This is a genomic window from Cellulomonas hominis, from assembly GCF_901521055.1.
GTDB classification, from domain to species: domain Bacteria; phylum Actinomycetota; class Actinomycetes; order Actinomycetales; family Cellulomonadaceae; genus Cellulomonas; species Cellulomonas endometrii.
In genome coordinates, this window is record NZ_CABEGA010000030.1 from 1 (window position 1) to 53,952 (window position 53,952).

General features: G+C 75.1%; 55 protein-coding genes and 1 tRNA gene. 22 read left to right on the forward strand and 34 right to left on the reverse strand.

The annotated features are described in order from the left end of the window. Nucleotides 1-430: 430 nt before the first annotated feature. Complete coding sequence (locus KJP73_RS08985; protein WP_213282466.1) at nucleotides 431-709, forward strand: exodeoxyribonuclease VII small subunit; 279 nt, start codon at nucleotides 431-433, stop codon at nucleotides 707-709. Between the two features lie 69 nt (nucleotides 710-778). Next, the gene (locus KJP73_RS08990) at nucleotides 779-1,723 is read left to right on the forward strand and encodes a carbohydrate kinase family protein (RefSeq protein WP_213282467.1); all 945 of its coding nucleotides are present in this window, start codon (nucleotides 779-781) and stop codon (nucleotides 1,721-1,723) included. Nucleotides 1,724-1,745: 22 nt separating this feature from the next. On the opposite strand, the gene KJP73_RS08995 is transcribed toward KJP73_RS08990, so the two are convergent. Genes KJP73_RS08995 through KJP73_RS09010 form a run of 4 tightly spaced genes read right to left on the reverse strand, consistent with a single transcriptional unit; the run spans nucleotide 1,746 to nucleotide 6,287 of the window. Beyond that, complete coding sequence (locus KJP73_RS08995; protein WP_213282468.1) at nucleotides 1,746-3,077, reverse strand: ABC transporter ATP-binding protein; 1,332 nt, start codon at nucleotides 3,075-3,077, stop codon at nucleotides 1,746-1,748. Between the two features lie 41 nt (nucleotides 3,078-3,118). Further along, entirely contained in the window at nucleotides 3,119-3,967 is an 849-nt protein-coding gene (locus tag KJP73_RS09000; protein ID WP_213282469.1) for a carbohydrate ABC transporter permease, read from the reverse strand. Beyond that, the gene (locus KJP73_RS09005; RefSeq protein WP_213282470.1) at nucleotides 3,967-5,001 is read right to left on the reverse strand and encodes a carbohydrate ABC transporter permease; all 1,035 of its coding nucleotides are present in this window, start codon (nucleotides 4,999-5,001) and stop codon (nucleotides 3,967-3,969) included. The genes KJP73_RS09000 and KJP73_RS09005 overlap by 1 nt, the downstream gene beginning before the upstream one ends. Next, nucleotides 4,998-6,287: a sugar ABC transporter substrate-binding protein gene (locus KJP73_RS09010; RefSeq protein ID WP_249669253.1), complete on the reverse strand. Its 1,290-nt coding sequence runs from the start codon at nucleotides 6,285-6,287 to the stop codon at nucleotides 4,998-5,000. Before KJP73_RS09010 ends, KJP73_RS09005 begins: the two co-directional genes overlap by 4 nt. Before the next feature lie 175 nt (nucleotides 6,288-6,462). Between KJP73_RS09010 and KJP73_RS09015 the strand changes: the two genes are divergently transcribed. Together KJP73_RS09015 and KJP73_RS09020 are read left to right on the forward strand one after the other, a co-directional pair. Then, entirely contained in the window at nucleotides 6,463-7,128 is a 666-nt protein-coding gene (locus KJP73_RS09015; protein ID WP_213282471.1) for a carbonic anhydrase, read from the forward strand. A gap of 16 nt (nucleotides 7,129-7,144) precedes the next feature. Next, the gene (locus KJP73_RS09020) at nucleotides 7,145-8,557 is read left to right on the forward strand and encodes a class II fumarate hydratase (RefSeq protein WP_213282472.1); all 1,413 of its coding nucleotides are present in this window, start codon (nucleotides 7,145-7,147) and stop codon (nucleotides 8,555-8,557) included. A gap of 17 nt (nucleotides 8,558-8,574) precedes the next feature. Here the strand turns inward: KJP73_RS09020 and KJP73_RS09025 are convergent, their stop codons facing one another. Next, nucleotides 8,575-10,680 carry a methyl-accepting chemotaxis protein gene (locus KJP73_RS09025; RefSeq protein WP_213282473.1) on the reverse strand — a complete coding sequence of 702 codons (2,106 nt, stop codon included), beginning with the start codon at nucleotides 10,678-10,680 and terminating at the stop codon, nucleotides 8,575-8,577. A 120-nt stretch (nucleotides 10,681-10,800) separates the two neighbouring features. After that, complete coding sequence (locus KJP73_RS09030) at nucleotides 10,801-11,304, reverse strand: MarR family winged helix-turn-helix transcriptional regulator (RefSeq protein ID WP_249669247.1); 504 nt, start codon at nucleotides 11,302-11,304, stop codon at nucleotides 10,801-10,803. A gap of 73 nt (nucleotides 11,305-11,377) precedes the next feature. Here KJP73_RS09030 and KJP73_RS09035 point away from each other — a divergent pair, with 73 nt between their 5' ends. Together KJP73_RS09035 and KJP73_RS09040 are read left to right on the forward strand one after the other, a co-directional pair. Continuing rightward, the gene (locus KJP73_RS09035) at nucleotides 11,378-12,499 is read left to right on the forward strand and encodes an FUSC family protein (protein WP_213282475.1); all 1,122 of its coding nucleotides are present in this window, start codon (nucleotides 11,378-11,380) and stop codon (nucleotides 12,497-12,499) included. A gap of 145 nt (nucleotides 12,500-12,644) precedes the next feature. Further along, a complete protein-coding gene (locus tag KJP73_RS09040; protein ID WP_213282476.1) occupies nucleotides 12,645-12,941 on the forward strand; it encodes a hypothetical protein in 297 nt (98 codons plus the stop codon). Between the two features lie 56 nt (nucleotides 12,942-12,997). On the opposite strand, the gene KJP73_RS09045 is transcribed toward KJP73_RS09040, so the two are convergent. Both KJP73_RS09045 and KJP73_RS09050 read right to left on the reverse strand, forming a co-directional pair. Continuing rightward, nucleotides 12,998-14,344 (reverse strand): PhoH family protein, encoded by a 1,347-nt coding sequence (locus tag KJP73_RS09045; protein ID WP_213282477.1) that lies wholly within the window; start codon nucleotides 14,342-14,344, stop codon nucleotides 12,998-13,000. A 299-nt stretch (nucleotides 14,345-14,643) separates the two neighbouring features. Further along, nucleotides 14,644-15,405: an isoprenyl transferase gene (locus tag KJP73_RS09050; protein WP_213282478.1), complete on the reverse strand. Its 762-nt coding sequence runs from the start codon at nucleotides 15,403-15,405 to the stop codon at nucleotides 14,644-14,646. Between the two features lie 198 nt (nucleotides 15,406-15,603). On the opposite strand from KJP73_RS09050, the gene trhA reads away from it, so the two are divergent. Continuing rightward, nucleotides 15,604-16,275, forward strand: a complete 672-nt coding sequence (gene trhA / locus KJP73_RS09055) for a PAQR family membrane homeostasis protein TrhA (protein ID WP_249669248.1) — start codon at nucleotides 15,604-15,606, stop codon at nucleotides 16,273-16,275. 23 nt (nucleotides 16,276-16,298) lie between these two features. On the opposite strand, the gene KJP73_RS09060 is transcribed toward trhA, so the two are convergent. From KJP73_RS09060 to mca, 3 genes are read right to left on the reverse strand one after another with little or no spacing between them, the layout of a single operon-like run. After that, nucleotides 16,299-17,126, reverse strand: a complete 828-nt coding sequence (locus KJP73_RS09060) for a carbon-nitrogen hydrolase family protein (protein WP_213282480.1) — start codon at nucleotides 17,124-17,126, stop codon at nucleotides 16,299-16,301. After that, nucleotides 17,123-17,488, reverse strand: coding sequence for a hypothetical protein (locus tag KJP73_RS09065; protein ID WP_213282481.1), 366 nt, complete (start codon nucleotides 17,486-17,488; stop codon nucleotides 17,123-17,125). Before KJP73_RS09065 ends, KJP73_RS09060 begins: the two co-directional genes overlap by 4 nt. Beyond that, nucleotides 17,485-18,342 carry a mycothiol conjugate amidase Mca gene (mca, locus tag KJP73_RS09070; protein ID WP_213282516.1) on the reverse strand — a complete coding sequence of 286 codons (858 nt, stop codon included), beginning with the start codon at nucleotides 18,340-18,342 and terminating at the stop codon, nucleotides 17,485-17,487. The genes KJP73_RS09065 and mca overlap by 4 nt, the downstream gene beginning before the upstream one ends. 176 nt (nucleotides 18,343-18,518) lie before the next feature. On the opposite strand from mca, the gene KJP73_RS09075 reads away from it, so the two are divergent. Further along, complete coding sequence (locus tag KJP73_RS09075; protein ID WP_213282482.1) at nucleotides 18,519-18,941, forward strand: DUF4307 domain-containing protein; 423 nt, start codon at nucleotides 18,519-18,521, stop codon at nucleotides 18,939-18,941. A gap of 254 nt (nucleotides 18,942-19,195) precedes the next feature. Continuing rightward, complete coding sequence (gene greA, locus KJP73_RS09080; protein ID WP_213282484.1) at nucleotides 19,196-19,684, forward strand: transcription elongation factor GreA; 489 nt, start codon at nucleotides 19,196-19,198, stop codon at nucleotides 19,682-19,684. 94 nt (nucleotides 19,685-19,778) lie between these two features. On the opposite strand, the gene KJP73_RS09085 is transcribed toward greA, so the two are convergent. From KJP73_RS09085 to KJP73_RS09100, 4 genes are all read right to left on the reverse strand, one after another. Then, on the reverse strand, nucleotides 19,779-20,018 hold the full coding sequence (locus KJP73_RS09085; protein WP_213282525.1) for a hypothetical protein: 240 nt from the start codon (nucleotides 20,016-20,018) through the stop codon (nucleotides 19,779-19,781). Nucleotides 20,019-20,138: 120 nt separating this feature from the next. Next, nucleotides 20,139-21,341, reverse strand: coding sequence for a threonine ammonia-lyase (ilvA, locus tag KJP73_RS09090; protein WP_213282485.1), 1,203 nt, complete (start codon nucleotides 21,339-21,341; stop codon nucleotides 20,139-20,141). A gap of 11 nt (nucleotides 21,342-21,352) precedes the next feature. Then, nucleotides 21,353-22,624, reverse strand: a complete 1,272-nt coding sequence (locus tag KJP73_RS09095) for an AI-2E family transporter (protein ID WP_433995164.1) — start codon at nucleotides 22,622-22,624, stop codon at nucleotides 21,353-21,355. After that, nucleotides 22,621-23,775 carry a cystathionine gamma-synthase gene (locus tag KJP73_RS09100; protein WP_249669254.1) on the reverse strand — a complete coding sequence of 385 codons (1,155 nt, stop codon included), beginning with the start codon at nucleotides 23,773-23,775 and terminating at the stop codon, nucleotides 22,621-22,623. The genes KJP73_RS09095 and KJP73_RS09100 overlap by 4 nt, the downstream gene beginning before the upstream one ends. Nucleotides 23,776-23,965: 190 nt before the next feature. On the opposite strand from KJP73_RS09100, the gene msrA reads away from it, so the two are divergent. Further along, nucleotides 23,966-24,634 carry a peptide-methionine (S)-S-oxide reductase MsrA gene (gene msrA / locus KJP73_RS09105; RefSeq protein WP_213282488.1) on the forward strand — a complete coding sequence of 223 codons (669 nt, stop codon included), beginning with the start codon at nucleotides 23,966-23,968 and terminating at the stop codon, nucleotides 24,632-24,634. Between the two features lie 105 nt (nucleotides 24,635-24,739). On the opposite strand, the gene KJP73_RS09110 is transcribed toward msrA, so the two are convergent. Further along, entirely contained in the window at nucleotides 24,740-25,573 is an 834-nt protein-coding gene (locus KJP73_RS09110; RefSeq protein ID WP_213282489.1) for a MerR family transcriptional regulator, read from the reverse strand. Nucleotides 25,574-25,665: 92 nt separating this feature from the next. On the opposite strand from KJP73_RS09110, the gene KJP73_RS09115 reads away from it, so the two are divergent. Beyond that, entirely contained in the window at nucleotides 25,666-26,367 is a 702-nt protein-coding gene (locus tag KJP73_RS09115) for a HEAT repeat domain-containing protein (protein ID WP_213282490.1), read from the forward strand. 21 nt (nucleotides 26,368-26,388) lie between these two features. Here the strand turns inward: KJP73_RS09115 and deoD are convergent, their stop codons facing one another. Together deoD and KJP73_RS09125 are read right to left on the reverse strand one after the other, a co-directional pair. Further along, a complete protein-coding gene (deoD, locus tag KJP73_RS09120) occupies nucleotides 26,389-27,105 on the reverse strand; it encodes a purine-nucleoside phosphorylase (protein WP_213282491.1) in 717 nt (238 codons plus the stop codon). A gap of 160 nt (nucleotides 27,106-27,265) precedes the next feature. Continuing rightward, the gene (locus tag KJP73_RS09125; RefSeq protein ID WP_213282492.1) at nucleotides 27,266-27,670 is read right to left on the reverse strand and encodes an FKBP-type peptidyl-prolyl cis-trans isomerase; all 405 of its coding nucleotides are present in this window, start codon (nucleotides 27,668-27,670) and stop codon (nucleotides 27,266-27,268) included. A gap of 129 nt (nucleotides 27,671-27,799) precedes the next feature. On the opposite strand from KJP73_RS09125, the gene KJP73_RS09130 reads away from it, so the two are divergent. Beyond that, nucleotides 27,800-29,065: an FAD-binding protein gene (locus KJP73_RS09130; protein ID WP_213282493.1), complete on the forward strand. Its 1,266-nt coding sequence runs from the start codon at nucleotides 27,800-27,802 to the stop codon at nucleotides 29,063-29,065. A gap of 138 nt (nucleotides 29,066-29,203) precedes the next feature. Here KJP73_RS09130 and KJP73_RS09135 read toward each other — a convergent pair whose 3' ends face one another. Together KJP73_RS09135 and KJP73_RS09140 are read right to left on the reverse strand one after the other, a co-directional pair. Next, on the reverse strand, nucleotides 29,204-30,610 hold the full coding sequence (locus tag KJP73_RS09135; RefSeq protein WP_213282494.1) for a cystathionine beta-synthase: 1,407 nt from the start codon (nucleotides 30,608-30,610) through the stop codon (nucleotides 29,204-29,206). A gap of 106 nt (nucleotides 30,611-30,716) precedes the next feature. Next, nucleotides 30,717-31,580, reverse strand: coding sequence for a Bax inhibitor-1/YccA family protein (locus tag KJP73_RS09140; RefSeq protein WP_213282495.1), 864 nt, complete (start codon nucleotides 31,578-31,580; stop codon nucleotides 30,717-30,719). Between the two features lie 226 nt (nucleotides 31,581-31,806). Here KJP73_RS09140 and KJP73_RS09145 point away from each other — a divergent pair, with 226 nt between their 5' ends. The 4 genes from KJP73_RS09145 to KJP73_RS09160 all read left to right on the forward strand — a co-directional run bounded on the left by KJP73_RS09145 (nucleotide 31,807) and on the right by KJP73_RS09160 (nucleotide 35,912). After that, entirely contained in the window at nucleotides 31,807-32,775 is a 969-nt protein-coding gene (locus KJP73_RS09145; RefSeq protein WP_213282496.1) for an ABC transporter ATP-binding protein, read from the forward strand. Continuing rightward, nucleotides 32,772-33,596, forward strand: a complete 825-nt coding sequence (locus KJP73_RS09150; protein ID WP_213282497.1) for an ABC transporter permease subunit — start codon at nucleotides 32,772-32,774, stop codon at nucleotides 33,594-33,596. The genes KJP73_RS09145 and KJP73_RS09150 overlap by 4 nt, the downstream gene beginning before the upstream one ends. Before the next feature lie 145 nt (nucleotides 33,597-33,741). After that, complete coding sequence (locus tag KJP73_RS09155; protein WP_213282498.1) at nucleotides 33,742-35,214, forward strand: sensor histidine kinase; 1,473 nt, start codon at nucleotides 33,742-33,744, stop codon at nucleotides 35,212-35,214. After that, the gene (locus tag KJP73_RS09160) at nucleotides 35,211-35,912 is read left to right on the forward strand and encodes a response regulator (protein ID WP_283770227.1); all 702 of its coding nucleotides are present in this window, start codon (nucleotides 35,211-35,213) and stop codon (nucleotides 35,910-35,912) included. The genes KJP73_RS09155 and KJP73_RS09160 overlap by 4 nt, the downstream gene beginning before the upstream one ends. Before the next feature lie 14 nt (nucleotides 35,913-35,926). Here the strand turns inward: KJP73_RS09160 and KJP73_RS09165 are convergent, their stop codons facing one another. Continuing rightward, nucleotides 35,927-37,159: an MFS transporter gene (locus KJP73_RS09165; protein ID WP_213282499.1), complete on the reverse strand. Its 1,233-nt coding sequence runs from the start codon at nucleotides 37,157-37,159 to the stop codon at nucleotides 35,927-35,929. 102 nt (nucleotides 37,160-37,261) lie between these two features. Between KJP73_RS09165 and KJP73_RS09170 the strand changes: the two genes are divergently transcribed. Continuing rightward, nucleotides 37,262-37,723 carry a MarR family winged helix-turn-helix transcriptional regulator gene (locus KJP73_RS09170; protein WP_213282500.1) on the forward strand — a complete coding sequence of 154 codons (462 nt, stop codon included), beginning with the start codon at nucleotides 37,262-37,264 and terminating at the stop codon, nucleotides 37,721-37,723. A 140-nt stretch (nucleotides 37,724-37,863) separates the two neighbouring features. After that, the gene (locus KJP73_RS19715; RefSeq protein ID WP_249669249.1) at nucleotides 37,864-38,673 is read left to right on the forward strand and encodes a siderophore-interacting protein; all 810 of its coding nucleotides are present in this window, start codon (nucleotides 37,864-37,866) and stop codon (nucleotides 38,671-38,673) included. Between the two features lie 70 nt (nucleotides 38,674-38,743). On the opposite strand, the gene KJP73_RS09180 is transcribed toward KJP73_RS19715, so the two are convergent. Both KJP73_RS09180 and KJP73_RS09185 read right to left on the reverse strand, forming a co-directional pair. Beyond that, on the reverse strand, nucleotides 38,744-39,016 hold the full coding sequence (locus tag KJP73_RS09180; protein WP_249669250.1) for a sulfurtransferase TusA family protein: 273 nt from the start codon (nucleotides 39,014-39,016) through the stop codon (nucleotides 38,744-38,746). A gap of 17 nt (nucleotides 39,017-39,033) precedes the next feature. Then, nucleotides 39,034-39,435 carry a DUF6766 family protein gene (locus KJP73_RS09185; protein ID WP_213282501.1) on the reverse strand — a complete coding sequence of 134 codons (402 nt, stop codon included), beginning with the start codon at nucleotides 39,433-39,435 and terminating at the stop codon, nucleotides 39,034-39,036. A 132-nt stretch (nucleotides 39,436-39,567) separates the two neighbouring features. On the opposite strand from KJP73_RS09185, the gene KJP73_RS09190 reads away from it, so the two are divergent. Beyond that, the gene (locus KJP73_RS09190; RefSeq protein WP_249669251.1) at nucleotides 39,568-41,655 is read left to right on the forward strand and encodes a HelD family protein; all 2,088 of its coding nucleotides are present in this window, start codon (nucleotides 39,568-39,570) and stop codon (nucleotides 41,653-41,655) included. Nucleotides 41,656-41,693: 38 nt separating this feature from the next. Here the strand turns inward: KJP73_RS09190 and KJP73_RS09195 are convergent, their stop codons facing one another. Beyond that, nucleotides 41,694-42,476 carry an ANTAR domain-containing protein gene (locus KJP73_RS09195; RefSeq protein ID WP_213282502.1) on the reverse strand — a complete coding sequence of 261 codons (783 nt, stop codon included), beginning with the start codon at nucleotides 42,474-42,476 and terminating at the stop codon, nucleotides 41,694-41,696. 222 nt (nucleotides 42,477-42,698) lie between these two features. Between KJP73_RS09195 and KJP73_RS09200 the strand changes: the two genes are divergently transcribed. Further along, a complete protein-coding gene (locus tag KJP73_RS09200; RefSeq protein ID WP_213282503.1) occupies nucleotides 42,699-43,031 on the forward strand; it encodes a DUF3140 domain-containing protein in 333 nt (110 codons plus the stop codon). 82 nt (nucleotides 43,032-43,113) lie between these two features. On the opposite strand, the gene KJP73_RS09205 is transcribed toward KJP73_RS09200, so the two are convergent. Further along, a complete protein-coding gene (locus tag KJP73_RS09205) occupies nucleotides 43,114-44,649 on the reverse strand; it encodes an MDR family MFS transporter (RefSeq protein WP_213282504.1) in 1,536 nt (511 codons plus the stop codon). A gap of 164 nt (nucleotides 44,650-44,813) precedes the next feature. Further along, complete coding sequence (locus KJP73_RS09210) at nucleotides 44,814-45,500, reverse strand: GAF and ANTAR domain-containing protein (RefSeq protein WP_213282505.1); 687 nt, start codon at nucleotides 45,498-45,500, stop codon at nucleotides 44,814-44,816. A gap of 125 nt (nucleotides 45,501-45,625) precedes the next feature. On the opposite strand from KJP73_RS09210, the gene KJP73_RS09215 reads away from it, so the two are divergent. After that, nucleotides 45,626-46,351, forward strand: coding sequence for a GAF and ANTAR domain-containing protein (locus tag KJP73_RS09215; RefSeq protein ID WP_213282506.1), 726 nt, complete (start codon nucleotides 45,626-45,628; stop codon nucleotides 46,349-46,351). A 73-nt stretch (nucleotides 46,352-46,424) separates the two neighbouring features. Further along, on the forward strand, nucleotides 46,425-47,165 hold the full coding sequence (locus KJP73_RS09220) for an ANTAR domain-containing protein (protein ID WP_213282507.1): 741 nt from the start codon (nucleotides 46,425-46,427) through the stop codon (nucleotides 47,163-47,165). 56 nt (nucleotides 47,166-47,221) lie between these two features. On the opposite strand, the gene KJP73_RS09225 is transcribed toward KJP73_RS09220, so the two are convergent. The 8 genes from KJP73_RS09225 to KJP73_RS09260 form a co-directional block, all read right to left on the reverse strand. Next, on the reverse strand, nucleotides 47,222-47,884 hold the full coding sequence (locus KJP73_RS09225) for a hypothetical protein (protein WP_213282508.1): 663 nt from the start codon (nucleotides 47,882-47,884) through the stop codon (nucleotides 47,222-47,224). A gap of 87 nt (nucleotides 47,885-47,971) precedes the next feature. Continuing rightward, nucleotides 47,972-48,045: transfer RNA gene (locus tag KJP73_RS09230), tRNA-Leu, on the reverse strand. Between the two features lie 109 nt (nucleotides 48,046-48,154). Continuing rightward, a complete protein-coding gene (locus tag KJP73_RS09235) occupies nucleotides 48,155-49,669 on the reverse strand; it encodes an NAD(P)/FAD-dependent oxidoreductase (protein ID WP_213282509.1) in 1,515 nt (504 codons plus the stop codon). A gap of 80 nt (nucleotides 49,670-49,749) precedes the next feature. Then, nucleotides 49,750-50,928 (reverse strand): HAAS signaling domain-containing protein, encoded by a 1,179-nt coding sequence (locus KJP73_RS09240; RefSeq protein WP_213282510.1) that lies wholly within the window; start codon nucleotides 50,926-50,928, stop codon nucleotides 49,750-49,752. Further along, the gene (locus KJP73_RS09245; RefSeq protein WP_213282511.1) at nucleotides 50,925-51,251 is read right to left on the reverse strand and encodes a PadR family transcriptional regulator; all 327 of its coding nucleotides are present in this window, start codon (nucleotides 51,249-51,251) and stop codon (nucleotides 50,925-50,927) included. The genes KJP73_RS09240 and KJP73_RS09245 overlap by 4 nt, the downstream gene beginning before the upstream one ends. A 267-nt stretch (nucleotides 51,252-51,518) precedes the next feature. Then, nucleotides 51,519-52,490 (reverse strand): Ppx/GppA phosphatase family protein, encoded by a 972-nt coding sequence (locus KJP73_RS09250; protein WP_283770228.1) that lies wholly within the window; start codon nucleotides 52,488-52,490, stop codon nucleotides 51,519-51,521. 53 nt (nucleotides 52,491-52,543) lie between these two features. After that, entirely contained in the window at nucleotides 52,544-53,053 is a 510-nt protein-coding gene (locus KJP73_RS09255) for a DUF501 domain-containing protein (RefSeq protein WP_213282523.1), read from the reverse strand. A 134-nt stretch (nucleotides 53,054-53,187) separates the two neighbouring features. Beyond that, the coding region (locus KJP73_RS09260; protein ID WP_249669252.1) for an FtsB family cell division protein at nucleotides 53,188-53,952 on the reverse strand (765 nt) is incomplete at its 5' end.

Here is a 53,952-nt window from a genome sequence, read left to right on the forward strand (position 1 = left end):
GCCAACCCCCACCAACCGTGACCACGGTGACCGCGGTGTCCCCCCGGACCGCCCCACACCCCTCTCGCCAACCGTGACCACGGTGACTGCGGTGACCGCAGCGATGCGGTGGTCACCACGCCTGAGGGTGGTCACCGCGAGTGACGTGGTCACCACGCCTGAGGGTGGTCACCGCGAGTGACGTGGTCACCACGCGTGAGGTAGTCACCGCAGACACGGCAGACGCCGTGGACGCCGTCTCGACGAGCGGACCCTCCCTTCCGCGAGACACGGTGCACACGGTGCACACGGTTCGCCGGAACGTGTCGCCACCGGCGCGGGACACGGTGACCACCATTCCCACCGGCCGCCGCGCCGACCACCCCGACCGCCGCCCGGCGAGGCGGCTCGCGTGCCTCCGGTGGACAGCACGTCCGTGGTCGTTGGTTAGATGGGTGCCGTGAGCGCCACCTCCCCCGCACCGGACGCCGTCGGCGTCGACGAGCTGTCGTACGAGCAGGCCCGGGACGAGCTGGTCGCCGTCGTCTCCCGCCTGGAGGCGGGGGGTGCGTCCCTCGAGGAGTCCCTGACGCTGTGGGAGCGGGGCGAGGCCCTCGCCGCCCGGTGCCAGCAGTGGCTCGACGGCGCCCGCGCCCGGCTCGACGCCGCCCGTGAGGCGGACGGCGACGGTCCCGCCCGCCCGGGCGCCGGCGAGGACGCCTCCTCCTGACCCCGGCGGCGCGGTCCCGCGCCACCCGCTGCACCGAACCGGCACCGCCGCCGGACGCGAAGGAGTCCCATGACCGAGCAGACCGCCCCCGCCCCGCGCGCCCTCGTCGTCGGGGAGGCCCTCGTCGACGTCGTGCTGCGGCGCGGTGAGGAGCCCGCCGAGCACCCGGGGGGCAGCCCGGCCAACGTGGCGATCGGGCTCGGTCGGCTGGGGCGGCGCGTCGACCTGCTGACGTGGCTCGCCGACGACGCGTACGGCGACCTGGTGCGCGAGCACCTCGCCGCGTCCGACGTGCACGTGCTCGCGGGTGACCGCGCGCCGGAGCGCACCTCGGTCGCGCGCGCCCACCTGGACGACGGGGGCGCCGCGACCTACGAGTTCGACCTCACGTGGGACCTGCCCGGGACCTGGGACGAGGGCGACGACGCCCCCGCCGTGGTGCACACCGGGTCGATCGCCACGGTGCTGACCCCCGGCGGGGAGGCGGTCGCCCGGCTGCTGGCCGAGCGCCGGTCGACGTCGACGCTCACGTACGACCCGAACCTGCGGCCGGCCCTGATGGGGGACGCCGACGCGACGCTCCCGGTCGTCGAGCGGCTCGTCGAGCTCGCGGACGTCGTCAAGGTCTCCGACGAGGACCTTGCCTGGCTGCACCCCGGGGTCGCCCCGGTCGAGATCGCCCGCGACTGGCTGAGCCGCGGCCCGGCGCTCGTGGTCGTGACGCTCGGCGGCGAGGGCGCGCTGGCCGTGACGGCGGCCGGGGACGAGATCGCGCTGACGGCACCGCCCGTCACGGTCGCGGACACCGTGGGCGCCGGGGACTCGTTCATGGCGGGGCTGATCGACGGGCTGTGGTCGGCCGGCCTGCTCGGCGCCGACGCCCGCGAGCGCCTGCACGCGATCGACCGGGCGACGATCGAGCGCGTGCTCGTCCGGTGCGCCGCCATCGCCGCGATCACGGTGTCCCGCGCGGGCGCGAACCCGCCGACGTCCGCGGAGCTCGGCGAGGCCTGACTCCGCGCGGCCCCGGCCGGGGTCAGGAGGCCTCGCGGTGCCGGCCCGCCGGGGTCGACGCCCCCGCGCCGTCGCCGCGTGCGACCTCCCCGCGGCGGTCGCCGTCCCGGTCGGCGTCCCGCTGCGCCCGCTCCAGCGCCGCCCGGCGGTCCTCCTCCGTCTCGGCGTCGATGCGCTGGGCGGCCTCGTCGTCGTAGGTGAGGTTCTCGCCGGACTCGGGGTCGAACACCAGCAGCCGCCGCGGGTCGAACCACAGCGTCGCCCGGCTGCCGTCGCGGACGCGGCTCTCCGACCCGAGGGACACGACGACCTGCGTGCGCATGCCCTCGCCGTCCAGGTCCCGGTCGAGCTCCTCGAGCTTCTTCGCGACGTCGGCGTGCGTCTCGAACGGGATGTAGGCGTACAGCTCGGACCCCAGCCACTCGATGACGTCGACGTCGGCCTCGAACGTGACGCCGCTGTCCCGCTTGATGTCGTCGAGCGTCCGCGCGTCCTCGACGTGCTCGGGGCGCAGGCCGACGATGACGAGCTCACGCCCGGCGACCCGGTCGCGGACCCGCTCGGGCATCGGCACCTCGGCGAACGGGAGCTTCAGGGTGTCGCCGCGGACCTCGCCGGGCATGAAGTTCATCGGCGGGGACCCGATGAACCCGGCGACGAACAGGTTGACCGGCTGCTCGTACAGCGCGCGGGGGCTCGCGACCTGCTGCGTCTCGCCCTTGCGGAGCACCACGACACGGTCGCCGAGCGTCATGGCCTCGGTCTGGTCGTGCGTGACGTACACGGTGGTGGTCCCCAGGCGGCGCTGCATGCGCGCGATCTCGGTCCGCATCTGCCCGCGCAGCTTCGCGTCGAGGTTGGACAGCGGCTCGTCGAACAGGAACGCGCGGGCGTCGCGGACGATCGCCCGGCCCATCGCGACGCGCTGACGCTGACCGCCGGACAGGTTCGCCGGCTTGCGGTCCAGGTGGTCGCGCAGCTCCAGGGTGTCGGCGGCGAACTCCACGTGCTCGCGGATCTGCTCCTCGGTGAACGCGCCCTTCTGCAGCCGCAGCGGGAACGCGATGTTCTCGAACACGGTGAGGTGCGGGTAGAGCGCGTAGTTCTGGAACACCATCGCCAGGTGCCGGTCGCGCGGGGCCTTGTCGTTGACCACCTCGTCGCCGATCCGCAGCTCGCCGGAGGTGATGTCCTCCAGCCCGACGATCATCCGGAGCAGGGTGGACTTCCCGCAGCCCGACGGTCCCACGAGGATGACGAACTCCCCGTCCTTGATGTCGAGGCTGACGCCGTTGACGGCCGGGTAGCCGTCGCCGTACTCCTTGACGATGTCCGTCAGGGTGATGGATGCCATGAGGTTCCTCCTGTCTCGGGCCGGGTGGGGAGCGCGACGGCTCAGCCCTTGACGGCGCCCTGGGTCAGCCCGGACACGATCTGGCGCTGGAACAGCAGCACCAGGACGACCACGGGGATGGTGACGACGACCGCGGCGGCCGAGATGGCGCCGGTCGGGTCCTCGAACTGCGAGGCGCCGGAGAAGAACGCCAGCGCCGCGGGCACGGGCCGCGCCGCCTCCGTGGAGGTCAGCGAGATGCCGTACACGAAGTCGTTCCACGCGATGAAGAACGCGATCAGCGCGGTGGTGAACACGCCCGGCGCCGCCAGCGGGACGATCGCCTTGCGGAACGCCTGCCACGTGGTCGCGCCGTCGACCTGCGCGGCCTGCTCGAGCTCCCACGGGATCTGCCGGAAGAACGCCGTGAGCGTCCAGATGGAGATGGGCAGCGTGAGCGAGAGGTACGGGATGATCAGGCCGGGCCAGGTGTCGTACAGCCCGATGGTCCGCCACAGGTTGAACAGCGGCGTGACGATCGAGATGACCGGGAAGATCGAGACGCCGAGCGCCGTGGTGAGGATGAGCTTGCGGCCCGGGAACTCCAGCCGGGCGATCGCGTACGCCGCGAGCGTGGACAGCACCACGGAGATCGCGGTGGCGATGAGCGAGATGCCGACGGAGTTGCGCAGCGACGACAGGAACAGCTCCTGCGCGGAGCCGTCCGGGGCGAGGATCTGCTCGTAGTTCTGCCACGTCCACGTCGTCGGCAGGAACTTCCCGGTGTTCAGGTCGCTCGGCAGCTTGAACGAGGTGGCCATGATCGACACCACCGGGAACAGCGCGTACAGCAGCACCGCGACGGTGATGGCGGCCCAGGCGGCCTTCTGCTTGCCCGACAGCGCGCCCATCAGCGGCCTCCCCTCGCGCCGGCCAGGTCGACCTTGAAGATCTTGATCGCGATGAAGCAGATGAGCATCACGCAGAGGAACAGCAGGACGGAGATCGCCGACCCGAGGCCGATCTCGAGGCGCCCGATGGACGTCCGGTACGCGAGCAGCGAGAGCACCGTCGTGTTGTTCGCGCCGTTCGTCATGATGAAGACGTTGTCGAAGATGCGGAACGCGTCCAGCGCCCGGAACAGGACGGCGACCATGATCGCGGCCTTCATGTTGGGCATGACGACGCGCTTCATCCGCTGCCACCAGGTGGCGCCGTCGACCTGCGCGGCCTCCTCGAGGTCGCCGGGGACCTGCGCCAGGCCGGCGAGCAGGAGCAGCGAGATGAAGGGCGTGGTCTTCCAGACCTCGGACGCGATGATCACGAACAGGCTGGTGCCCATGTTGGCGAACCAGTTGAGGTCGGGGCTGATGCCCGGCACCCAGTCGAACCACTGGTTGACGTACCCCGAGTCGATGCTGAACGCGTAGAACCACGCGAACGCCGAGACGACCGTGATGATGCCGTAGGGCACGAGGATCGCGGTGCGCAGCAGGCCCCGGAGCCGCAGGATCGCGCGGTGCATGATCATCGCCAGCGCGAAGCCGAGCACGAGCTCGACGGCCACGGTGATGATCATGATCCCGGTGGTGACGCCCAGCGACTGCCAGAACACCGAGTCGGACAGGATCACCGCGTAGTTCCCGAGGCCGATGAACGCCCGGTCGTCCGGCGCCGTGAGCCGGTTCCGGAACAGCGACTCGTAGACGGCCTGCAGGATCGGGTACGCCGTGACGGCGAGCATCACCACGAACGCGGGTCCGGCGAGCAGCCAGCCCAGCCGGGCCTCGGCCTTCGCGCGGTCGCTGCGGCCGCCCTTCGCGCGGGCGGTGCCGGTGGGGCCGCGTCCGCCGGGCCCGCCGGACCGGTCGGCGTCGCGCGGCCCCGCGCCGCGGGTGCCCTGCGCCGCCGGGCCGGCCGTCGCACCCGTGATCTCGGTGCTCATAGCAGCCGCTCCCCTCGCAGCACCTCGACGATGAAGGTGGTCGACTCCTCGGGCGTCGTCTCCGGGTCCACCGACGACGGCGCGTGCCACGTCTCCAGGAGGCCCTGCGACACCTCGTTGTAGTACGGCGTCTGCGGGCGGGGCGCCGCCTGCTCCAGCGACTGCCGGATGACGTCCGCCATCGGGAACGTCTCCTGCACCTCGGGGTCGTCGTACGCGACGGTGCTCGCCGGCGGGTTGCCGTCGGAGACGAAGTACGCCGCCTGGTTCTCGGGCCGCACGATGCACGCCGCCGCCTCGTACGCCTCGTCGACGTGGTTGCTGAACGCGCCGACGCCGAGGTTGATCCCGCCGTAGGGAGGCGCCGCGTCCTCGCCCTCGACGACCTGCGGGTAGACCGCCCAGCCGACGTCGTCCAGGAACTCCTGCTCGAGCGTCCCGTCCTCGACCGCGCCCTGCATGGCCGGCCAGACGAACGGCCAGTTGACCATGAACGACCCGCTGTCCCCCTGGAACTGCGACAGCGACGCGTTCTCGTCCTGCGTCGGCAGCCCGGCCCCGCCGAGCCGGTCGGCCCCGATCTCGCCGATGATCCGCGCGGCCTCCTTGCCGGCGTCGGACTCCAGCCCCAGCTCGACGTCCTCCGCCCCGGCCTCGGGCGTCTCGACGACGTGGCCCCCGGCGGACTCGACCAGCGCGTTGATCCAGACCGTGTACGCCTCGGCCTTGATGCCCTGGACCCCGAGCGTCAGGTCCTGGTCGCGCGCGGCGTCGATCACCTGGTCCCAGGTCACGGGCTGCGTCATGTCCAGCCCCGCGGCCTCGGCGACCGACTTCTTGAACCACAGCAGCTGGGTGTTCGCCCAGAACGGCACGGTGACCAGCTCGTCGCCCCATGAGGCGCCCTGCAGCGCGCCCTCGGCGACGTCCTGGCTGACCTGCTCGGCGATGTCGTCCGGCACGGGCGCGAGGAACCCCGCGTTCGCGAGCTCCGGGATGAACGGCGGGTCCAGGCTCATCAGGTCGATGGAGGAGTCCGACGCGGCGAGGCGCCGGGCGAGCTGCTCGCGCTGGGAGCTCGCCTCGCGGGGCAGGACCGAGACCTCGATCCGGTACGCGCCGTCGGCCTCCTCGGTGCACTGCTGCGCGAGCGCCGCCTGCCCGCCGGCGTCGGGGTTCGTGTACCAGGTGAGGACCGGGGTGTCGTCGGCCGGCGCGCACGCCCCGAGACCCACCCCCAGCGCGAGCACCGTCGCCCCGGCGATCATCGTCGACCGTCTGCGCACCGCCACCGCTCCCTCCGTCGCTACGAGGCCGCGACCAGCGCCCCGACCTCGTCCTTCACGTTTCCCACACCCTTGGCTACACCGCTCCGGCGGGCTCTGCCACCGGAGGGGCGACGCCGACGCCCGGCGTGGACGAGGTGGTGAAGCACCCGGGCGACGGTGCGACGATGTGGCCATGGCACATCCCACGACCCCCGCCGAGGCCTGGACCGCGCTCCGCGAGGGGAACGAGAGGTTCGTCAGCGGCGCCATGGAGCACCCGTCGCAGGGCTTCGAGCGGCGCGCCGAGGTGCAGGCCGAGCAGCACCCGTTCGCGGTGGTGTTCGGCTGCTCGGACAGCCGCGTCGCGGCGGAGATCGTCTTCGACCAGGGCCTCGGCGACGTGTTCGTGGTCCGGACGGCCGGGCACGTCCTCGACACCACCGTGATCGGCTCCATCGAGTACGGCGTCGAGATCCTCGGCGCGTCCCTGGTGGTCGTGCTGGGTCACGACTCCTGCGGCGCGGTGGCGGCGGCGACGGCCGCGCTGACCAAGGGCGAGCTGCCGCGGGGCTTCGTCCGCGCGGTGGTCGACCGGGTCATCCCCTCGATCGTGTCGCTCGCGCACGGCCCGGACGCCGACGGCCGCACGCGCGACCTGTCGACCGTGGACCCGGCCGAGCTCGGCCACGAGCACGTGCGGCACACCGTCGACATGCTGCGCTCGTACTCGGTGACGCTCGCGGAGGCGATCGAGGAGGGTCGGTGCGCGGTCGTCGGCGTGGAGTACACGCTGGCCGACGGGCAGGCCCGCCTGACGAGCGCGGTCGGCGACGTCGGGGAGACCCCGGTCCGGGCCTGATGGCAGGATGCCGCGCATGAACCAGCACGCCGACGACGACGTCCAGTACCGGATCGAGCACGACACGATGGGCGAGGTCCGGGTCCCGGCCGACGCCCTGTACCGCGCCCAGACGCAGCGCGCGGTCGAGAACTTCCCGATCAGCGGGACGACCCTGGAGCGGGGCCACGTCGCCGCGCTCGCCCGGATCAAGAAGGCCGCCGCGCGCGCCAACGCCGAGCTGGGCATCCTGGACGGCGCGGTCGCGGACGCGATCGCCGCCGCCGCGGACGAGGTCGCCGAGGGCCGGCACGACGCCCACTTCCCGGTGGACGTCTACCAGACCGGGTCGGGCACCAGCTCGAACATGAACATGAACGAGGTGCTCGCGACCCTCGCGACCCGGTCGCTCGGGTCGGACGTGCACCCGAACGACCACGTCAACGCGTCGCAGTCCTCGAACGACGTGTTCCCGACGTCCGTGCACGTCGCGGCCACCGACGGCGCCGTGAACGACCTGGTGCCGGCGTTGGAGCACCTCGCGGCGTCGCTGGAGCGGCTGGCCGAGAAGCACGCCGGCGACGTGAAGTCCGGCCGCACGCACCTGATGGACGCCACGCCGGTGACGTTCGGCCAGGAGTTCGGCGGGTACGCCGCGGCCGTCCGCCGCGGCGTCGAGCGCGTGCAGGCGGCGCTCCCCCGCGTCGCGGAGGTCCCGCTGGGCGGGACGGCGGTCGGCACGGGCATCAACACCCCGGCCGGGTTCCCGCAGCGGGTGATCGCCCTGCTCGCGGAGGACACCGGCCTGCCCCTGACCGAGGCGCGTGACCACTTCGAGGCGCAGGGCGCCCGGGACGGCCTGGTCGAGCTGTCCGGTGCCCTCCGGACGATCGCCGTGAGCCTCACGAAGATCTGCAACGACCTGCGCTGGATGGGCTCCGGGCCGAACACCGGCCTCGGCGAGATCCGGATCCCCGACCTGCAGCCGGGCTCCTCGATCATGCCCGGCAAGGTGAACCCGGTGATCCCGGAGGCGGTGCTCATGGTGGCCGCGCGGGTGGTCGGCAACGACGCGACGGTCGCGTGGGCGGGGGCCAGCGGGTCCTTCGAGCTCAACGTGCAGATCCCGGTGATGGGCCAGGCCGTGCTGGAGTCCGAGCGGCTGCTCGCCGCGGCGTGCCGGGTGCTCGCCGACCGCACGGTCGACGGCATCGAGGTCGACGTCGAGCGCGGGCGGGCGTACGCCGGCTCCTCGCCGTCGATCGTCACGCCGCTCAACCGCGTGATCGGGTACGAGGCCGCGGCGAAGATCGCCAAGCACGCGGTGGCCCAGGGCATCACGGTGCGGGAGGCCGTGGTCGCGCTCGGCTACGTGGAGCGCGGGGAGGTCACCGGGGCCCAGCTGGACGAGGCGCTGGACCTGCTGAGCATGACCCGCCCGAAGGCCTGACCGGGCCGCGGCGGCGGTCAGCGCGCGAGCGTGAACTCCTCCGCGCCGCGGGCGAGCTCCGCCGCCACGTCGGCCAGGTCGACGACGGCCTGCCGGACCTCCGCGGCGCCGTCGAACGCCTGGCCGGCGGCCTGCGCCACGTCCGCCGCGCTGCCGGCGATGTCGGTGGTGCTCTCGGCCGCGACGACCAGGTTCCGCTCGATCTCCGACGTCGTCGCGCTCTGCTCCTCGACGACAGCGGACACGGCGCCCTGCAGCTCGTCGACGGTGGTGACGGCGGTCGAGATCCGGCCGACGGAGGCCTGCACGTCGGCGGCGTCGCGGGTGACGGCCTCCAGGACCGGCGCGATGGTGCCGATCGCGCTGGACGTCTGCTGCGCCAGGTCCTTCACCTCGCCCGCGACCACGGCGAAGCCGGCACCGGCCGAGCCCGCACGGGCGGCCTCGATGCTGGCGTTCAGGGCGAGCAGGTGCGTCTGGCTCGCGATGGTCGTCACCGTGTCGAGCACCGCGGCGATCTGCGACGTCGAGGCGGCGAGCCGGTCGGCGGCGGACGCGGCCTCGGCCGTGATGCCGACGGCCTGCGCGGCCTCGCCGGACGCCGCGGTGACGTCCTGCGCGACCGACTCGATGGACGCGCGCATCTCGGTCATCGCGGCGGTGACGGTCTGCACCTCGGTGCTCACGACGGACGCGGAGCCCGCGGCGCCTTCGGCCCGGGACACGGTGCGGCCGGCGGCCTCCTCGAGCGTGCCGGAGGACCCGTCGAGCCGGCCGGCGGTGCTGCGGACCGCCTCCGCGCCCTGCTGCATGCGGGTCAGGGCGGCGCGCATCGCGTCGATCGCCTCGCCCAGCGCCGACCCCATGACGCCGATCTCGTCCCGGCCCTCGCCGCGGACCTCGACGGAGAGGTCCCGGTCGGCGACGCGGCGCAGGGCCGTCGTGAGGCGGCCGACGCGGCCGACGACCCGGCCGGAGATCCACACGACGAGGGCCACGGCCAGGACGGCCACCACGAGCCCGACGACGAGCAGCGTCACCACCAGCGTCCCGGCGCCGGCCTCCAGCTCGGTGGACACGGCGCGCAGGTCCGCGTCGAAGCCCCACGCGGCGACCGTCCAGCCCCACGGCGCGTACCGGGCGAGCTGGACCGTGGCGGCGCCGGCGTCCCCGAGGTCGACCCGCTCGGCGGTCGTCTCGCCCGCGGGGAGCTCCGCGGCGGCCTCGACCAGGCGCGCGGCATACGCGTCGCCGTCGGCGTCGACGGACCCCGCGGCGTCGCCCGCAGCCGCGCCCGGCGGCGGCACGACCCACCCGCCGTCGGCGTCCGCGACCGTCAGGTAGCCCTCCTGACCGACCGCGACCTCGGCGAGCGCGGCCCGCAGCGGCGCGTCGACCTCGCTCTGCGGGACGCCCACGAACAGGGCGCCGACCACCTGGTCGGCCACGACGAGCGGCGCGTACGCGGTGACGAACGGCTGCCCGACGACCTGCGCGGTGCCGTAGTAGGCCTCGCCGGCGAGCAGCGACGCGACGACGGCGTTCGGGGTGCCGTCGGGGGCCGTGGCGCCGATGGCGGTGCCGATGACGCGGTTGCCGTCGGCGTTCGTGACGCTGGTGGCGACGCGGAGCATGTCCCCCGCCTCGTCGACGCGCTGGAACACCGTGACCGAGGCGCCGAGCAGGGTGCTGATCTCGTCGACGACGGGCACCACCGTGGCGGGGTCGGTGGTGCGGCCGAGCCAGGTGCCGCCGACCTGCAGCTGCGGGAGGTCGACCTCGCGCGTCGCGCCGGTCGTCTGGTCGGTGACGGTCCAGTGCTCCGGGGCGCCGAACGTGACGGGCCCGGCCTGCGCGAGCGTCTGCTGGGCGACGCGCAGGTCGGAGGCCATCCGGTCGGTCACCGTGGCGACCTGCGTGGTCACGAGGGTGACGGCCTGCTGCGTGGTCTGCACCATCGACGCGGTGGTGAGCCGGTCCACGTCGTCGCCAGCGTCCTCCGCGAGGCCCGAGACCTGCCAGCCGCCGACCGCGGTGAGCAGGGCGGCGGTCACGGCGACGGCACCGGCACCGGTCGCGACGAGCTGGGCGCGCAGGCTGGTGCGCAGGCGGGGCAGGGGCACGGGGAGCTCCGGGGCAGGGCGGCGCGACGCCGGGCCCCCTCCGGTGCCGACGTTGACGCCGTGCCCATCGGTAGGCCGAAGGTCCTGTGTGAGCGGTTCGACGCACGGCGCCGCCCGGATTCACCCGGGCGGCGGACCTCCCTGCGCGCCCTCGACCCGCACGAGCACCCGGGACAGCAACGCCGCGAGCCGCTCCGACTCGGCGGCGGTCAGCCCGTCGAGCGCCGCCGACTCCCGGGCGAGGTGCTCGGGCATGAGCCGGTCGACGGTGGCGCGGCCCTCCTCGGTGAGCTCGAGCAGCACGCCGCGCCGGTCGCGGTGCGGGATGCCGCGGGCGATCAGCCCGGCGCGGACCAGGATCTCGGCGCGCTTCGTGATGGCCGCCCCGGACGCCGCGGTGATCGTCGACACCTCGCTCGCGCGCAGCGGGCGGCCGGCACGGCGCAACGCGCACAGCAGGTCGAACTCCCCGCGGGTCAGCCCGGCCGTCGCGAGCGCGGCCTCCGACTGCTCGGTCAGCAGCGCGGCGATGCGGGTGATCCGGCCGGCGACCGCGATCGGCCGGACGTCGAGCTCCGGCGCCGCGCGCTCCCACTGCGCCCGGAGGCGGTCCACGCTGTCCACGGGCGCCACCCTAGTGGCGTGAACTCGTTCACATCTGTTTCACGCGTGAACATCTTTCGGTAGGATCCGACCAGTGCACCGACTGACCCTCCTCGCCGCCCTGCTCCATCCCGAGCAGCTGCGTGCCGCCCTGCGCCCGCACGGCGGCGGACCGAGCACCCGCGACGCCCTCGGCGGGGCGCTGCGCTGCGGGGCGAGCGTCGCGCTCGCGCTGCTGGTGGTCGCGGGCGCAGGCCGGCAGGACCTCGCCGGCTACGCGGCCATCGGCGCGCTCGCGTCGCTGTACGGGCGCTCCGCGGGGTACGCCTGGCGGGTCCGGCTGATGGCGGTCGTCGGCGCGGCCCTGACCGGCACCGTGGCGCTCATGTCCGCCCTCGCGGACGCGCCCGTCGTCCTCGGGCTGGCGGCCCTGACGGTCGTCGCCAGCGCGGCGACCGCCGGCGCCGCCGCCCTGCGCACCGGACCACCCGCGGCGACCATCGTCGTGTTCGCCGCGGGAGCGGGCACCGCCGCCACGTCCGGAGCGGGGGACGTGGCCGCGCGGGCGGCGGCCGTCGCGACGGGGCTGCTGGTCGCGCTGCTGGTGTGCAACGCCGGCGCCGCGGTGGACCTGCTGCGCGGGCGGCCGGTCCCCCCGGCCCCTCGGGTCCGGGACGTCGTCCGCGCGGGCACGGCGGGCGGCGCGGCGCTCGACCCGGCCGTCACGGTCGCCGCCGCGGCCGCCGTCGCGTCGACGGTCGCGACCTGGGCCGGCTGGGGGCACCCGGCCTGGGCCGTCATGGGCGCTGCCGCCGTGCTGCAGGGCACGCACGTGCGGCACATGGGGGTCCGGGCGCTGCAGCGCGCGGCCGGCACGGCGTGCGGTGCGCTCGTCGCGCTCCCGCTGCTGGGCGCGCACCTGGACTTCGTCGCGGTCGCGGTGCTCGTCGTCGTGCTGCAGACCGTCACCGAGCTCGTGGTCGCCCGGCACTACGGCGTCGCGATGCTGACCATCACACCGATGGCGCTGCTCATGACCTCGATCGGCGGGCCGCTCGACCCCACGGCGCTCGCGCTCGACCGTGCGCTGGACACGGCGGTCGGCGCCGTCGTCGGCCTCGTGGTGGCGGTCGCGGCGGCGCGGCCGGAGCACGCCGTCGCCCCCACCTCCCCTTCCCCAGCGGCGGCGCCCGGGCACCCCGCCGCCCGCGACTGACCCGTGAGCAGCGGACCGGATGGTACACACCCGGATGGTGTCATCAGGCGGATTTGCGCCGGTAATAGTTCACATTGACTCGATATCCGGCAATGTCGCAGGGTATGCGGGTCCGATTGTGCACACCTCCTGCGAGGAGATTCCTGTGAAGCGCTCTCTCACGGCCGCCGTGCTGTCCGGCATCCTGGCCCTCGGGCTGGTAGGGACCGGTGCGACCGCGGCCATGGCCGGTCCCACGATGAACACCACCTGCATGGGGTGGGGCATCACCTCGGGCACGATGCTGGGTGGCCCGTTCAAGGGCTGGACCTACGCCAAGAACACCAGCAAGACGACGCTGGTGCTCAAGATCTACGAGCCCGGGAACATCTACCAGCTCGTCACCGCACCGGGGAAGACGTACTACTTCGAGTCCCCGAACACGCGCATCTACTGCGGCTGACCGCCGTGGCGGCGGGCCCCGTCGATGCGGAGGAGCCCGCCGCCTACGCGCGTGCGTCAGAGGTCGATGCCCTCCAGCATCTCCGTGACGAGCGCCGCGACGGGCGACCGCTCCGAGCGGGTCAGCGTGACGTGCGCGAACAGCGGGTGCCCCTTGAGCGCCTCGATCACGGCGGCGATGCCGTCGTGCCGGCCGACCCGCAGGTTGTCCCGCTGGGCGACGTCGTGGGTCAGCACCACGCGTGAGCTCTGGCCGATGCGGGACAGCACGGTCAGCAGGACGTTCCGCTCCAGGGACTGCGCCTCGTCCACGATGACGAACGCGTCGTGCAGCGAGCGCCCGCGGATGTGCGTGAGCGGCAGGACCTCCAGCAGGTCGCGGTCGATGATCTCCTCGACCACCTCGCGGCTGACCACCGCGCCGAGGGTGTCGAAGACCGCCTGCGCCCAGGGGTTCATCTTCTCGGACTCGCTGCCCGGCAGGTAGCCGAGCTCCTGACCGCCGACGGCGTACAGCGGCCGGAACACCATCACCTTGCGGTGCTGCCGGCGCTCCAGCACGGCCTCCAGCCCCGCGCACAGCGCGAGCGCCGACTTGCCGGTGCCCGCGCGGCCGCCGAGCGAGACGATGCCGACCTGCTCGTCCAGCAGCAGGTCGATGGCGATCCGCTGCTCGGCGCTGCGGCCGTGCAGCCCGAACACGTCCTGGTCGCCGCGGACCACCTGGACGTGCTTGTCCGACGTGACGCGGCCGAGGGCCGACCCGCGCGGGCTGTGCATGACCAGGCCCGTGTGGCACGGCAGCTCCGGCGCGTCCGGGAGGTCGGCGAGCGCGATCGCGTCGTGCTCCCACAGGTCCGCCATCTGCTGCTCGGTCAGGTCGAGCGCGTCCATCCCGGTCCAGCCGGAGTCGACCGCGAGCTCGTGCCGGTACTCCTCGGCGCGCAGGCCGATCGCCGACGCCTTGATCCGCATCGGCAGGTCCTTGGAGACCACGGTGACGTCGTGCCCCTCGGCCGCGAGGTTCGCGGCGCAGGCGAGGATCCGGGTGTCGTTGTCACCGAGCCGGAACCCGGCGGGCAGCACGGCCGGGTCGGTGTGGTTGAGCTCGACCCGCAGCGTCCCGCCCTGGTCGCCGATCGGCAGCGGCGCGTCGAGCCCGCCGTGCTGGATGCGCAGGTCGTCGAGCAGGCGCAGCGCGGAGCGGGCGAAGAACCCCAGCTCGGCGTGGTGCCGCTTGCCCTCCAGCTCGGTGATCACCACGACGGGCAGCACCACGTCGTGCTCGGCGAACCGCAGGATCGCCTTGGGGTCCGACAGGAGGACGGAGGTGTCCAGGACGTGCGTCCGGCGCCCCTCCGGCTGGTCGGTCGAGGCGGTGGCGGATCCCAGCTTGCTGACCACGGCAGGCTCCCTCCGGCGCTGCGTCAGCGCCGACTCGGGCCCGGGGTGCCGAGCCACGACGGGCTCCTGCGGCACTCGGGATGGGGACGAGGGCGGCCGGCCCGCACGAAGGGCCACGACCGGCCCTCCCCCCGGAGCGCGTGCTCCATAGGGCTGGCCTCCCGGGGACGACTGGTGCCGTCCGTTGCGAGGGACGCTACGCCGCACATCCGACACTCCCGCGCACGACCCGGGTGTGTCGCACGTCACGCAACATGATGTTCACCCGCCGGACCCGCGCCCGTCGCCGGGGGCGCCCGTCACTGCCCGCGGCGGCGCTCCCGGGCGGCGTAGTCACGCACCGCGCGCAGGAAGTCCACGCGGCGGAAGTCCGGCCAGTACGCCTCGCAGAAGTAGTACTCGGAGTGCACCGACTGCCAGAGCATGAAGCCGCCGAGCCGCTGCTCGCCGGAGGTCCGGATCACCAGGTCCGGGTCGGGCTGGCCCTTGGTGTAGAGGTGGTCGGCGATGTGCTCGACGTCGAACGTCGCGGCGATCTCCTCCAGCGAGGCCCCGTCGGCCGCGCGCTCCGTCAGGTACGACCGCACCGCGTCGGCGATCTCCCGCCGGCCGCCGTAGCCGATCGCGACGTTGACGTGCAGCCCCTCGACGTCGGACGTGGCGGACTCGGCGTCGCGCAGGGCCTGCGCGGTGCGCTCGGGCAGCAGGTCGAGCGACCCCACCGCCTGGACCCGCCAGCGCCGGGTGGCCGCGAGCTCGCGCACCGCGTCCTCGATGATGCCGAGCAGGGCCTCGAGCTCCGCGGCCTCGCGGCCCAGGTTGTCGGTCGAGAGCATCCACAGCGTCACGACCTCGACGCCGACCTCCTCGCTCCACAGCAGCAGGTCGGAGATCCTGTCCGCGCCGCGCCGGTGCCCCGTCGCGGTCGTCTCGCCCAGCTGGCGCGCCCAGCGCCGGTTGCCGTCCAGGATGACCCCGATGTGCCGCGGGACCCGGTCCCGGGGCAGCGACGCGGCGAGCCGCCGCTCGTACAACCCGTACAACGGGTGGGGCAGACGCACAGGACTCCTTCAGCGGTGGCGGACGGCGGTGCTCACGCTACCGGCACGCCTGCCCGCGCCACGGTGCACCGGGAGGGTGGTGAGGGGGAGGATTCGTGCAGGACCACCGACGACGCCTCCGACCTACGGCTCCGTAACCTACGCACACGTAGGTTAGGATCCGAGGCGTCCACCGCCCCCCGAGAGGAAGGCCCCGCAGTGAAGGTCGCCGAGACCGCCGAGCAGGTCGCCGACGCCGTCAAGCCGCGGCTGCGCGGCTGGATCCACGCGGGCATGTTCCCCGTCGCCACCGTCGCGTCGGTCGTCCTGGTGGTGCTCGCGCCCACCGCGCCGCTGACCATCGCCAGCGCCGTGTTCGGTGCCGCCGCGATGCTGCTGTTCGGCGTCAGCGCGGTGTACCACCGCGGCACCTGGTCCCCGCGGGTCGCCGGCGTCCTGCGCCGCCTGGACCACACGAACATCTTCCTGGTGATCGCCGGGACGTACACGCCGCTCGCGGTGGCCCTGCTGCCCGCCGACACCGCCCGGACGCTGCTGATCATCGTGTGGTCGGGCGCCCTGGTCGGGATGCTCGCGCGGATCTTCTGGCTCGGCGCCCCGCGCTGGGTCTACGTGCCCGTGTACATCGCGCTGGGCTGGGTGGCCGTCTGGTTCCTGCCGGCCTTCGGGCGCGCGGACAACGGCGGGGCGGCGGTCGTGTGGCTCGTCGCCGTCGGCGGGCTCGCGTACACGCTGGGCGCGCTGGTCTACGGCCTGAAGCGCCCGAACCCGAGCCCGCGGTGGTTCGGGTTCCACGAGGTGTTCCACCTGCTGACCGTCGTCGGCTGGGGCTGCCACTACGCCGCGGCCGCGATCGCCGTCCTGGGCTGACGCCGCTCCCGCGCGGAGCGGGGTCAGACCGCCGGGACCACCCGGTACCGGCGGTGGCGCAGCGACGGGTTCCGCTCCCGGACGCCGGCGAGCGCCTCGGGGTCGAGGTCGACCGTGCGCAGCTCCGGCTCCTCGCCGAGCTCCAGGCCCACGACGCCGTCCGGGCCGACGACCAGCGACCGCCCCGTCACGCCCGGGCCCGCCTGGCCGACCGCGACGACGACCGCGGTGTTCTCGATCGCCCGCGCCACGGCGAGGGTGCGCCAGTGCAGATCCTTCAGCGGCCCCGCCGCCCACGCCGCCGGGACGACCAGCACGTCCGCGCCGGCGTCGACCGCGCGACGCGCCGACTCGGGGAACCGCAGGTCGTAGCAGGTGAGCACCCCGAGGCGGACGCCGGCGACGTCGAGCGTGAGCGGTGCCGCGTCGGCCGGGCCGGGCTCGAGCCGGTCGGACTCGCGGTGCCCGAACGCGTCGTACAGGTGCACCTTGCGGTAGACGCCGGCCAGCTCACCGTCCGCGGCGACCGCCACGACGGCGTTCACGGCCCGCCCCGCGTCGGCGCCGGGCAGGGTGGTCCCGGCCACCACGGCGACCCCGTGCCGCACCGCGGACTCCCGCAGCAGCGAGACGAACGGGCCGTCGAGCGGCTCCGCGTGCTCCACGCCGGTGCCCCGCGGGTCGAAGCCCGACGCGTACTCGGGCAGCACGAGCACGTCCGCCCGCGCCCGAGCGGCGGTGTCGAACGCGCGCCGCACCACCTCGCGGTTCGCGGCGTGGTCGTCGCTGACTCGCAGCTGCCCGACGGTCACGCGCACGGCGGGCCGCACGGGCGGTGCGGTGCCGCTCACGGACGGTCCCGCGGCGGGGTACCGGACTCCCCCGGCCCGTCCGTGCCGGGCGTCGCGTCACCCGTCGGCGCAGCCGGGCGCGGTGCGGGCCCGTCCCCCTCGGCCTCGAGCCGCCGGGCGTTGCGGTCGACCACCCGCAGGTGCCGCACCAGCGAGAACGCGAGCAGGATCACGGCGACCGCGACGCCGAACGTCACGAGGAAGCCCAGCAGGCCGGGCGAGGTCTGGTCGGCGGACGGCACCTCCACGGTGCTCGGCGACGGCGACGGCTCGGCCGCACCCGCGAGCCCCCCGACGGCCTGCAGCAGCGCGCCGTGCGCGACCGCCGCCCCCTGGCCGACGGCCTCCAGCGTCCCGGTCACGCGAGCACCTCCCGCACCCCGGCGAACAGGTCGTCCTCGGGGATCGTCGTCGGCACGCGGGACTCCGCGAGCTCGTACTCCTCGGTCGGCCACACCTCGAGCTCCAGGTCCCGCGGCATGGCGAAGAAGAAGCCCTCGGGGTCGATCTGCGTCGCGTGCGCCCGCAGCGCGGCGTCCCGGGCGTCGAAGTACCCGTCGACCGGGATCAGCGTCGTGACCTCGCGCTCCGGGATCTCGCGCGCGGCGCGGGACTCGACCCACTCGCCGAACGGGGACTCCAGCCCGCGCTCCGTCATCGCCTCGTGCGCCGCCCGGATCCGGGCCATCGAGAACCCGTGGTTGTAGTACAGCTTGAGCGGCGTCCATGGCTCGCCCGCGCCGCGGTACCGCTCCGGGTCGCCCGCCGCGTGGAACGCCTCGAAGGCGACGCGGTGGCACATGATGTGGTCCGGGTGCGGGTAGCCGCCGGTCGGGTCGTACGTCGTGATCACGTGCGGCCGGAACTGGCGAACGAGCTCCACCAGGGGGCGGGACGCCTCCTCCAGCGGCTGCAGCGCGAAGCAGCCGTCCGGCAGCGGCGGCAGCGGGTCACCCTCCGGCAGCCCGGAGTCGACGAAGCCCAGCCAGTGCTGCCGGACACCCAGGGCCGCGGCGGCCTGCGCCATCTCGGTGCGGCGCACGGCGCGCATCGCCTCGATGCCGCCCTCGACCGGCGGGTGGTGGGGGTTGAGGACGTCGCCGCGCTCGCCGCCGGTGCACGTGACGACGAGGACGTCCACGCCCTCGGCCGCGTACCGGGCGGTCGTCGCCGCGCCCTTGCTCGACTCGTCGTCCGGGTGCGCGTGCACGGCCATCAGGCGCAGCTGCTCGGTCACGGTGTCCTCGTGGTCCTTCCCTCGTCGCCCTGGTCACGCTCGTGCGCTCCCGCACCCGTGCGCTCGTCGCCGGTGGGGAGCCGACGGGAGACAATGATCCCTCAGCCCACCGACACCGCGCGCCACCGGCGCCGGCCGAGCACCTGGAGCACCGCGTGACCGCACCCTCGACCTCCGCGGGACCCGGCCACCCCGGGCCGCCCGCCGGGCGGTACGGGCCCGCGACCACCCCCGGCCGGCGGCGGGCCGCCCGCGTCGGCCTGGTCGTGCTGGCGGTGCTCGGCGTCGCGGTCGCCGTCTGGATCGGCATCGGCCAGGCCCGCACCCCGGTGCGCTGGGACGAGGTCGGCTTCCGCGTCGACGGGCCGACGCAGACCGAGATGACCTTCGACGTCACCAAGGACCCGGAGGCCACCGTGACGTGCCGCGTGCAGGCGCTGTCCGACCGGTACGCCGAGGTGGGCGTGCAGGACGTCACCGTCGGCCCCGCCGGGACCGGCACCCAGCGCGTGACCACCACGATCCCCACCGCGGAGGAGGCCGTCTCGGCCGTCGTGGAGCACTGCGAGGTCGCCTGATCGAGGGACGACGGCGCCGCGACGGCCCCGTTCCGACCCCGTGCCGGGCCGGGAGCACCCCGGCGTTGCTATGCTTGCCGATTCATACGCCGCCCCGGACCGACGTCGCCCGACGTCGCCGCAGGTCGACGCGACCGCGAGGGATACGGCGCAACCCGTTCACGCACTCGCGCCTCGCTGCACGCCTGACCGGGTCCGGACGAGAGTGGACGCGCCGGCGACGGCGTACGACAACACGCAGGGAAGGAGTGGACGTGACCGACACGACGCAGGCCGCCACCTGGCTGACGCAGGAGGCCTACGACCGGCTCAAGGCGGAGCTCGAGCACCTCGAGGGCCCGGGACGCGCCGAGGTCACCGAGCGCATCGCCGCCGCGCGTGACGAGGGCGACCTCAAGGAGAACGGCGGCTACCACGCGGCGCGCGAGGAGCAGGCGAAGCAGGAGGCCCGCATCCGCGAGCTGAAGGAGAAGCTCCGCAACGTGCAGATCGGCACGCCGCCGGACGACGGCGTCGTCGAGCCCGGCATGGTGGTGACCGCCGTGGTCGCGGGCGACGAGATGGTGTTCCTGCTCGGCTCCCGCGAGATCGCCGGCAGCGCCGACATCGAGGTCTTCTCCCCGACGTCGCCGCTCGGTGCCTCGATCAACGGCCGCAAGGTCGGCGACACGGTCGCCTACACCGCGCCGAACGGCCGCGAGATCCCGGTGGAGATCAAGGGCGCGACGCCGTTCACGGGCTGAGCCCGGGCACAGCGCGCACGCGAGAGGGCCCCGTCCGCCACGGACGGGGCCCTCTCGCGTGCCCGGCCTCGCGCGCCGGACGGGCGGGCGCCGCTCAGACGGCGCACTCGCAGACGAGGTTGTACTCGACGACCTGGTCGCCCTCCTCGGGCCGGGCCCACGCCTCGGCCTCCGCGCGGGAGGCGAAGCGCCGCCCGGCCAGCCGCCCGTTCGCGAGCAGCACCCCGACCTCGATCATCGTGCGCGGGTCGAGCACGTCGACCCCGCCCGCTGCGGGCTCGGTGGTCGGCTGCTCGGTGGTCGTCAGCCCGGTCGTCGTCTGCGCCGTGGTCATGGTCGTCCTCCCGGTCCTCGGGGCGGGCACGGTGGCCCGCACGTCCAGCACAACACCCGCGGGCCGCGGATGATGCCGGCCCGGTGCTGGTCGAGACGGCTCAGTGCTGGTCGAGACGGCTCAGTGCTCCGCGAGCCGGAAGCCCTCGTCCCGCAGGTGCTGCAGCAGCCGGGCGCAGTGGTCCGGCCCCTTGGTCTCGACCTGGACCTCGATCTCGACCTCGTCGATCTCCAGGTCCACGCCGGTGCGCACGTGCGACACGTGCATGACGTTCCCGCCCGCGCCCGCGAGCTCGCGCAGCAGCCCGGCCAGGGCCCCCGGGGTGTCGTGCACCCGCACCCGCAGCTGCAGGTACCGCCCGGAGACGGCGAGCCCGTGCCGGACGACGCGCAGCAGCACGAGGGGGTCGATGTTGCCGCCGGACAGCACGACGACGACCGGCCCCTCGAGCTCGCCCGGGGCGGCCATCACGGCGGCGACGCCCGCGGCGCCGGACGGCTCCACCAGCAGCTTCGCCCGCTCGGCGACGAGCAGCAGGGCGCGTGACAGGTCCTCCTCGGACACGGTGCGCACCTCGCACCCGTGCTGCTGCAGGACGCCGAACGGCACGACGCCGGGGGTGCCGACCGCGATGCCGTCCGCCATCGTGTGCAGCTCCGGGGCGCGGACCGGCTGGCCCGCGACGAGCGACGCCGGGTAGGCCGCCGCACGCGCTGCCTGCACGCCGATGACCCGCACGTGCGGCGCGAGCTCCGCGACGACGGCCTGGATGCCCGCCGCCAGCCCGCCGCCCCCGAGCGGCACGACGATCGTGCGCACGTCCGGGACCTGCTCCAGGATCTCCAGGGCCAGGGTCCCCTGCCCGGCCACGATGTCCTCGTGGTCGAAGGGGTGGATCAGCACCCGCCCGGTGCGCTCCGCCTCGGCGCGCGCCGCGACCAGCGCCTCGTCGACGCTGCTCCCGTGCTGCCGCACCTCGGCGCCGTACTCGCGCGTGGCGGCGATCTTGGGCAACGCCGCGTCGACCGGCATGTAGACGACGGCGTCGATGCCGAGCAGCTGCGCGGCGAGCGCGACGCCCTGGGCGTGGTTGCCCGCGCTCGCGGCGACGACCCCCAGCGCCTTCTCCTGCGCGGAGAGCCGGGCCATCCGCACGTACGCGCCGCGGATCTTGAAGGAGCCGGCGCGCTGCAGGTTCTCGCACTTGAGCAGCACCGGGGCGCCGGCGATCTGGGACAGCGCGCGGGAGGTCTCGACGGGGGTGCGCGTGGCCACCCCGTCCAGCAGTCGTGCGGCGGCGCGGGCGTCGTCGAGGTAGGTCACCTGCGTATCCTTCACCGCCGGGCGTCCGACCCGCCCGCACCCCGCCGCGAGAACAGCCCGGGCGGCCGCAGCTCCACGTGGTCCTGCGTGCCGAGCTGCGGGAACTTGTCGTGCCCGTGTAGGTAGAGCACCACGGTGTTGAGCGTCGCGGCGATCGGCACCGCGAACAGCGCGCCGACGATGCCCGCGGCCATGGATCCCGCGGTGACCACCAGCAGGACGGCGACCGGGTGCAGCGACACGGCGTGCCCCATCAGCAGCGGCTGCAGCAGGTGGCCCTCGATCTGCTGCACCAGCAGCACCACGCCCAGCATGATGAGCGCGACGACCGGCCCCTGGGCGACGAGGGCCACCAGCACGGCGACGATCCCGGTGGCGATGGCCCCGACGATCGGGATGAACGAGCCGACGAACACGAGCGTCGCCAGCGGCACGGCGAGCGGTACCTGCAGGATCGCGGCGCCGAGCCCGATGCCGGTCGCGTCCACGAGCGCCACGAGGATCTGCGTCCGGGTGTAGCCGGACAGCGTGACGATGCCGCGCCGGCCGGCCTGGTGCACCCGCTCGCGCACGGACAGCGGCAGCAGCCCGACCAGCCACGTCCAGATGGTCCGGCCGTCGAGCAGGAAGAAGAAGGTGCAGAACAGCGTGATCAGGGTGCCCGCCGCGACGTGCCCGACGGTGGTCGTGAGGGACAGCGCGCCGGAGACCAGCGAGTCCGCGTTCTGGCTGACCTGCTCGCGGCCCTGCTCCACGAGCTGGTCCAGCTGGTCGGTGCTCAGCTGCAGCGGGCCGTCCGACAGCCAGGCCAGCGCCTCGTCGAAGCCCGCCGACGCCTGCTCCGACAGGTCGCCGAACCCGGCCGCGATCGACCGGCCGGCCAGCACCACCAGGCCCGTGACCACGGCGAGGAGCAGGAGCACGGAGGAGATCGCCGCGGCTCCGCGCGGGAACCGGGCCACCCGGCGCAGCCAGCTCGCGAACGGCATCAGCAGCACGGTGAGCAGCAGCGCGACGGCGACCGCCACGACGATGACCTTGAAGTACCCGACGATCCACAGCGCGACGGCAGCCGCGGCGACGATCAGGAGGAACCGCCAGGACCAGGCAGCCGCGGCCCGCATCGAGGGCGTCACGGACTGCTCGGCCGTCCAGCCCCGGGGGGTCGCGCCCGTCGTGAGGTCCCCCTCGTGCAGCACCGGCGGCGGGGCCGTGTCGGTGGCGGCCGGCCCTCCCGCCCGCGCCCGCGTCAGCGCGCGCCAGCCGCGGCCCGGCGTCGTCACGCCAGCGCCCGCGTGAGGTCGGCGATCAGGTCCGCCTCGTCCTCGATGCCGACGGACAGGCGCACCAGGTCGTCCGGGACCTCCAGGTCGGTGCCCACGACCGACCCGTGCGTCATCCGGGCGGGCAGCTCGATCAGCGACTCGACACCGCCGAGCGACTCCGCGAGCGTGAACACGCGCGTCCGGGCGCACACCTGGGCGGCGCGCTCGGCGCTCCCGGCACGGAACGACACCATGCCGCCGAACCCGGACATCTGCCGCGCGGCGACCTCGTGGTCGGGGTGCTGCTCCAGCCCCGGGTAGATGACGTCGCCCACGTCCTCGCGCTCGACGAGGAACCGCGCCACGGCCGCGGCGTTCGCGCTGTGCCGGTCCATCCGCACCGCCAGGGTCTTGAGCCCGCGCAGCGTGAGCCAGGAGTCGAACGGCCCGGCGACCGCGCCGGACGCGTTCTGGTGGAAGGCGACGGCGTCCGCGAGCGCCGAGGTGCCGGTCGGCCCCTCCAGCCCGACGGGGAGCTGCGCGCCGTCCGCGACGACCAGCGCCCCGCCGACCACGTCGGAGTGCCCGCCGATGTACTTGGTGGTCGAGTGCACGACCACGTCCGCACCGAGCGCGATCGGCTGCTGCAGGTACGGGGTCGCGAACGTGTTGTCGACGACGAGCACCGCCCCGGCCGCGCGGGCGTGCGCCGACAGCGCGGCGATGTCGGAGACGCCGAGCAGCGGGTTCGTGGGCGTCTCCACCCACACGAGCTTGGTCTGCCCCGGGCGGATCGCGGCGAGCACCGCGTCGGCGTCCGACAGGTTCACGGGCGTGTGCTCGACCCCCCAGGGCCCGAACACCCGCGCGATCAGGCGGTACGTGCCGCCGTACGCGTCGTTCGGGATGACCACGTGGTCACCGGGGCGCAGCACGGCCCGCAGCAGGGTGTCCTCCGCCGCCAGGCCGGACGCGAAGGCGAACCCCGCGCCGCCGCCCTCGGCCGCACGCAGCGCCTCCTCGAGCGCCGACCGCGTCGGGTTGCCCGAGCGGGAGTACTCGTAGCCGCTGCGCAGGCCGCCGACCCCGTCCTGCTTGTACGTCGACACCTGGTAGATCGGGGTGACGACGGCGCCGGTCTCCCGGTCGGGCTCCTGACCGGCGTGGATGGCGCGGGTCGCGAACCCGGCGTCCGACCAGTCGTCGAGGTCGACGTGCTCGCCGAGGTCGCCGGAGGCGGGAAGGGTCGGGGTGCTGTCCTGGTCGTCGCTCACGTGCTCAGGCTAGGCGCTGGCGCCCACGGGAACACGCGGGCACGCAGGGCGGTTGAGTGCGTCGGACCCGAGGAAGGGAGTCACCATGAGCTGGCTGTTCGGTTCGGCCCTCGCATCGACGATGGTCACCCCGGAGCGCGCGCTGAAGGGCCGCGACGGCTACGGCTACACCGTCCCGACGACGCACACCGTGCTCGGGACGCCGCTGCAGGGCCCCTGGCCCGAGGGCACCGCGACGATCACGCTGGGCCTCGGCTGCTTCTGGGGCGCGGAGCGCGTCTTCTGGCAGCTGCCGGGCGTCGTCGCCACGTCCGTCGGCTACCAGGGCGGGTACACGCCGTACCCGACGTACGAGGAGGTGTGCACCGGCCTGACCGGGCACGCCGAGGTCGTCCAGGTCGCCTACGACCCCACCGTGGTCTCCGACGCGGACGTCCTGCGGACGTTCTTCGAGTCGCACGACCCGACGCAGGGGTTCCGCCAGGGCAACGACCGGGGCACGCAGTACCGGTCGGCCGTCTACCCGACGACGCCGGAGCAGGAGCTCGCCGCCCGCGAGGTCCTCGCGGCGTACCAGGAGCGGCTGACCCGCGCCGGGTACGGCGAGATCACCACCGAGGTCCGCCCCGCCGCGGAGGCCGGGACGTACTTCTACGCCGAGGACTACCACCAGCAGTACCTCGACAAGAACCCGAACGGGTACTGCGGTCTCGGGGGGACGGGCGTGTCCTGCCCGCGGCCCCTGGACGCCTGAGCGGGCGCTGCCCGCTGGACGCCTGAGCGTCCGGCCTGCTGGAGCTCCACCCGAGGGGCGTCGCGCGACCACCGCGCGGCGCCCCTCGGCGCGTGGCGGGGCCGGTCAGGCGTCGCGGACCGGCTGGCACACGTCGGTCACCCAGCGCTGCGGGTCGCGCTCCTGCGCGGGCCCGACCCGGTAGACGTCGAACATCGGGCCGGCCATCGCGAGGTCGTGCCCGGCGATCCAGTCGCCGATGGCCGCCGTCACCGCCCCGACCCGCTCGTACCCACCGGTGAACGTGGCGACGGCGACGTCGCGCGCGGGGACCTCGACGCAGCGCACGCCGTCCGTCCCGGCGAACGGGGCGGCGACCTGCAGCCAGATCTCCACGTCGGGGTCGCGCTCCTGGAACCCCTCGTCGTGGAACGTGGCGCCGGCCAGGGCCCCGGCGGCGGGCACGGCGCCGGCGGCCTGCATCGCGGCGGGCAGCCGCTGCCAGAGCAGGCCCTCGTCGGCGTAGGTGGGGACGACCTCGCGCAGCGCGGCGACGGTCATCGGGGGCAGGGTGGTACGGCGGACGTCGACGGACATGACGGACTCCTCCAGCGTGGTGATGAGGTGGTCGACCCGCTCGAGCCGCCGCCGGACGTCGTCCGCGTCGGCCAGCAGCCGGGACCGCTGCTCCTCCACCGCCCGCCGCACCGCCGCCGGGTCGTCGAGCAGCGGCAGCAGCCGCGCGATCTCGGCGACCGGGAAGCCGGCGTCGCGCAGGGCGACCACCCGCCCCGCGGCGAGCAGCTGGGCCGGGGAGTAGTAGCGGTACCCGGACGCGGCGTCCACCGACGACGGCCGGAGCACCCCGCGCTCGTCGTAGTGACGGAGCATCCGCACGCTGATCCGCGCCAGCCGGGAGAACTCCCCGATGGTGAAGGTGCGTGCCTCGGACCGGGTCATGTCCATGACCTCACACCCTGACACGGTGGCAGGCTCAAGCCCGGGACTCCTGGCCCTGCCGCGGGCACGTGCGCGCGCGTACGGTGCGGCGGGTGAGCCGATCCGACGAGCACCGCACCGCCCTGGCCGCGCTCCCGGACCGCGACGTCCCGGCCTACCTGACCGCCCGGTCCGGGCTGCCCGGCCCGCGCGCGAACCTCGAGCTGGTGCAGGCGTTCGCCGACGTGGCGCCCGCTCCCCTGGTGCTGCGGCTCGCCGCCGACGACGACGCGTACCTGCGGTGCTGCGGGACGGTCGGCGTCGGGCGGCTGCTGGCGTCGGCGCCGGACCCCGGGCTGCTGGCCCTGCTGCACGGGCTGGCTGCGGACGCGTCCTGGCGGGTCCGCGAGGCGGTCGCCATGGCCCTGCAGCGGGTCGGCGACGCGGACCCGGCGGCGCTGCGCACGGTCGTCGACGGCTGGGCGCGCGACCCGCACCCGCTGGTGCGCCGGGCGGCGGTCGCCGCGATCTGCGAGCCGCGCCTGCTGCGGGACCCCGTCACCGCCGCGGCGGCCGTCGACGCATGCCGGACCACCACCGCGTCGATCGAGGCGCTGCCCGCCGGCGACCGGCGGGGCCCCGACGTGCGGACGCTGCGCCAGGCGCTCGGGTACTGCTGGAGCGTCGCCGTCGCGGGCGACCCGGCCGCCGGGCTGCCGGCCTTCGCGGAGCTCGCGGGGTCGGGCGACCCGGACACCGCCTGGATCGTGCGGGAGAACCGGAAGAAGACCCGCCTCGCCCGCCTGCTCGCCTGACGCCCGCTCCCCCTTCGACCCTCAGACGGCGGTGGCGAACGCCGCCAGGCCGAGCTGCACCGCGTGGTCGAAGAGCTGCTCGCGCTCGGCGGAGGAGAGCTCCGCGGCCTGGAACGTGAAGTCCGAGATCGACATGATCGCCAGGGCCTTGGCGCGCTCGCGGTCCGCCACCGCGTACAGGCCGGCGGCCTCCATCTCGACCGCGAGCGTGCCGTGGTCGACCAGCGCCTGCATCACCTGGGGCCGGTCGGCGTAGAACGCGTCCGAGGTGAGCACCGCACCGGCGTGCACCCCCGCGCCCTCGGTCTCCCGCCCGGCGGCGACGGCCGCGGCGGCCAGGCCGAAGTCGGGGGCGTGCGAGTAGTGCACGCCGGGGACGCGCCGCTCGCTCAGGCCCGAGTCGGTGTGCGCGGCGGTCGCGATGACGACGTCGCCGAGCTGCAGGTGCCGGGCCATGCCGCCGGCCGTGCCGATCCGGATGATGCGCTGCACGCCGTAGAACCGGAACAGCTCGGTGGCGTAGATCGCGATCGAGGGCACCCCCATGCCCGACGCCATCACCGACACGGGACGGCCCTGCCAGGTGCCGGTGTAGCCGAGGACGCCGCGGACCTCGGTGACCAGCCGCGCGTCCTCGAGCACCGTCTCGGCGATGCGGGTCGCGCGGCGCGGGTCGCCCGGCATGAGGACGTCGGGGGCGAAGTCGCCGGGCTCGGCGGAGATGTGCGGGGTGGGCATGCGGGGCTCCGGTGGGGTTCGGCGCGGGCGGACGGGCGGGGTGCGGGCCGACGGGTGCTGCCGCCGACGCCACGCCGCCGCCCGGCCCTCGTCGGGCGCGGGCGGCGGTCGTGGTCGTGCGGGTCGTGCGTCGTGCGGGTCGTGCGCTGGCGGCTGGGCGTCAGTGGGTGCCGACGATGTCGACGACGAACACCAGGGTGTCGCCGCCGCGGATGCCGGCCTGCGGGACGCCGCGGTCGCCGTAGCCGAGGTGCGACGGGATCGAGAGCAGGACGCGGGAGCCGACGGGCTGGCCGACGAGGCCCTCGTCCCAGCCGCCGATGACGGCGCCGACGCCGATCGGGAAGCTGATCGACGACCCGCGGTCGTACGAGTTGTCGAACACGGCGCCGTTCCAGCTCTGGCCGAGGTAGTGCACCTCGAGGTCGTCGCCGGCCTCGACGAGGGGGCCGTCGCCGGGCGACAGCACCAGCACCTCGAGCTCCGCGGGGGCGTCGCCCTCGGGGAACGTCAGGGTCGGCTTCTCACCGAACGATCCGGTGGCCTCGGGCAGCGTGGCGGGCATGACGTCTCCTTGGTCGGGGGTCGGACGGCTCCATCCTGCCCGCTGGCCCGCCCGTGCCGCGAATGGGCGTCCGGGCTGGGTTAGCGTCGTGCCGGCGGGCGAGGGGCGCCCGCCGGGACGGGAGCACCGATGTCGCTGACCACCTGGGCCGGGAACCTCACCTACTCCGCCGCGCGCGTGCACGAGCCGCGGACCGTCGCGGAGGTCCAGGAGGTGGTCGCCTCCGCCGCGCACGTGCGCGCGCTGGGCACCCGGCACTGCTTCAACGACCTCGCCGACACCCCGCACGACCTCGTGCGCCTCGACGCCCTGGACCCCGGCGTCGCCATCGACGAGGAGGCGCGCACGGTCACCGTCTCCGCCGGCACGCGGTACGGGACGCTCGCGCGGGCGATCCACCCGCGGGGCTGGGCGCTGCACAACCTGGCGTCGCTCCCGCACATCTCCGTGGCCGGGGCGGTGGCCACGGCGACGCACGGCTCCGGCGACCGGTCGCAGAACCTCGCGGCGGCCGTCGCCGCGCTCGACCTCGTCACCGCCGACGGCTCGCTGCGGCACCTGCGCCGCGGGGACGCCGACTTCCCGGGGGCGGTCGTGGGCCTCGGCGCGCTGGGCGTCGTCGTGCGGGTGACCCTCGACGTCGAGCCGGCGTACGACGTGGCGCAGGAGGTGCACACCGACCTGCCGTGGGAGGCCGTGCTGGAGCACCTGGACGACGTCACGGGCTCCGCGGACTCGGTCAGCCTGTTCACGGACTGGGCCGGCCCCGCGGTCCGGCAGGTCTGGCGCAAGACCCGCCTCGCGCCCGGCGCGACGTACGAGCCCCGCGCGGAGCTGTTCGGCGCGCGGCCGGCGACCGGGCCGCTGCACCCCCTGCCGGGGATCGACCCCGTGAACTGCACCGAGCAGCTCGGCCGGCCCGGCCCGTGGCACGAGCGGCTGCCGCACTTCCGGCTCGAGTTCACGCCGAGCAACGGCGACGAGCTCCAGTCCGAGTACCTCCTGCCCCGGGAGCACGCCGTCGAGGCGATCCAGCAGCTGCGCTCGCTGGCCCCGGTCGTCGCCCCGCTGCTGCAGGTCTCCGAGGTCCGCACCGTCGCCGCCGACGACCTCTGGCTCAGCAGCGCGTACGGCGGCGACCGGGTCGGGCTGCACTTCACCTGGCAGCCGCGGCAGGCCGAGGTCGAGGCCGTCCTCCCCCGGATCGAGGCGGCCCTGGCCCCGCTCGGCGCGCGACCGCACTGGGGCAAGCTCTTCGCCTCGGTCGCCGGGCCCGACGGCGACCCCCGGGCGCTGTACCCGCGGCTCGACGACTTCCGGGCCATGGTCGGGCGGCTAGACCCGGAAGGAAAGTTCCGGAACCCGTTCGTGGAGCGGCACGTCCTGGGCGGCTGAGCACCCCGTCCGGTAGGGGGAACCGGCCGCCTCCGCCTCGTGGCGGTCGCCGAGATGACAGTTCGCGCCTGCACCGGCCGCCCGCGGCCAGGCAGCGACTGCCACCTCGGCGGGCGCGGGTCGCACGCGGACGGGCGGCTACCGCGCGAGGAACGCCAGCAGGTCGTGCCGCGTCAGCACGCCGATCGGCTGGCCGTCGTCGACGACCATCAGCGCGTCGTGCTTCTGCAGCGACTCCCGAGCGGAGTCCACCGTCTCCCCCGACCCGATCAGCGGCAGCGCGGCGGACATGTGCCGGTCGACGCGGTCCGACAGCGCCGCGGCGCCGGAGAACACCGCGTCGAGCAGCTCGCGCTCCGAGACCGCGCCGGCGACCTCACCGATCTTGACGGGCGGCTCGGCGCCGACGACGGGCATCTGCGAGACGCCGTACTCCTGGAGGATCTCGATGGCGTCCCGGACGGTCTCGTTCGGGTGCGTGTGCACGAGCGCCGGCAGGCTGCCGTCCTTGGTCCGGAGCACGTCGGACACCGTCGCACCCTGGCCGGCGTCGAGGAACCCGTAGGACCGCATCCACCGGTCGTTGAAGATCTTGGACAGGTAGCCGCGCCCGCCGTCCGGGAGCAGCACGACGATGACCGCGCGCGCCGCCGCCTCCGGGTCCTCGTCCTGGAGCCGGCGCGCCAGGCGCAGCGCGCCCTCGACGGCCATGCCGCAGGAGCCGCCGACCAGCAGGGCCTCCTCGCGGGCCAGCCGCCGGGTCATGGCGAAGGAGTCGGCGTCGGACACGGCGATGATCTCGTCCGGCACGGCCGGGTCGTACGCCGGCGGCCAGAAGTCCTCGCCGACCCCCTCGACCAGGTACGGCCGCCCGTCGCCGCCCGAGTAGACGGACCCGAGCGGGTCGATGCCGACGACCCGCACCCGGCCGCCGTCGGCCTCGGCGCGCTCCGCGGACACGTCGTGCAGGTACCGGCCGGTGCCGGTGATCGTGCCTCCCGTGCCGACGCCGGTGACGAAGTGCGTGACGCGCCCGTCGGTGTCCGCCCAGATCTCCGGGCCGGTCGACGCGTAGTGGCTCGCGGGGCCGTTCACGTTGGCGTACTGGTTCGGCTTCCAGGCGCCCTCGATCTCGGTGACCAGCCGGTCTGAGACGGAGTAGTAGGAGTCCGGGTGCTCCGGCGGGACCGCGGTCGGGGTGACGACCACCTCGGCGCCGTACGCGCGCAGCACGTCGCGCTTGTCCTCCGAGACCTTGTCCGGGCAGACGAACACGCAGCGGTACCCCTTGCGCTGCGCGACCAGGGCCAGGCCGACGCCGGTGTTGCCGCTGGTCGGCTCGACGATCGTCCCGCCCGGGCGCAGCTCGCCGGAGGCCTCCGCCGCCTCGATCATCTTCAGCGCGATGCGGTCCTTGGCCGACCCGCCGGGGTTGAGGTACTCGACCTTCGCGAGGACGGTCGCGGCGAGGCCCTCGGTGACGGCGTTGAGCCGGACCAGCGGGGTGCCGCCGACGAGCTCGGAGATGTGCTGCGCGTACTTCACGGGTCGGTCTCCCAGGGAGCGTCAGGGTGGTGCGGGGCGCGAGAAGGCCCCGCCTCCCAGCCTAGGGCCGGGGTGCGGGGCCGTCGTCGCGGTGCAGGTGTGGGCGTCAGTCGCTGCCGCGGAGGATCGCGAGGATCCGAAGGATCTCCAGGTACAGCCAGACCAGGGTGACGATGAGGCCGAAGGCCGCCGACCAGGCGAACTTCGCCGGGACGCCCTGCTCGACGCCGCGCTTGATGGAGTCGAAGTCCATGATCAGGCTCGCGGCGGCCAGGCCGACCGCGAACAGTCCGACGAGGATGCCGAACGGCCCGTCGCGCAGCGGGCCGAAGCCGTCGCTCGACACGAAGAACGACATCACCAGGTTGACCACCGAGAACGCCAGGTACCCGACCATCGCGATGATCAGCCAGCGCGTGAACTTGGGGGTGACCCGCACGCGGCCGGACCGGAACAGGAACAGCGCGGCACCGAACGTCGCGAACGTGGCGATGATCGCCTGCAGCACGATCGGCTCGGCCGTGCCGGTGCTCGTGCCGTCGACCGTCATGTTCTGGAACGCCAGGCTGATCCCGCCGAGGAACACGCCCTGCGCGACGGTGTACAGCGTGATGAGCGCGGGGCTGGGGTTCCGCTTGAACGCGTTGACCAGACCGAGCACGAGGCCCACGATCGCGCCGAGCGGCCACAGCCCCGGCGCGAGGTTCCACGTCGCCGCGGCGACGACGACGAGCAGCGCGAGCAGCCCGCCCGTCTTGATGATGACGTCGTCGTAGGTCAGGCGCCCGGTGTCCCGGGTGGTCGCGGTCGGCGCGCCGTACATCTGCTCGAGCGTCGACGCCTCGATCACGGGGCCGGTGGCGCCGCCGAGCGTGCCCGTCGCCCCGCCCTGCTGCTGGCGGGCGCCCCGGTTGCCGCGGGCGCGCGGGTCGCCGAAGACGGCGCTGTTGTTGAACACCGGGTTGCTCATGGGTCCTCCAGGTCGGTTCGAGGTGCGAGCCGGCAGTGGTTCATCCGGGTTCAACGCGCGCACCGCCCCGGTAGTTCCCGCCGGCCCCGAGGTCATCCGTGAGGTGGACGCCGTCCTCCGTGATGGCGAGGCCGGGGGTCCCCAGGTTCGGCCTTGGGGTTGTTCCGCGCCGCGAGCGCCGTCCGTAGGTTCGTCATGTACCTGAGGACCCACCTGTGAGGGAACCATGATCGAGGCAAGAGGACTGACCAAGAGGTACGGCAAGAAGACGGCGGTGGCCGGCATCGACTTCGCCGTGCAGCCGGGGAAGGTGACCGGCTTCCTCGGCCCGAACGGTGCCGGCAAGTCCACGACGATGCGCATGATCGTCGGCCTGGACCGGCCGACGTCCGGGACCGTCACGGTGAACGGGCGCCCGTACGCGGAGCACCGGTCCCCGCTGACCGAGGTCGGCGCGCTGCTGGACGCCAAGGCGGTCCACTCGGGCCGCTCCGCGACGAACCACCTCCGGGCGGTCGCCGCCACGCACGGCATCGGCCGCAAGCGGGTCGACGAGGTCATCGAGATGACGGGCCTGCAGGCCGTGGCCGGCAAGCGGGTCGGCGGGTTCTCCCTCGGCATGGGCCAGCGGCTGGGCATCGCCGCCGCCCTGCTCGGCGACCCGCGCACGCTGATCCTCGACGAGCCGGTGAACGGCCTCGACCCCGAGGGCGTGCTCTGGGTGCGCAACCTCGTCAAGCACCTCGCGTCGGAGGGCCGGACGGTCTTCCTGTCCTCGCACCTGATGAGCGAGATGGCGGTGACCGCCGACCACATCCTGGTCATCGGCCGCGGCCGCATCATCGCCGACGCCCCGGTCTCCGACATCGTCGCCCGCGCGTCCGGCAGCACCGTCAAGGTCCGCAGCCCGCACGCCACCCAGCTGGTCGAGCTGCTCCGCGGCCCGGAGGTCACCGTCACGTCGGTCGAGGCCGGCCTGCTCGAGGTCACCGGCAGCACCGCCGCGCAGATCGGCGAGCTCGCCGCCCGCAGCAGCCTCGTGCTGCACGAGCTGACCCCGGTGTCCGCCTCGCTGGAGGCCGCCTACATGTCGCTGACCGCCGACGACGTCGAGTACCACTCCGCCCCCACCGGCGCGGACCCCGCCCTCGCCGCGGCCGCCGCCGCGCAGACCCCCCAGGAGGCCCGGCGATGAGCGCCACCGCCACCGTCCCCGCCACCCGCGCCGCCGCCCGGCCCTCGTCGGACGTCCGCGTCACCTTCGGCCGCCTCGTCAAGTCCGAGTGGATCAAGCTCTGGACCGTCCGCGCGACGTGGTGGGTGCTGCCCATCACCGTGGTCGCGCAGGCCGGGTTCGCCTGGCTGTTCGCGTACTTCGGCGTCCGGGAGATGGACGACGCGGGCGTCGGCTACGTCGTCACCGCCGCGGACGTCGTGGGCGGAATCCAGCTCGCGCAGCTGGCGATGGTCGTGCTCGCGGTGCTCACGATCACCGGTGAGTACACGACCGGCATGATCCGCAGCACCCTGACCGCGGCACCCACCCGGATCCCGGCGCTGCTGTCGAAGGGCCTCGTCGTCGTGGTGGTCGCGTGGGCGACCGGCGTCGTCGGCACCCTCGCGAGCTGGGCGGTCACCTACCCCGTCCTCGGGGAGGCGCACCACGTCGACCTCGGCGACGCCGTGAACCAGCGGATCCTGCTCGGCGCGCCGCTGTACCTCGCGGCGATCGCCCTGCTGGCCTACGGCATCGGCGCGATGCTCCGCCACTCGGCGGGCGCGCTCGCCGCGGTGCTCGGGCTGCTGCTGGTCGTCGAGACCATGGTGACGGCGATCCCGTGGAGCGTGTTCGAGAAGATCGCGCCGTACCTGCCGATGTCCGCCGGCTCGCAGCTCGTGCAGACCTCGGGCCCGGACGCGGTGCTCACGCCGTGGCAGGGCTACGGCGTGCTCGTCGCCTGGGGCGTGGTCGCGCTGGCGCTCGGCGCGGTGCTGCTGCGCCGCCGGGACGCCTGAGCCGTCGGCGTCCCACCGGGTCTGGCACAGTGACCCCGTCCCCGCCCGGGGGCGGGGTCGCCGTGCACCCGGGACCCCGACGCCGCAGCCGACCGCACCGACCGCACCGGAGGGCCCCCTGAGCACCGACCCGGGCCACCCGTCGATGGCCTTCACCGAGCTGGACGCGCGCCGCCTGGGCCGCGTCCGGCGGTACTTCGCCCGGCACCCGGGCGCCTCGGACGTCCTGGTCTGCCTGTTCTTCGCGCTCGGGGCGGTCGACCTGGTCAGCACCGCGCTGGGCGGGGTCCTCGGGATCGACCCCGACCCGTCCGCCCGCGGAGTGGCCGGGACGCTCGTGCTCGCGGCGCTCGGCACGGTGGCGCTGGCGTTCCGGCGGCGCTCGCCCGTCCAGGTGGCGGTGCTGCTGGCGGTGCTGGGCGCCGGCGCGGTGCTGCTGTCCGGCCACCTCGGGCCGTTCGCGCTGGGGTTCGCGTTCGCGCTCTACGTGGTGGCGGCGACGCTCCCCCAGCGGGTCGGGTGGATCGTGCTCGGCAGCGCGTCCGTCCTCGTGATCGGCGCGCTGCTGGCCTGGGGCGAGGACGCGTCCGGCGGCACCGGCATGGTCACGGTCACCACGCCCGACGGCACGGTGGTGCAGCGGGCCGACGGCGAGGACGCCGCCGCGGCGTCCGACGTGCCGAGCTTCCTGCTGCTGGGCCTGGTCGGCATGGCGGTCGGCGCCAACGTGCGCGGGCGGCGCCTGCACACCCGCGGGCTCGTCGAGCGGCACCAGCAGCTGATGGACGCGAGCGAGCAGCAGGCGAAGCTCGCCGCGGCCGCCGAGCAGACCCGGATCGCGCGGGAGATGCACGACGTGGTGGCCCACGGGCTGACCGTGATGATCGCCCTGTCGGACGGCGCCCGGGCGGCGGTGCGCCGCTCCCCGGACGACGCCGAGACCGCCCTGGACCTGCTGTCCGAGACGGGGCGCTCCGCGCTGGCCGACATGCGCCGGATGCTCGGCGTGCTGCGCGGGGCGGACGTGCCGCTGGAGCCCCAGCCCGGCACCCAGGACCTGGAGTCGCTGGTGCAGCAGTTCCGCGCGGCCGGCCTCACCGTGCACCTCACGACCACGGGGCCGCCGCTGCCGTCCGACGCCGGGCTGTCCCTCACCGTCTACCGGGTGGTGCAGGAGTCGCTGACCAACGCGCTGCGGCACGCGGGCGCGGGCAGCCGGGTCGACGTGCTGGTCCGGCACGGCGACCGCCGCGTGGGCATCGAGGTGGTCGACGACGGCGGCGGGGCGGCACCGGTCGGCGACGGGGACGGCGACGGCGGCCGGCTGTCCCGGCTGGGCGACCGGCTGAGCGACCGGCGCTCGGACCTGCTCGACGCCCGGACCGACGCCGAGCCCGCCTCGGCCCTGCCCACCGCGCCGGTCCCCGCGCGCACCGGCCGCGGCCTGGTCGGCATGCGGGAACGCGCGGCGGTCTACCGTGGCACCGTGTCCGCGGGCCCGTACCGCGCCGGCTGGCGCGTGCACGTGGAGCTGCGGACCGACGACACCGGCGCGACGGCGACGGTCGTCCCCGGGACGCCGCCCGCCCGCCCCACCACCACCGAGGAGCACGCGTGACCACGACCCCGCCGGCGGACGAGCGGACCGGACCCGTCCGGGTGCTGCTGGTGGACGACCAGCCGCTGCTGCGGATGGGCTTCCGCCTGGTGCTGGAGGACGAGGAGGACATCACCGTCGTCGGCGAGGCCGGCGACGGCGCGGACGCGATGCGTCAGGTCACGGCGCTGGCCCCGGACGTCGTCCTGATGGACGTGCGGATGCCCGGCGTGAACGGCATCGAGGCGACCGAGCGGATCGTCGCGTCGGGGTCCACGTCCCGGGTGCTGATCCTCACGACGTTCGACCTCGACGAGTACGCCTTCGCGGCGCTGCGCGCGGGCGCCAGCGGGTTCCTGCTGAAGGACGCCCGCCCCGCGGAGCTGACCGCCGCGATCCGCGCGGTCGCGACCGGGGACGCGGTGGTGTCCCCGCGCGTGACCCGCCGGATGCTCGAGCTGTTCGCGGAGGAGCTGCCCTCCGCGGGCGCCGCGCCCGCGCCCCGGACCGACGCCCGGCTGGACGACCTCACGCACCGCGAGCGCGAGGTCCTGCTCGCCGTGGCCGAGGGCCTGTCGAACGCCGAGGTCGCCGAGCGGCTGTTCCTGTCCGAGGCGACGGTGAAGACCCACGTCGGGCGGATCCTCGCGAAGCTCGGGGTGCGGGACCGGGTGCAGGCCGTGGTGCTGGCGTACGAGTCCGGGATCGTCGGGCGCTGACGCCCGCGCGGCCGTCACACCTCGCCGACCGCCTCCTCTGGCGTCCCCTCGGCGGACCGGGCCGCGCGGTCCAGCTGCCGCCACGTGAGGCGCTCGCCGACGGCGGTCGCCATGCCCTGCCCCTTCCACGCGAAGGCCAGCACGCCGAGCAGCAGCACGCCGGCGCCGACCCAGTAGGGCGCGGTGGCGCTGACGGGGTGCAGCAGGCCGGCGATGACGGGGGCGGGGGCGGCGAAGCCCCAGCGGACCAGGTTGAACGCCGCGGTGGTGGTGCGACGGTCGGCGCCGCCGATGCCGAGCGCGAGGTCGGTGAGGTTCGCGTTCGCGATGCCCATGCACACGCCGGCGAGGACGAGCACGACCACCGCCTCGGCCGTGCCGGCGCTGGTGGCGAGCAACACGAGCGCGACCAGCAGCCCGCCGATCGCGACGCCCACGGTCGCGACCGCGCCGATGCGGTGCGCGAGCCGGTGGCCGACCAGCAGGATGCCGACGGCCAGCCCGATGCCCCAGGCCGTGAACACCAGGCCGAGCGGGATCACGTCGAGCCCCAGGAACACCGGCGTGTAGCCCAGGACGACGAAGAACACGAAGTTGTAGGCCGCGGTGACGACGCACAGCGTCCGGAACGCGGGCCGGCGGTAGGGCGCGAGCACGTCGCGGAGCCGGAGCGCGCTCGGCGGGTCCTCCGGGTCGCGCAGCCGGGTGATCGACATGCCGAGCGCGACGAGCATGAGCACCCCGCAGGCGGCGAACGGCACGCGCCACGAGATCTGCCCCAGCAGCCCGCCGATCAGCGGACCGACCGCGAAGCCGAGCCCGACGCAGGTCTCGAAGAGCTCGACGACCCACTCCCGGTCGGTCGCCAGCGCGACGAGCAGCACCATGGCGGTCGCGAAGAACATCGCGTTGCCGAGGCCCCAGAGCCCGCGCAGCACGGCGAGCTGCGCGATGGTCCCGGACAGCGCGGCGAGCACCGCCGCGGCGGCGACCACCGTGACGCCGGTCGCGAGCACGGCGCGGTAGCCGAACCGGCCGGTGGCGATGACGGCGGGGATCATCCCGACCGCCATGACGATCAGGTACGCGGTGAACAGCAGCTCGATCTGCCAGGTGGAGGCGCCGATCTCCGCGCCGATCACCGGCAGGATCGGGTCGACCACGGCGATGCCGGCGATCGCGAAGAACGCGGTGAGCGCGGTGGCGTAGATGGCGGTCTTGTTCGGTTCGGGGTGCCGACTGGGCATGCGGGGTCCTCAAGGAGACGTCGTCGGGTTTACCTGCATCATACAGGTAGATTCTCCCGAGGCGTGGCAGACTGCGCGGACCGACCGATCGACGGAGAGACGATGGACCAGCCGGACGACGCCCTGCGCACCATCGAGGCGCAGGTGGCCATGCTGCTGCGCCTCTCGGAGCGGACGCGCCGCTCCGTGACGCGCCGCCCCGGGGACCTGGAGCGGTCCGCGTACCTCGTGCTCGGCGTGCTGGCCGCCGACGGCCCCGCGAGCGTGAACGGGATCGCCGACGCGCTGCGCCTGGACCCCTCGACCGTCACCCGGCAGGTGCTCGCGATGGAGCAGGCCGGGCACGTCGTGCGCACCGCCGACCCCTCCGACGGCCGCGTCACGCTGGTCGAGCCGACCCCGGGCGGCCTCGCCGCGCTGGCCGAGACCCGCGAGGTGCGGGCGCGGATGTACGGCGCCATCCTCGACGGGTGGCCGGCCGAGGACCGCGCGGAGCTCGCGCGGCTGCTCACGCGCCTCAACCTCGACGTCGACACCTGGGGCCGCGCGAACGCCCGCCGGTGAGACACCCCCGCGGGCCTGCGTGACGACGCGCGCCGGCAGCACCTACGCTCGTCCCGGCGCACCGGCCACCGCCCCCGGACCGCGCGCAGGGCGGGTGCCCGCGGGCGACCGTCCAGCGCACGGAGCACCTGACGCCGGCCATGGTGCGGCTGACCCTCGGCGGCCCGGGCATCGCCGGCTTCGTGCCGTCCCCGCACGCCGACTCGTACGTGAAGCTGGTGCTGCTGCCCGGCGTCGGGCGCTCCGCCTCCGGCGCCGACGTGCTGGCCACGTGGACCACGCCCGAGGGCCAGGTGGACCTCGAGGCCGCGCGCGCCGCGCTGCCGCCGGAGCACCAGCCGCGGATGCGCACGTACACCGTGCGCGCCTACGACGACATGGACCTCACCCTGACCGTCGACGTCGTCGTGCACGGCGCCGCGGGCGTCGCGGGACCCTGGGCGGCGGCCGCGGTCCCCGGGGACGAGATCGTGGTCGTGGGCCCCGGCGGCGGCTACACCCCGGACCTCACCGCCGACCACCACCTGCTCGCGGGCGACGCGTCGGCGCTGCCCGCCATCGCGGTGTCGCTGGAGCGGCTCGGGGACGCGGCGACCGGCGTCGCGGTGATCGAGGTCGCCGACCGGTCCGAGGAGGTCGCGCTGCACGTCCCCGACGGCATCGCGCTGCGCTGGGTGCACGCCGACGGGGCACCCCCCGGCGCGCGGCTCGTCGAGGCCGTGCGCGCGCTGCCGTGGCCGGACGGGCGGGTGCACGCGTTCGTGCACGGCGAGGCCGGGTCCGTGCGGGAGCTGCGGCGGTACCTGCGCGTCGAGCGCGGGATGGCCAAGGAGGACCTGTCGATCTCCGGCTACTGGCGGCTCGGCGCGGACGACGAGGGCTGGCGCGCGGGCAAGCGGGACTGGCTGCGGGGCATCGAGGACGCGGAGACGGCCGCCGGGCTGGACTGACCCGGCGCGCCCGCAGCGGTCAGGGCACGAGGCCGGTCAGGGCAAGAGGCCGGTCAGGGCACGAGGCCGGTCAGGGGGCGAGGTGCCACGGCCGGTCGGGGTCCGTCGGCCGCGTGTCCGCGGCGACCTCGACCGCGTAGGTCGCGGGCGGCGGGCCGTCCGGGACCGGGCCCAGGTACCGGTGCCCGGTCATCCGGCACCACGCGGGCAGGTCGATCGGGGCGACCGGGTCGGACGTGGTCAGGTGCACGACCGTCCCCGGGTCCAGCTCGCGGGCGCGGGCGCGGAGCAGGACGAGCAGCCGGGCGCAGCCCAGGTCTCCCCCGTCGACGTGCACTATCACCCGGGGACCGTACCGCGTCAGCGCTGGTGCTCCTGGTGCTCGGCGTCCCGCTCCTCCCGGTACTCGAACTCCGCCGGGTCGACCCCGCGCTCGATCAGCAGCCGGTCGATCTTCGCCTCGATCCGCTCGTCGCCCTCCTTGGACTGCGACGACCCCCAGAAGTAGAACAGCGCCAGGCCGGCCGCCTGCCAGACCAGCTGCAGGAACTCCGACTGCCAGTTCTCGAACGTGGAGGACAGGAACGCCGGGAAGAACTGGGACCACTCGAACGCCTGCCCGTGCTCCGCCGCGTCGTTGCGCTGCTCGATCAGCTGGAACAGGAACTGCCCCGCCCACGAGAACAGGAACAGGGCCCCGGTGACGATCCCGAACGAGTACGCGGTGAAGAACTTCGGGCGGTTCGGCTTCTGACCAGCCACAGCGGCCTCCTTGCTCCGGCCGGGCCCACCCCGGACCCGGTGACAGGGCGAGTGTCGCCCCGGTGGGCGGGCGGCGCCCGTCGAGCAGCGCATCCGGCACGATGGGGGCCCCCGACGGCGAAGGAGCACGACGTGCCGGCACCCCTGGACCCTGCCGCGGAGCAGGTGCGCGCCGAGCAGCAGCACCTCGACGCCGCGTACGCCCTGCTGGACCGGCAGCGTGCCGAGGTGCGGTCGGACCTGGCGGCCGTGCTGCGGCGGGGGGCGGACGGCGCGACGGACGTGCACGTGCGCGAGGCCACCGCGGCGGGACTCACGCGGCGGATCGCGCGGCTGGACGGCGCGGAGCACGCCCTGTGCTTCGGCCGGGTGGACCTGGCGGACGGGCAGGTGCGGCACGTGGGCCGGCTGGGGCTGCGGGCCGACGACCGCGACGAGCCGCTGCTGGTCGACTGGCGCGCGGACGCGGCGCGGCCGTTCTACGCCGCCACCCCGGTGCACCCGATGGGCGTGCGCCGCCGGCGCCACCTCGACGTGACCGGCCGCCGCGTCCGCCGCGTGAGCGACGAGGTGCTCGACGGATCGGCGCACCGTCCGGGCGACGTGGTCGGCGACGACCCGCTGACCGAGGCGCTGGAGGCGACGCGCACCGGCCGGATGGGGCAGGCGGTCGCCACGCTGCAGGCGGAGCAGGACGCGGTGGTCCGCTCGGACAACCGCGGTGTCACGGTGGTGCAGGGCGGGCCGGGTACGGGGAAGACCGTCGTGGCGCTGCACCGCGCGGCGTACGTGCTGTACGCGTTCCCGCGCGCGGCGGAGGACGGCGTGCTGGTGCTCGGCCCCGACTCCGTGTTCCTCGACTACATCTCCCAGGTGCTGCCCTCGCTCGGGGAGAACGACGTCGTCCTCGCGACGGCCGACGACCTCACGGGCCGGAGCGCCACGGCCGCCGAGCCGCTCGCGACGGCGCGGCTCAAGGGCACCGCCGCCCTCGCGGACGCCGTCGCGGCGCTCGTCCGCCGGCACCAGGCACCGGGAACGCCCCGGTTCGCCGTGCGGGTCGGCGGCGAGCAGATCGCCCTCGACGCCCGCACCGTCGCGGAGGGCCGTGCGCGGGCGGCCGGCAGCGGGCTGCCGCACAACGCGGCCCGCGAGGTCCTGCACGAGCACCTGGTGGACGCGCTCACCGACGCCCTGGAGCGCCGCGCGGTCGACGACCTCGCCCGCATCGACGCGGAGGTCTCGGCCGCGACGGGCATGGACCTCGACCGGGCCGCCGCCGCGGACCTGCGCTCCCTGGGCTACGACGACGGCCCGGCGCACGACCTGTCCGCGGAGTTCGACGCCGACGCGGTGCGCGAGGAGCTGGCCGGCGACCCGCTCGTCGACGCCGCCGTCACCGCCCTGTGGCCACGGCTGCGCCCGGAGGACCTGGTCCGCCGGCTGCTGTCCGACGCGGCGCTGCTCCCGGCGTGCGCGCCGCGGCTCACGGCGGACGACCGGGCCGTGCTGCTGCGTCCGGCGGACGCCCCGTGGACCCGGGCGGACCTGCCGCTGCTGGACGAGGCCGAGGCGCTGCTCGACGGGCCGCCGGAGCGGGTGTTCGGGCACGTGGTGGTGGACGAGGCGCAGGAGCTGACCGACCTGCAGTGGCGGATGGTCGTGCGGCGGTGCCCGTCGCGGTCCATGACGGTGGTGGGCGACTTCGCGCAGGCCGGGCCCGTGACCACCTCGCGCACGTGGGCGGAGGCGCTCGGTGCCCACGTCTCCGCGCGGCTGGAGGTCACGACGCTGACCGTCTCGTACCGGACGACGCAGGAGATCCTCGCGAGCACCCGGGAGCTCCTGGCCCGGATCGCCCCCGACCAGACGCCGAGCCGGTCCGTCCGGCACGGGGAGGAACCCCGGCGGCTCACGACGACCCGCGACGCCCTGGTCGCGACGGTCACCGGCGAGCTGCGCGCGCAGGCGGCGGCGCACCCGGACGAGCTGCGGGCCGTCATCGGCACCGAGGAGGTCCTGGCGGTGCTGGCCGACGCCGTGGCGCCGTGGGCGCGCGTGGTCCCGGCGTCCCGGGTGCGGGGGCTGGAGTTCGACACCGTGCTGGTCGTGGACCCCGACGGCATCGCGGCGGACCGGCCCGGCGGCGAGCGGGACGTCTACGTCGCGGTGACGCGGCCGACCCGGCGGCTGTGCACGGTCGAGGTCGCGCGGGACTGACGGCCCGGCCGCGGGTCAGGCGCGGGTCAGGCCGCGGGTCAGGCCGCGCCGGCCGACGCCATGCCCGACGGCGCCCGGCCGCCCGTCGTCCCGGCGGGCCCCGGGGCGTCGCCGTCACGCTGCGGGAGGACCCCGCCGGCGCCCCGCGCCCGCGACGGGGCGACCCCGGCGATCAGCCCGGCGGCGACCTCGCGGGCATCGCGGTCGGTCGCGGCGGACCGGAGGTAGGCGAGCGCCTCGGTGGCGTCGCAGTGCCGCTGCGCCATGACGACCCCGACCGCGCGGTCGATCAGCGGCTGGGTGCGGCTGCACGCGAGCAGGTCGTCCATGGTCTGCGCGAGGGCGATCACCTCGTCCCGCGCGGCCACGACGGAGGCGATGCCCTCGGCGATCCCGGCGGCGCGCGCCGCGACCTCCCCCCACGCGCCCGGCCGGCGGCCGTACAGCGACAGGTAGACCGTGACGTCGCGGTGGGTGCCCGCGACGACGGCGGCGGACCGGAAGCCCTGGACGGCGCAGGCGTGGGTCCAGACGGGCCAGCGGCGCTCGTCGGCGAGGTCGTCCAGCAGCACGGGCGCGCCGGTCTCCCGGGCGGCGTACCGCGGGCCCTGGCGGTGGCGGTCCTGCGCGCCGTCGCACCGGGCGGCCGCGACGGACGCCGCGGCGAGCCAACGGTCCAGGCCCCGGACGGTCGCGGTGGCGCAGGCCTGCGCCTCGACGCCGAGGGTGCGGCCCGCGTGGGTGGTGAGGGTGTGGATGAGTGCGTCGAGCGAGGCGTCGGCGTCCAGCCGGATCGCCTCGTCGGGGCCCTGCACGCGCATCGGAACTCCCGGGCGTCGTCCTGCGCGCTGCGCTGCGCTGCACAGGGCGACATGGTGACGCAGATCCGCCGGTCCCGCCACCGCAGGGGCGGGACCTGCGGGAGCGCGCCGCGCCGCTCCCCGGCGGCGGTCCCAGGTGCCGCTCCCCCGGGCCCGTCGTAGCGTGGACGGCGCGGCGTCCGGCCCGCGGCGCCGCCCGTCAGCCCGAACGGAGGGGGCACCGTGGCGCACGCCGAGATCGACGACGAGCTGTGGCAGGAGTTCCACGACGTCGTCAACATGACGTCCCGCGAGCTGCGGGACTGGCTCATGACGCGCGACGCCGGCGAGGACACCGAGCCGCTGCCGGACCAGGCCGGGCCCGACCGGTCGCAGGCGGTGCTGGAGATCCTCGCCAAGCGCCGCACCGACCTGACGCCGGACGACGCCCGGACGATGCAGTCGGTGGTCGACACGGTCCGCTCGCTGCGCGGCGAGGAGCCGGAGCCCACGGCCGGCGACGCGCGCTGGCGGCACCGCCTGATGTCCGTGGGGCACGACCCGCTCAAGCCCTGAGCCCGGCCGTGGCGAGGGCCCCGACGACGACGGGGCCGCGCCGGACGGCGCGACCCCGTGGTCGTGAGCGGACCGGGTCCGGTCAGTGCATCGCGACGCGCTCGCCGGGCACCGTCGCGGGCCGGCGGACCAGCAGCGACGCGCCGACCGCGACGAGCGACACGACGCCGCCCCACATGAACGCGCCCTGCACGCCGTCGGCCGTCGCGGCGACCGGGTCGGCGCCCTCGCCCAGCCGGGCGGCGATCGTAGTGGACAGCACCGTGATGAACAGCGCCGTGCCGGCGGCGCCGGCGAGCTGCTGCACGGTGTTGATGATCGCGCTGCCGTGGCCGTACAGCTCCTTGCGGAGCGACCCGAGCGCCGAGGTGAAGAGCGGCGTGATCATGAACGCCAGGCCGACGCTGAGCAGGGTGTGCACGGCGACCACCAGGCCCGCCGGCGTGCCCGGGCCGAACGTCGACAGCAGCCACAGCGCGGCGCTGAGCGCCACGGCGCCCGGTGTCACCAGCGGCCGCGGCCCGAAGCGGTCGAACAGCCGCCCGACCAGCGGCGACAGCGCGCCCATGACCACGCCGCCCGGCAGCAGGAGCAGCCCCGTCTGCAGGGTCCCCCGCCCCAGCACGTCCTGCAGGAAGATCGGCAGCACGATCAGCGCGCCGAACATCGCCATGAAGCTGATCACCAGCACCACGGTGGACACCGTGTACGACCGGTCGGCGAACACCCGCAGGTCCAGCAACGCACCGGTGGTCCGCTGCAGCCGGAGCTGCCGCTGCGTGAACGCGGCGAGCGCGAGCAGCCCGACGACGATCGGGATCCACGGCGCGACCGGGGTGTGGCCGCCCGCCGACTCGCCGATGCTGGACAGCCCGTAGATCAGGGCCCCGAACCCGACGGCGGACATCGCGAGCGACAGCACGTCGAGCCGGGCGTCGCGCGGCGTGGTGACGTCCCGGACCTTCCAGACGCCCAGCGCCAGCGCCACGAGCGCGAACGGCAGCATCACCAGGAAGATCCACCGCCAGCTCAGCTGCGACAGCACCAGGCCGGAGATCGTCGGACCGACCGCGGGGGCCACCGAGATGACGATCGAGATGGTGCCCATCGTGCGGCCGCGGATGGCCGGCGGCACCAGCGTGAGCACGGTCGTCATGAGCAGCGGGATCATCACCGCGGTGCCGCTCGCCTGCACGACGCGGCCGACCAGCAGCACGCCGAAGCCCGGCGCCAGCGCGGCGATCGTCGTGCCCGCCGTGAACAGCGACATCGCGGCGACGAAGATCTGCCGCGTCCGGAACCGGTCCATCACCCAGCCGGTCGCGGGGATGACCACGGCCATCGTCAGCATGAAGCCCGTGGTGAGCCACTGCCCGGTCGCGGCGGAGACGCCGAGCTCGGCCATCAGCACGGGCAGGGCGACGCCCATGGCGGTCTCGTTGAGGATGACCACGAAGCCGGCGACCAGCAGCAGGCCGATGACCGTGCGGTCGCGCGGGTCGAGCCGGTCCACGGCCGGGGCGCTCACGGCGCGCTGAGCCGTCGGGGAGCCCGGCGCGGGGTCGCGGCGGGGGTCGTGCTCGCGCTCGCGCAGCGCGGTGTCGTCGTGCGCAGTCATGCAGGGGTCTCCCTCACGGGGTCGGTCGGCCGGCGTGCGCGCTCGGGCGGTGGCCCGTGGGGGAGGCGCGCTCCGGGCCAACGACGGCGACGACCTGGTTCATTCCCGCACGCGGTGCCGGGAGGTGGCGAAGGTGCCGGGAGGTGCCGGGCGCCCGCGGCTCGTCAGCGGGGGTGCTCGTCCGCCAGCCGCTGCAGCACCGTGCGGGCGACCTCCGGCAGGTCCGACTCCCCCTGGCGCGTCGCGGTCCGCAGGATGCGCAGCGCCTCGGCGGCGTCGCAGCCCGACGTCGCCATGACCGCCCCGACCGCGCGGTCGATCGCGGCCTGCGCCTCCAGGGCCGTCTCGAGCGCGGCGCGGCGCCGGTCGAGCTCCTCCGTGCGCAGGCACAGGTCCACCACGGCGCCGATCATCTGCGCGTACACGTCGCAGCGGACCACCGTGTCGCGGTCCCACGGGTCCAGCCGCTCGCTGTACACGTTCAGCGCGGCGCGCGCGGGCCACGCGAGGTGCGCGGGGAACGCGGCGGCCGACCGGAAGCCCGTCGCGAGCGCGGTGCTCCGCCACGACGGCCAGCGCGTCTCCGCCAGCAGGTCCGGCACGAGCACCGCCTGCAGGGACTCCATGGCGTCGACGCACGGCCCGACGTACTCGGCCGCCTCGACGTCGTCGCAGTGCGCGGCCCGCGGGTCGCTGCTCGCGGCCTGCCGCACCTCGCCGGCGTCGACGACCATGATGCTGCACGCCAGGTCGAACCCGAGGTGGTGTCCCGCGCGCTCCATGAACAGGCCGAGGTGCTCCGCGAGGGTGGCGAGCCCCTCGTCCGCCTGCGTCCCGTCGAGGCCCGTCACGTCCGTCCTCCTGCCCCGCGCGGCCGTGGAGCCTCAGGGTCGCACCGGCATCAGGCGGTCGCAAGACGCCGCGCGTACCCGCGCCCGCGCGAGGCGAGGCGGATAAGGTCGGAGCAGGACCGGACGTGAGCAGCGAGGTGGAGACGATGGTCGATCGCCCCACGCTGCTGGCCACCCTGACGTCGACGGCCGCCGGCATCCGGGGCGGTGGCTCGCTGGTGGCGCGCCTGTGCGAGGCCGCACGGGTGGTCTCCGACGCGGACGGCGCGTCGCTGGCGCTCACAGCGGAGGCCCGGAACTTCGCCACCCGCTCGGTGCTCTGCGCGACGGACGACGTGGCCGCGCGGATCGAGCAGATCCACGACGTCGTGGGCCGCGGCCCGTCCGCCGACGTCGCACGCGAGGACGCCGCGCTGACGACCTCGCTGACCGACCGCGGGACCCCGTGGCCCGAGTTCGCCGAGATGGTCACCCGCCAGACGCCGGCCGTCTCGCTCACCGCCGTCCCGCTGCACGCCGGCCCCGGCGTGCTGGGCGTGCTCACCCTCTACCGGTCCCGCCCCGGCGCGCTGACCGGCACCCTGGACGACCTCGCGTTCGTCGCGGACGTCATCGCGGTCGCGGTGCTCGACGGCACCGCTCCCGGCACCCCTCCGCCCGGCGCCTCCTGGGACGAGCGGTCCGTGATCCACCAGGCGGTCGGCATGGTGATGGCGCAGCTCGCCGTCCCCGCCGACGACGCGCTCGCGCTGCTGCGCGCCCACGCGTTCGCCCTGGACCTGACGCTGCCGGTGGTGGCGAACCAGGTCCTCGACCGTGAGCTGCGCTTCCAGCCCGAGGAGGAGCCATGAACGCCCACCGCACGACCCGCCGCACCACCTCCACCACCCCCACCACCCCGACGCGCACCCACCGGAGGGCACCATGAGCCGTCCCACCGCCATGGCGGCGCTCACCACCACCCTGGCCACGCTCGCCGCGGAGCAGGACGCGGTCAGCGTGCTCAACAACCTCGTCCGCGCGTGCGCCGACACGCTGCAGGCGGACGTCGGCGTGCTCGTCGCCGAGGACTTCGCGGAGCCGACCGTCGACCGGTTCGACCTGCTCGCGGCGTCCTCGCACACCGCCGGCTCGCTCGAGCTCTACCAGGCGCAGATCGACGAGGGCGCCTGCAAGGACTCCATGCTGGAGGACGACGACCTGTCCGTCGTGGGTGACGCGGCGCTCGTCGCCCGGTGGCCCCGGTTCGGCCCCTCCGTGCTCCGGTCGGGACGCCACGCCGTGCACGCCCTGCCGATGCGCTGGCGGGGCCGGCCGTTCGGCGCCCTGAACATCTTCCTCGACTCCGCGCACCCCCTGACCGCCGACGAGCGCGTCGCCGCCCGGGCGTTCGCCGACCTCGCCGCCATCACGACGGTGCACGCCGGCGAGCGGATCGACATGGAGGCGGTCGCGCGAGCGGTCCGCACGACCGCGGAGCAGCGCGCCCTCGTGGAGCAGGCCAAGGGCGTCGTGCGCTACCTGCGCGGCGTCGACGCGGGCGACGCGTTCGTGATCCTGGAGCGCCGGGCGTACGCCACGTCCGGCGCGATCACCGCGGTCGCGCAGGAGGTCCTCGACGCGGCGGAGCGGGGCGACCGGCCCGCCTGGCTGACGGGTGGCTGACGGGGCGTGACCGGGGTGACGGGGGTCGGCCGCGACCGACCGACCGCCGTCCGACGTCAGGCGCAGGCGGCCGGGCCGCGCCGGCCCCGGGACCCGGTCGCGCCCGCGGTCACCCACGCGCCGACCTGCGCCACGTCGGCGCCGGTGCGGACCGCCACCGCCCGCAGCAGCTCCTCCGCCGCCCCCGCGCCGAGCCCCCGCGCCTCCATCAGCACCCCGACGGCGTGCAGCTCCCGGGCGTGCGCGCCGAACCGCGGCGCCCAGGTGCGCGCGTCGAGGTCGGCCAGGCCCAGGCGTCCCCGCACGTCCGCGGCGATGGCCTCCGCGAGCACCCCGGCGGTCGTCAGGTCGTCCCCCAGCCAGTCCCGCAGGCCGACCGCGTAGAACGCGACGGCGATCTCCGCACGGTCCCCCAGCGACACCGGCACCACCACGAACGACGCGAAGTGCTCCGCACGCATCCGCCCGCGCCACGAGGGCCAGCGCGCCTCCGCCAGCAGGTCGGGCAGCACGACCGTGCGCATCCCCCGCATGGCGAGCGCGCTCGGCCCGTCGAGCCCGGCGGCGTCCTCGTCGTCGCACCGCGCGACGCGGGCGCTGCTGCTCGCCGCCCGGACCGTCGCACCGAGGTGGCGGAACGTGATGCTCGCGTGCGCGCCCGATCCCATCCCGGCGGCGGCGCTGTCGGCATGACGCTGGAGGTACGTCGTGGTCGTCATGCGAGCCGCTCCCTCGAGGGCGGCACGAGGCCGCCACCCCCACCGTCGCACGCGCGGTCGCGGGTGGCAACGTGCCCGGTGCGCGGGTGCCCCCGGCGGGGTTCGAACCCGCACTGGGCCGGGTTTAAGCCGGCTGCCTCTGCCGGTTGGGCTACGGGGGCCGCGCTCATCCTGCCACCAGCGCCGGGGCGCGCCGGTGCCGGACGCGACGACGCCCGCCCACCTCCGCGAGGTGGACGGGCGTCGTGGTGCGGCCGGGTGCCGGCGGCGTCAGGCCTTGGTCTTCGCCGACGCGCTGTCGGCGGCGGAGGTGTCGTCGGCCTTGCCCGCACCGCTCGGCTTGACCTCGGAGCTCGGCACCGGGGAGTGGTCCTCCGCCGTGGCCGGGGCCGCGGCGGGCGCCTCGACGCGCGGCTTCGGCGGCACGGACGCGGCGCGGAACTCCGCGCGCGGGTCGTGGATCGAGCCGAGCGCGACGGTCTCCCGGCGCCACAGCAGGCTGGAGGTCCAGCCCGCCATGATCGCGACCTTGCGGTTCAGGGTCGGCATCGCCATGACGTGGTACGACCGGTGCAGGACCCACGCGAAGACGCCACGGACCTTGATCTTGCCGAGGAACTGCGCGACGCCCTTGTACATGCCGAGCGACGCGACGGCGCCGATGTTCTTGTGCTTGTACGGCGTCGGCTCGGCGCTGCGCAGCACCCGCGCCAGGTTCTCCGCCAGGTGCGCGCCCTCGCGGATCGCGTGCTGGGCGTTCGGCGGGCAGAACGAGCCCGGGTTGTACAGGTCCGGCACCGCGGCGCAGTCACCGGCGGCGTAGGCGTCCGGCACGACGTTGCCCTCGGCGTCCGCCACCTGGAGCGTCGGCAGCGTGATGACGCGGCCCATCTTGTCCAGCGGCAGGTCGGAGTTCTGCAGCACCGGGTTCGCCTTGACGCCCGCGGTCCAGACGATCGTCTCGGAGTCGAACTCCGTCTTGTCGGACAGCACGACGTGGCCGTCGACGCACGAGTTGAGGAACGTCGACAGGAAGACCTCGATCTTGCGCTTGCGCAGCTGCTCGAGCGTGTACCCGCCGAGCTCCTCGGAGACCTCCGGGAGGATGCGGCGCGAGCCCTCGACCAGCACGAACCGCAGGTCGTCCGCGCTCAGCGACGGGTACTGCTTGACCGCGTCGCGGGCCATGTCCTCGACCTCGGCGATCGCCTCGACGCCGGCGAAGCCGCCGCCGACGAACGTGAAGGTCAGCATCCGGCGGCGCAGCTCCGGGTCCCAGGTGGACGACGCGCGGTCGATCCGGCCCAGGACGTGGTTACGGACGGCGATGGCCTCCTCGACGTTCTTGAAGCCGATGGCCTGCTCCGCGAGCCCCGGGATGGGCAGCGTGCGGGCGACCGAGCCGAGGCCGACGATCAGGTGGTCGTACGTGATCCAGTACGGCTCGCCCTCCTCGGGCGTGATCTGGACCCTGCGGTCCGCGTGCCGGATCTCGGAGACCTTGCCCTGCAGCGAGTCGATGCCCTTGAGCGCGCGGTGGTGCGGCGCGACGACGTAGCGGGCGTCGATCGAGCCGGCGGCCGCCTCGGGGAGGAACGGCGCGTAGGTCATGTAGGGGCGCGGGTCGACCACGACGATGGCGGCCTCGCGGTTGCCCAGGCGACGGCGCAGCCGGCGGGCGGCGTACAGCCCCACAGACCCGCCGCCGAGGATGACGATGCGCGGCACCTTGCGGGACTTGGTCCCGGACTGCGGCGCGGGGGTCGTGACGGTCGTCTCAGACATGGGTCCAACGGTACGTCCCATGACTTGTTGAAAGCGACCTGAGCGCACGTGATTCTGGGCACAAGGTCCCAGATCCGCGGTCAGGGAGCGGCGGTCGGCCCGGTCACCGGCGTCTCGGTCGCGCCCGGTCCGGGACCTTGGTCGGGGCTCGCACCCGTTCCGTCCGCCGGCGAGGGGACCAGCGCGGGCGCCTTCGCGAACGGGCGCGGCGGGGTCCGCGGCGCCTCGTCCAGCCGGGGGGCCGAGCCGTCGCCCGAGAACGCGAACGACGACGTCGGCGCACCCTGCAGCGGGTACACGTTCCACCGCCTGCGGCCGTCCTCGTCCTGCGAGGGCACGAACGTCCACGGCTCGTCGACGCCCGGCAGCGACCACGACCCCAGGCCCTCGTCGGCCGTCGCGCGCACCGGGCGCCCGCGGTCGTCGTAGACCTGCACGTCCGAGAGCGGGTTGCCGTCGGCGTCGTAGACGAACAGGTTGCTCACCTGCATCCCGTCGACCCACACGCCGTCGTCCGGCTGGATCGTCGCGCCGGGGATCTCCACGTACCGCACGTCGCTCGCCGCCGAGGCGTAGAAGCGGGACTCGTAGGTGAACACCGCGACCGGGACCAGCAGCACCAGGGCACCCGCGGTCGCCGCGCGCGACAGCCACGGCAGCTGCGCCGCGCCCCACCGGCCGCGGCCCCACTGCACGGACACGGCGACCAGGACGAGCAGCAGCGCCCAGTGCAGCGCGCGGCCCGGGACGCCGTCGCGTTCCGGACGCACGCGCCAGAAGAGGACGCTCGACTCGGAGGCCACCCACATGAGCGCCTGGTACGCGATCCACCCGCGGGCCGCCCACCAGAACGGGCTCAGGTCGCGGGCCGCACCGGCGACCGGGGCCGCCCACGGCTGCCGCCGCACGACCACCGCGGTCCGCCGCCACCCGGCGGCGACGCTGCCGCCCACGCGGCTCCACCGGTCCGGCCACGGCCGGGCGCCCGTCGTGCCCTCGTCCGGCAGCCCGGCCGCCGCGCGGAGCTCCTGCGCGTAGCCGTGCGGGTCGCCGAACCGCGACGTGAGGTCGACGGCCGACCCCTCGACGGCCCCGGCCGGCGCGTCCGACAGCGCGTCGGTGAGGTCCGCCTCCAGGCCGTCCGTCAGGTCGTCGACCTGGTCCGGGGGGAGGTCGGCGAGGTGCCGGCGGACGTCGGCGGCGTACCGGCCGACGGCCACGCGCACCGCCTCGTCCTGCGTCGGTGCGGTCCCGTTCACGCTGCCTCCCCCTCGAGCAGGCGCGCCATCGTCCCCGCGAACTCGCGCCAGTCCGTGCGCTGGGCGGCGAGCATGGCCCGGCCCTGCGCGTTGATCCCGTAGTACTTGCGGTGCGGGCCCTCGTCGCTGGGCACCACGTAGGACGTCAGCGCGCCCTGGGAGTACAGGCGGCGGAGCGTCCCGTAGACGGAGGCGTCCCCGACCTCGGTGAGGCCGGCGGCGCGCAGGCGGCGGACCACGTCGTAGCCGTAGCCGTCCTCCTCGGCGACGACGGCGAGCACGGCGACGTCGAGCACCCCCTTGAGCAGCTGGGTCGTGTCCATCGGGCCTCCGCGTCACCGACGGCCGCACAGCGGCCGCTCCTCGTCCGGTGGCGCGACGGGCCCCCTGCTTCCGTCGCGCCACCGGCTGCCTGGCGCGGGAGCCGACCCTCCTCGGCTCCCGCAGCACACACGGTAGTACAGAATGCGCGGTACCGGGCGAAACTCGATACCGCGTGTTCGCCGAAGTGGCGGCGGGCGCGCCGCGGCGGGCAGGCGCAGGACGTCGCGGTCAGGGCCCGGCGGGTCGGTGCGCGGGCGGCGCCTGCGTCAGGCGGTGGGGGCGGCGACGCGCTCGGCGACGCTCCAGGCGATGCCGTCGAGGATGTCGTGCTCCGAGGTCACCACGTCGGTCAGCGTGCCGCCCGCGGCCTCGACCTCGGCGCGGACGCGCTGCACGACGGCCCGCCACACCAGGGCGCCGGCGCCGATGACGTCCACCCGGCCCGGGTGCATGAACCCGAGCGCCGCGCGGGACGCCCGGTCCCGCTCGAGCAGGTCGTCGCACGCCGCCACGACCTCCTCGACGGTCAGCACCGAGCCGTCGATCGCCGCGGAGTCGTAGGCGGGCAGCCGCAGCGCGTGCGCGGTCACGGTGGTCACCGACCCCGCGAGGCCCACCAGGGTGGCGGTGCGCCCGAACGGGACGTGCTGCGCCGCGACGTCGAGCGCCGCCCGGACGTCGGCCTCGGCTGCCGCGATCTCCGCGGCGGTCGGCGGGTCGGACTGCAGGTGCCGCTCGGTGATCCGCACGCACCCGACGTCCATCGAGTACGCGGCCTCCGGCGTCTGCTCGCCCAGGACGACCTCGGTCGAGCCGCCGCCCAGGTCCACCACGAGGAACGGCCCCGGGTGCCGGCCGCCCAGCACGCCGGTCGCGCCGCGGAACGACAGCGCGGCCTCCTCGACGCCGCCGACGACCTCGGGCTCGACGCCCAGCGCCTCGCGGACCCCCGCGACGAACTCGTCGCGGTTCTCGGCGTCCCGCGACGCGCTGGTGGCGACGAACCGCACGGCCTCGACACCGAGCTCCTCGCAGACCTGCGCGTAGCGGCGGGTGGCGTCCAGGGTCCGGGCCATCGCCTCGGGGGCGATCCGGCCGGTGCGGTCCACGCCCTGCCCGAGCCGGACGACCTCCATCCGGCGGTGGAGGTCCGTCAGGGTCCCGGCGGTCACGTCGACGTCGGCCACCAGGAGCCGGATCGAGTTGGTCCCGCAGTCGATGGCAGCCACACGCGTCACGCGGACCATCCTCCCATCCCGGGCACGGGCCGCGCGCCGAGCCGGGCCCGGCGTCAGCAGGTGCAGCGGTCCGGGCGCCACACCTCGCGCAGCCGCAGCAGCACCTCGTCGCCGACCGGGTTCACGCCCGGCCCGGCGGCCAGCGCGTGCCCGACGACCACGTGCAGGCACTTCACGCGGGTCGGCATCCCGCCCGCCGAGATGCCGGCGATCTCCGGCACCTCGCCGAGCTCGGCGCGGTCCGCGAGGTACGCCTCGTGCGCCCGCCGGTAGGCCGCCGCGAGCTCCGGCTCGGCCTGCACCCGCGCGGTCAGCTCCTTCATCAGGCCGCCCGCCTCCAGCGTGCTGACCGCACCGACGGCCGGCGGGCACGTCAGGTAGTACGTCGTCGGGAACGGCGTGCCGTCGTCCAGCCGGGGCGCCGTGCGGACCACGAGCGGCCGGCCGCACACGCACCGCGCCGCGACCCCCACCACGCCGCGAGCCGGCCGGCCGAGCTGCTCGCGCAGGACCTCCCGGTCGGCGTCGGTCACCTCGGGGGCGTCGCGCCGCGCGCGCGGCACGTCGGCCGGGTCGGGCAGCGTGCCGACGCGCGCAGCAGCGTCGTCCGGCACCGCGGGGTCCGGGGTGGGCACGGCCGGGGTGGTGGGCAGGTCGGTCACGGGGTCCTCGCGGGTCGGGCGGTCGTCGAACGGCGTCAGGGCGCCGTCGCGCCCCCGGTCGCGGAACCGGTCGCGGGGTCGGTCGCCGCGGAGCCGGAGCCGTCGGTGCCGTCGGCCGGCACCGGCCCATTCTCCCCCGAGGTCGCCGGGTCCGGGGACGGCGCCGTCCCGCCGGTGCCGGCGACGCCCGCGACCTGCACGGAGTCCCACACCTGGGCGTACCAGGGCCGCGTCGGGTCCTCGGTGTCGACCGCGGCCGGCCCCGGGAGCGTCTCCTCGGTGGCCGGGGCCTCCGGGACGACCTCCGGGTCGGCGACGCGGAGCGCCCGCTCGCCCGGCATCACGAACGCCAGCCGCTCGCGGGCCTGCGCCTCCACGTACGCGGGGTCCGACCAGCGGTCGAGCTCGGCCTGCAGGTCCTCGTTGTCCTGCTCCGCCCGGGCGACCTCGGCGCGCAGCTGCTCGAGCTCGACCTGCTGGTCGAGGTACTGGCGCAGCGTCGGGAACACCAGGACGAAGGCGATGGACAGCACCAGCAGCATCACGAGCGCGCGGACGGTGAACAGCCGGGGGACGCGCTGCTGCACGGTCTCCGCACGACCGGACCGCCGGTCGGAGCCGCGGCCACCCGGACCGCCACCCGGACCGCCGCCCGGCCCGCCGGCGGGGCGGGAGCTGCTGGGACGGGACGCCGGGCGGGGCGCGGACGACGGCGTGGAGCGGGCGCGCGAGGCGGCCGGGCGCGGGGACGCGGGCCGGGGGACGCTCTGCTGCGGGGCCGGGGTGCTGCGGGACGCCGG

Coding starts and splice junctions, on each gene's coding strand:
- KJP73_RS08985 (WP_213282466.1), top strand. CDS start 431: ATGGGTGCCGTGAGCGCCACCTCCCCCGCACCGGACGCCGTCGGCGTC.
- KJP73_RS08990 (WP_213282467.1), top strand. CDS start 779: ATGACCGAGCAGACCGCCCCCGCCCCGCGCGCCCTCGTCGTCGGGGAG.
- KJP73_RS08995 (WP_213282468.1), bottom strand. CDS start 3,077: ATGGCATCCATCACCCTGACGGACATCGTCAAGGAGTACGGCGACGGC.
- KJP73_RS09000 (WP_213282469.1), bottom strand. CDS start 3,967: ATGGGCGCGCTGTCGGGCAAGCAGAAGGCCGCCTGGGCCGCCATCACC.
- KJP73_RS09005 (WP_213282470.1), bottom strand. CDS start 5,001: ATGAGCACCGAGATCACGGGTGCGACGGCCGGCCCGGCGGCGCAGGGC.
- KJP73_RS09015 (WP_213282471.1), top strand. CDS start 6,463: ATGGCACATCCCACGACCCCCGCCGAGGCCTGGACCGCGCTCCGCGAG.
- KJP73_RS09020 (WP_213282472.1), top strand. CDS start 7,145: ATGAACCAGCACGCCGACGACGACGTCCAGTACCGGATCGAGCACGAC.
- mca (WP_213282516.1), bottom strand. CDS start 18,342: ATGGCCGTGCACGCGCACCCGGACGACGAGTCGAGCAAGGGCGCGGCG.
- KJP73_RS09085 (WP_213282525.1), bottom strand. CDS start 20,018: ATGACCACGGCGCAGACGACGACCGGGCTGACGACCACCGAGCAGCCG.
- msrA (WP_213282488.1), top strand. CDS start 23,966: ATGAGCTGGCTGTTCGGTTCGGCCCTCGCATCGACGATGGTCACCCCG.
- KJP73_RS09110 (WP_213282489.1), bottom strand. CDS start 25,573: ATGACCCGGTCCGAGGCACGCACCTTCACCATCGGGGAGTTCTCCCGG.
- deoD (WP_213282491.1), bottom strand. CDS start 27,105: ATGCCCACCCCGCACATCTCCGCCGAGCCCGGCGACTTCGCCCCCGAC.
- KJP73_RS09125 (WP_213282492.1), bottom strand. CDS start 27,670: ATGCCCGCCACGCTGCCCGAGGCCACCGGATCGTTCGGTGAGAAGCCG.
- KJP73_RS09130 (WP_213282493.1), top strand. CDS start 27,800: ATGTCGCTGACCACCTGGGCCGGGAACCTCACCTACTCCGCCGCGCGC.
- KJP73_RS09140 (WP_213282495.1), bottom strand. CDS start 31,580: ATGAGCAACCCGGTGTTCAACAACAGCGCCGTCTTCGGCGACCCGCGC.
- KJP73_RS09145 (WP_213282496.1), top strand. CDS start 31,807: ATGATCGAGGCAAGAGGACTGACCAAGAGGTACGGCAAGAAGACGGCG.
- KJP73_RS09150 (WP_213282497.1), top strand. CDS start 32,772: ATGAGCGCCACCGCCACCGTCCCCGCCACCCGCGCCGCCGCCCGGCCC.
- KJP73_RS09155 (WP_213282498.1), top strand. CDS start 33,742: ATGGCCTTCACCGAGCTGGACGCGCGCCGCCTGGGCCGCGTCCGGCGG.
- KJP73_RS09165 (WP_213282499.1), bottom strand. CDS start 37,159: ATGCCCAGTCGGCACCCCGAACCGAACAAGACCGCCATCTACGCCACC.
- KJP73_RS09170 (WP_213282500.1), top strand. CDS start 37,262: ATGGACCAGCCGGACGACGCCCTGCGCACCATCGAGGCGCAGGTGGCC.
- KJP73_RS19715 (WP_249669249.1), top strand. CDS start 37,864: ATGGTGCGGCTGACCCTCGGCGGCCCGGGCATCGCCGGCTTCGTGCCG.
- KJP73_RS09195 (WP_213282502.1), bottom strand. CDS start 42,476: ATGCGCGTGCAGGGCCCCGACGAGGCGATCCGGCTGGACGCCGACGCC.
- KJP73_RS09205 (WP_213282504.1), bottom strand. CDS start 44,649: ATGACTGCGCACGACGACACCGCGCTGCGCGAGCGCGAGCACGACCCC.
- KJP73_RS09220 (WP_213282507.1), top strand. CDS start 46,425: ATGAGCCGTCCCACCGCCATGGCGGCGCTCACCACCACCCTGGCCACG.
- KJP73_RS09225 (WP_213282508.1), bottom strand. CDS start 47,884: ATGACGACCACGACGTACCTCCAGCGTCATGCCGACAGCGCCGCCGCC.
- KJP73_RS09235 (WP_213282509.1), bottom strand. CDS start 49,669: ATGTCTGAGACGACCGTCACGACCCCCGCGCCGCAGTCCGGGACCAAG.
- KJP73_RS09245 (WP_213282511.1), bottom strand. CDS start 51,251: ATGGACACGACCCAGCTGCTCAAGGGGGTGCTCGACGTCGCCGTGCTC.